The sequence below is a fragment of the Anaerococcus groningensis genome, from assembly GCF_046365465.1.
Classification (GTDB): Bacteria; Bacillota; Clostridia; order Tissierellales; family Peptoniphilaceae; genus Anaerococcus; species Anaerococcus groningensis.
In genome coordinates, this window is the sequence record NZ_JBGMEG010000006.1 from 1 (window position 1) to 57671 (window position 57671).

A 57671-nucleotide genomic window follows, 5' to 3' on the forward strand; every position below is an offset into this window, starting at 1 on the left:
CGTATTCCGGATTTTGGGGTGCAGCTCATTTAGGGCTTTTTTTATATTGTTTTACTTTCAAATATCACTAGGAGGTAACCATTTTTGACAGAGATTTTAAAGGACTTGTTTGTTGTTTCATTTGATACCCCTAGAGCATTATCATTACTTAAATCAAAATTATTTAATTCATAGTAAAGTCCCTTGATATCTACACCCTGAGCTTTTTCAGATAGGGCAAAGATTGATACATAAAAGTCATCTTCATCTTTAAAATCATACTCTAACTTATCGTTAACTATATAAAAACTTTTATATTTAGATTTTAAAGTAACTTCTATACCCTTCTTTTTAAACTCTAGGGCATTACTAATATTGGCAAAGGTGTGAGAATCACGGCCACCTAATCCGCCATAAACAACTATATTTTTATAACCCCAATCTTCTGCTACCATTAAGGCAGCTTTTGTATCTGTATAATCTTTTATAGGATTTAATTTTATAACTAAGTCTCCATCAGGCTGATTTGATGAGTCAAAGTCCCCGATTATCATAGTAGGAGTAACTCCAGCTTCTCTTGCATGGATATATCCTTTATCAGCTGCTATGACCATATCTTCTTCTTTTATCTCATCAAAAAAACCATCAAAGTCGCCACCAGCGATTATATAACATGTTTTCATATATTCTCCCCTTATTTTATCTTATACAATTATATCAAATCTCATAATAGAAGAAAAAAATTTTCTAGGGTAAAGTTATATTAAAGAAAGTTTAAAAAGAATATAGGATTATAATGAAATTAAAACACAGCAAAGTAGGGGAATTTGTTCCAGTAACTACAAAAAAGGGTCTCTATTATGGAGGCTATCAAAATGCTCTTGGAGAATTAGGAGTGGCAAAATTTTATAGGGATAGATCTTGTGTGGTGACTGCCTTTACCAATACTTATTTATATTTGTACCATAAAGGTGAAAGATTTACCTTGGAAGAATATAACCATTACCACTATGATTTTTATAAAAAAATTCGACCTCATATAAATGGAGTGCCCTCAGTAAAAGCCTTAAACCACAGGGTAAATCGTATCAGACGTGAGCGAAATTTAACTTTATATGCCCACATCATGCAAGAGTATTTTATAAGAAGACATACGACAGAAGAAAAACTTGCCTTTATCAACGAAGCACTTAGCAAAAATTGCCCAGTTATTTTTATAAATTGGATGAGCAAAAATGTAAAAGTCTTAGCCCACCATGGAGTAACTATAACAGAGTGCAATGATATGGGAGACTACCACGAGCTAGTAATATCTAGTTGGGGCAATGTTTATAAGATAAATTTTGAGATTTTTGATAAGCAAATCAAATCATATAGCGGGCTGATTTATTTTGAAAGGAATGATTATGAGATACATTAAAGTAGAAGTTTTTGTCCCAGAAGAAGATAAGTGGCAGGTAATAGATGGATTAAATGAAAAAGAAATACTAAAGGATGATGGCTATGATTCTGTTTTTGCAGAAAGTAAGGTAACAGGACACTTTACACCCCTAGAAGGATCAAAGCCTGATAAGGGAGATATAGGCAAGCATACTACTGTTGATGAAGTAAAACTAGAATTTAGGATAGATGCAGCAAAAAAGGATGAGGTTTTTAGTATTATAAAAGCCAACCACCCTTATGAAGTACCAGTTATAAACTTTATGGAATTATTATAGGAGATGTGATGCAAGAAAGACTTACTAGATCAAATGGGGTAGTCATGCCGATTTTTTCCCTACCTTCTAATTATGGGATAGGAACTTTTGGCAAGGCTGCTTATGATTTTGTTGACTTTTTATCAGAGGCCTCTATAAAATACTGGCAAATTTTACCCCTAGGGCAAACTTCTTATGGAGATAGTCCCTACCAGGCATTTTCATCCTTTGCAGGCAATCCATATTTTATCGACCTTGATATGCTTATAGCAGATGGATTGCTGGATGAAAGTGATCTAGAAAATATTAATTTTGGGGACAATGAAAGATATATTGATTATGCTATCCAATATAATATTAGGTATCGTATTTTAGAAAAAGCTTTTGAAAACTCAAAGGGCAAGCTTGATAATGAAATAGCTAAATTTAGAGAGAAAGAAGGCTTTTGGATAGAAGATTATGCCCTATTTATGGCTATCAAACACGATCAGTTAGATATTAGCTGGGTGGAGTGGGATGAGGACTTACGTGATAGAAATCCTTATGCCCTAGCTAATTTTAAAGAAAAACACGAGGAAGATATAGACTTTTATATCTTTATCCAATACGAATTTTTCACCCAATGGCAAAAATTAAAAGAATATACCAACAGGAGAAATATAGAAATTATTGGAGATTTACCAATTTATGTTGCTTATGACTCCTGTGATGCTTGGGTTAATGCAGATATTTTAAAAATAAATCAAGATACTAAACAGCCCCTTATAGTTGGAGGCGCTCCACCAGACGCTTATTCAGAAGATGGGCAGCTTTGGGGCAATCCTGTCTATGACTGGGAAAAAATGAAAGATAATGGCTATGACTTTTGGAAAAAAAGACTAAGCATGGCTTTAAAAAACCACGATCTCTTACGCCTAGACCACTTTAGGGGTTTTGAAAAATATTATGCCATTCCAGCTACAGATGAAAACGCCAAATTTGGAACTTGGGAACTTGCAGGTGGCTATGAATTTTTCGATGAGATCTTAAAGGACTATCCTAACAGACAATTTATAGCTGAAGATTTGGGGTATATCACTAAGGAAGTCGATGATTTAAAAAATCATTACGGTTTTCCAGGTATGAATGTTATCCAATTTGCCTTTGATGGCACTTTTGCTAGCAATTATTTACCACACAATTATGAAAAGAATGCAATAGTATATTCCTCCACCCACGATTCGTCCACCTTAAAGGGTTGGTTAGATTCCTTGGATGAAGAGGATATTTTACTAGTAGAAAAATATTTTGGCTTAGAAAATAATGAAAAAAGCGAGTATGTCTGGGAAATAATAAGGAGCCTTATGGCATCTGTTGCTGATGTAGCAATTTTTGAAATCCAAGATTTTTTTGAAATGGGAGATGAAGCTAAGATAAACACGCCTTCTACTTTAGGAAACAACTGGAAGTGGAGGGCCAAAAGTGAAGACTTTACAGATGATTTGGCAAAAAAAATAAAAGAAATGTCAAGATTATACGGGAGATATAATGGATAAGTTAGAAAAGAATAAGTTTACAGAAGACTATATAGAAAACCTACAGAGGATAACTCTTAAAAATTTCGATGAAACAAGTGAAAAAGATAAGTACGATGCCCTTTGTGATACTATATTGGAGCGTATCAACCAAGAATGGAGGGCAAGCAAAAGTAAATCTAGATACGAAAGGACTGCCTATTACTTTTCTGCAGAATTTTTAATAGGTAGATCTTTAGGAAATAACCTAATAAATCTAGGAATTTATGATGAAGTTAAAGAATTATTAGATGAGCTTGGTATAGATTTTGAAGCTATAGAAGATTATGAAGATGATGCTGCCCTAGGAAATGGTGGTTTGGGTCGTCTTGCAGCCTGCTTTATGGATTCTGCTGCCACCCAAGATATAAATATGTATGGATACGGAGTCCGCTACCGTGAAGGCTTATTTAAACAATATTTTGAAAATGGATTTCAAGTTGAAAAAGGTGATAGCTGGATAAAAGATGGGGATGGTTGGTCTATTAGAGTTGATTCTGATTCTAGAATTGTAAATTTTAAAGACCAACAAGTAAAAGCTGTTCCTTTTGACATGCCAGTAGTAGGTTATCAAAATGGAAAAGTAAATACCTTAAGACTATGGCAAGCAGAACCTTTTGAAGAATTTGAATTTGATAAATTTAATAATTTTGAATATGATGCGGCAGTTAGAGAAAAAAATAGAGCAGAAGATATTACCAGAGTCCTTTATCCAAATGATATACAAAGGGCAGGTAGGGTTTTAAGATTAAAACAACAATACTTCTTTGTATCAGCATCTATCCAAGACTTAGTTGCCAAATACAAAAGATATTTTTCAGATGATATGCGCTTTAAAAATTTCCACAAATACCATGTCATCCAGTTAAACGACACCCATCCAAATATTGCTATCCCAGAATTAATTAGGGTTTTAGTAGATGAAAATGGCTTAGAATTTGAAGAAGCCTTAGACATTGCTAAAAAAGTCTTTGCCTTTACCAACCACACAGTTTTACAAGAGGCCCTAGAAAAATGGCCAATTGACATAGTAGAAGAAGTAAGTCCAAGATGTTTAGAAATAATTTATCAAATTAATGATGTCTTGGTAAATCACTTTAAAGAAAAAGGCCTATCAGATACAGAAATAGACCCATATCGTATAGTAATTTATGATCAAGTTCATATGGCAAACCTAGCTATATATGTAGGATTTTCAGTAAATGGGGTTGCAGCCCTTCATACAGAAATCCTAAAAGATGATACCTTTAGCCACTGGTATGGGATATTCCCAGAGAAATTTAATAACAAAACCAATGGTATTACTCCTAGAAGATGGCTAGTTTATGCTAATAGACCTCTAGCAGACTTTATTAGTAAAAAACTTGGAACAGATGATTGGAAGTATAACCTGGATGAGCTAAAGGGCCTAGAAAAATTTGCAGATGATGAGGATGTTTTAAATGAACTTTGGGATATTAAACAAGCTAATAAAGAAAGGCTAGCTTCATATATATTAGAGCATGAGGGAATAAAAGTTGATCCAGAATCAATTTTTGATATCCAAGTAAAAAGAATTCACGAATACAAGCGCCAACATTTAAATATCTTACACATTATTTATTTATACCATGAGCTTAAGAAAAATCCTGACATGGACTTTTACCCAACAACCTTTATCTTTGGGGGAAAAGCAGCTCCAGGATACTTTAGGGCAAAAGCTATAATAAAACTTGCCAATGAAGTAGCTAGAGTGGTTAATAATGACCCAGATGTAAATAAAAAATTAAAGGTAGTATTTGTTGAAAACTTTAGAGTATCATATGGAGAAAAAATCTATCCAGCAGCGGATGTTTCAGAACAAATTTCAACAGCTGGTAAGGAAGCATCTGGTACAGGAAATATGAAATTTATGCTAAATGGTGCACCAACCCTAGGTACCCTTGATGGAGCAAATATAGAAATATTTGACCATGCAGGAGAAGAAAATAACTACCGTTTTGGCGCAACAGTTGAAGAATTAAACGAAATTTCAGGCACTTATAATCCAAGGGGAATCTATCAAACTGATAAAGACATTAAAGATGCGGTGGATGCCTTGGTAAATGGAGAATTAAACGATAACAATTCCTATATGTTCCTTGATATCTACAATGAATTAATAAATCCTCAAGATGGATCTCGTGGAGATAGGTACTTTGTATTAAAGGACTTTGAAGCTTATAAAAAAGCCCACGAAAAAATCAATAAGGACTATAGGAATAAGTTAGCATGGTCTAGAAAATGCCTGATAAACATTGCAAATGCTGGATATTTTTCATCAGATAGGACTATAATAGACTATGCAGATGATATTTGGAAAATAGATTCTCCAAACTATTAGGATAAAAAATGAATAAAGAAACGATAATTGGTTTACTCATCCCATTTTTAGGTACATCCCTTGGTTCTGCTATGGTATTTGTAATGAAAGATGAGCTAAACCCGAAAGTACAAAAAGGCTTATCAGGTTTTGCTGCTGGTGTCATGGTGGCAGCAAGTATCTGGTCGCTATTAATCCCTTCTATGGATATGGTAGCAGCTGATATGGGTAATATGAGCTGGGTACCAGCTGTAATTGGTTTTTTAATAGGGATTTTGTTTTTATTATTTTTAGATAATGCTATTCCCCACCAACATATCGACTCTATCACTCCAGAAGGACGCAATAGTGAAAATATGAGAAGAACAACCATGATGGTTTTAGCCGTAGTAATTCACAATATCCCTGAGGGTATGGCAGTAGGAGTTTCTTATGCAGGTGCCCTTTATGGAACAGAAAGTGTAAGTCTTGCAAGTGCCTTTGCCTTGTCAGTAGGAATTGCTATCCAAAACTTTCCAGAAGGAGCTATTATATCTATGCCTTTAAAATCTACTGGTGTAGATAAGGGTAAATCCTTTTGGATGGGGGTTGGATCTGGGGCAGTAGAACCTATTGCTGCAATAGTTACTATATTATTATCTCAGGTAATGATTCCCATTTTGCCTTACCTGCTTTCCTTTGCAGCTGGGGCTATGCTTTATGTAGTTGTAGAAGAGCTAATACCAGAAGCAACAGGTGAGGGAGAAGCCCATACAAACATTGGGACTCTTGGATTTGCAGCAGGATTTGCAATAATGATGATTCTAGATGTTATGCTAGGATAAAATAAACACCTATTTATAGGTGTTTTTTATTTTTTAAAAAACTACCCACTTATCCTAATAAATAGTAATATATTAGTAGGAAAGGAATGGGGGATAGATGAATTATTTTACAGATTTTATTAACTCTTTAGCCCTTATAAGAGTTACAGATATTATAGATATAGCAATTATATCCTTTGCTATCTATAAGTTATTTTCGCTATTAAGAAACACACGCGCTGAGCAAGTTTTATATGGACTTATTATAGTTTTAGTTTTTGCATCAGTTGCAGATATTTTAAGCCTAAATACAGTTAGTTGGGTCATGAACCAGTTCTTGACAGTAGCCCTAGTATTTATAATAGTAGTTTTCCAGCCAGAACTAAGATCAGCTTTGGAAAGAATTGGCCGAGGTAGGTCAATTTTTACCGGAGAGCGTGTCTTAAAAAGTGAAAACACTATTGATGAGCTAACCCGTGCTATGTCATCCCTTGCCCGCCAGAAAATTGGAGCTTTAGTTGTTTTAGAAAGAGAAGTTGGCCTAAATGACATAGTAGAAAGTGGAACAAGGCTTGATGCAGATGTGTCAAGCGAACTTTTGATAAATATTTTTATACCAAACACCCCCTTACACGATGGTGCAGTTATAATAAATAATGAAAAAATCATTGCAGCTGCTTGTTATTTGCCACTTTCAAATTCAAATTTAATTTCTAAAGAACTGGGCACCCGCCACAGGGCAGCAGTGGGGATTTCTGAAAAATCAGATGCCATAGTAATTGTAGTAAGTGAGGAAACAGGAAACATTTCTGTAGTAGAAAATGGCCGTATAGATAGATATTTTGATGAGGACTCATTAAAGCAAAGACTACAAAATGACCTAGTTTTAGTAAAAGAAGAAGCCTACAAAGAAGATAAGAAGGAAGAAGACGATGAATAATAAAAATGATACAAAATTAAAAATTCTTTCAGTTTTGGTAGCCATTTTTATGTGGACTTTTGTTGTAAATTCTACAGATCCAACAGTAAATAAAACCTTCCGCAATATACCAGTAGTTATAAAAAACCAAGATGTGCTAGAAAAATCTGGATACACCATAGTAGGTAAAGAAGCTGCCTATGGCACAAGTGTAAAATTAAAAGGATCTAGGGAAAAATTAGTCAACCTAAAGCCTGCAAATATTTATGCAAGTGTAGATATATCGGACCTAGAACCAGGCGTTCAGTCCCTAGATATAGAAGTAGATACTCCGTCTGGTATTAGTGTAGATGAAGTAGATCCAGGGCAAATAAACTTAAATATCCAAGAAGTTTTGGAAAAAACATTACCAGTTAACCGAGTGATTTCAGATGAAATAAAGGATGGTAAGATTGTAGAAGTAAATGAAATGTATCCTAAGGAAATTACCATTAAGGGACCGGCTAGCCTTATAAATAAAGTGGATAGGTTGGAGATAAAAATAGATGATGCTAGTGTTCTTGATGAAAAAATCCATAGCCTACCTGTTAAAGCCCTAGATAAAAATGGTAAGCAAATTTCAGATTTAAATATTTCTCATGAAGAGGTAAATGTTTCATTTTTTGTCTTTGCTACAAAAGAAGTAAATGTAGTTTTAGAAACTAGTGGGAATATTGACAAGGACTATGAAGAAGTTTCTAGGGAGATTTCCCCAGAATCCGTTATCATAAAAGGACCAGAAGCAGATATCAAAGATATAGATGCTATATATACCTTGCCAATAGATTTAAAAAATCAAAAATCTTCTACAAGTGGAGAGGTAAAACTCTCCCTACCAGATTCAGTAGAAGTTTATAATGGCGATAGCGTTGTAAATTATAAGATAGAAATCCAGAAAAAATCAAAAAAGTAAAAAAGTATGACGGATAATATAATTAATCAACTAGAAAGTGCCGGCTATGAGACTTATGCAGTGGGTGGATGTGTTAGAGATGAGCTATTAAATCGAGAAAACTTTGATATTGACATTACCACTACTGCAAGGCCAGATGAAATTAAAGAAGTTTTTAAAGATTATAAAACTATTGATATTGGGGCAAAGTTTGGTACTATAAAAATTTTGGATGGAGCTAGTGAATACGAGATTACAACCATGAGGCGTGAGTCGGGGTATTCTGATAAGCGTCACCCAGAAAAAATTGCCTTTACCGATGATATAAGAGAAGACTTAAAAAGGCGAGATTTTACCATCAATGCCATGGCCAAAAGAAAGAGTCAACTCTTAGATATTTTTAATGGTAAAAAAGATTTAGACCAAAAAATGATAAGGGCAGTAGGAAATCCAGATGAACGCATCAAAGAAGATGTGTTAAGGTCCCTTAGGGCGGTAAGGTTTGCTACAAGTCTAAACTTTGAAATTGCAGATGATCTAAAAAAAACTATTAGAAAAAATGCAGCATCTATTGATGACATATCAAAAGAGCGCATCCAAGTAGAGTTAAATAAAATTTTATTAGCTGATGATCCAAAAAGGGGAATAAAGCTATTGGATGAGGTGGGACTTTTAAAATACATATTCCCAGAGGTTTATGCTACAAAAGACTTTGATCAACACTCCACCTTTCATGCAGAGGATTTATACAATCATACCTTAAGTGTGATAGAAAAAACTCCACCAATACTTGAAGTGCGAATGGCAGCCCTTTACCACGATGTGGGAAAAATCAATACCTTTTTTCTAGATGAAAATGGTGAAGGAAGATTTTTTGGCCACCAAAGTGTTTCAGAAGAACTTTTAGTAGATCGACTTAAAAAATTAAAATATTCTAAAAAGTTTATAGAAAATACTAGGGTCTTAGTAAAACGCCACATGGATAATACCAATACTTATACTAAAAAATCTATAAGAAAGCTTTTAAGAAATATAGGTGAGGAAAATTTATTAAATCTTTTTAAACTGCAAAGGGCAGATGTGTTATCAACCAAGCATAATGACGATTCAAATATTGATCTTGGCTTAGAGCTTTTAGCAGAAGTAAAAAAGGATGATATACCTACTAATAAAAGTCAGATAAAGATAAATGGCAACGATCTAAAAAAGCTGGGTTTTAAAGAAGGTAAAGAGCTTGGTCAGACCTTGAAACTAATTGAAAATTTAATCTATGATGAGAAATTAAAAAACGATAAGAAAGATATTATAAACTACATTAAATCTAACCTTTTAAATGTTGATTGATAGTCTTACATGTAGTATATTAAACAAATGAGTAGCTATATAAGCAGGAGGAAGATATGACAGAATTAAAATCTCATGATAATAACATTGCAAAATTTGAATTTGACGTAAATTACGATGACTTTGCAAAGGCTGTAGATACAGTTTATAAAAGAAATAAAAAAAGATATAGAATTGATGGATTTAGGGCAGGACATGTTCCAAGAAAAGTTCTAGAAAAGATGTACGGTCCAGAAATCTTCTATGATGAAGCTATCCAAATTGTATTCCCAGAACCATACGAAGCTGCAGTAGAAGAACTAGATCTTGAACCAATCGACCAACCATCAGTTGATCTTGATGATATAGAAGCTGGTAAAGATATTACTTTCAAAGTAGAAGTAGAAACAAAACCACACCCAACTTTAGGTGATTACAGCGAACTAATCATCGAAGATATCCCATCAGAAGTAACAGATGAAGATATCGATGCAGAACTTGCTCGTCAACAAGAAGAAAATGCTAGATTAATCCCAGTTGAAGATGGCGAAGCAAAAATGGGAGATACAGTAAATATTGACTTTGACGGTTACCTAGATGGAGAAAGATTTGAAGGCGGAAAAGCTGAAGATTATGATTTAGAACTAGGATCACACACATTTATTGAAGGCTTTGAAGAACAAGTTGCAGGACACAAAGTTGGAGATAAATTTGATGTAAATGTAACCTTCCCTGAAGATTACCAAGCAAAAGAATTCCAAGGCAAAGATGCAAAATTCGAAGTAGAAATTAACTCAATTACTACAAAAGAATTACCAGAACTAGATGATGAATTTGCAATGGATATTTCTGAATTTGAAACTCTTGATGAACTAAAAGCAGATTTAAGAGAAAAATTAAAAGAAGATAAAGAAAACTTTGCAACAAACATGAAACAAAACCAAGCTATTGATGCACTAGTAAAAGCTAGTGAAGTTTCAGCACCAGAATCACTTGTAAAACAAGAAATTGATGTTGAAATGCAAAACTTAGACCAAAGATTACAACAAATGGGTATCGGTCTTGCTCAATACATCGAAATGACACAAATGGATATAAACCAAGTAAGAGAGCAATATAGACAACAAGCTGAAGATAGAGTTAAAGCAAACCTTGTAATTGATGAAGTATCTTTAAAAGAAGGTTTTGATGTAACAGCTGAAGAAATTGAAGAAGAAATCAACGAATCAGCAAAAATGTACGGTGTAGATGATATCGAAAAATTCAAAGAAATCTTTAGAAAAAATGTATCAGAAGATACAATTAAAGAAAATATCAGACGTCGTAAGGCTGTAGAACTTTTAGTTAATAATGCAAAAGCTTTACCACACGAAGAATACCATAAAGCAGTTGGTGATGATCACAACCATGACCATGACCACAGCGAAGATTCTAAAGAAGGCGAAGAAAATTAAGATATCATCCTTAAAAAATTAAGGAGATAATATGCAAACTAGAAATTACCTAGTACCAACTGTAGTAGAATCAACAAACAAGGGCGAAAGAGCCTATGACATATATTCTAGACTTTTAAAAGATAGAATTATTTTCCTATCTGGGGAAGTAAATGACCAAATGAGCGATATAATCATTGCTCAGCTACTTTTCTTAGAAAGTGAAGACCCAGATAAAGATATTCAATTTTATATCAACTCTCCAGGTGGAGTTGTAACAAGTGGTCTTGCTATTTTTGACACAATGAATTACATCAAACCAGATGTATCTACAATTTGTATCGGTCAAGCAGCAAGCATGGGAGCAGTTTTATTATCATCAGGTGCAAAGGGTAAGAGATTTTCTCTACCAAACTCAAATATCATGATTCACCAACCAAGCGGTGGTGCTCAAGGACAAGCATCTGATATTGTAATTCAAGCTGAACAAATCTTAAAAATAAAAGATAGATTAAACCATATCTTAGCTGAAAATACAGGCCAAGACCTAGAAAAAATTGAAAAAGATACCGATCGTGACTTTGCCATGACAGCGCAAGAAGCGCTAGAATATGGTCTAATCGATCAAGTTATTGAAAGTAAGTAGGAAAATAGATGGCAAACTTCGAAGAAGAAGATGTAAAATGCTCGTTTTGTGGCAAGGATAGTTCTCAAGTAGAGCGCATCATTGCAGGGCCAGATGCCTATATTTGCAATGAATGCGTAAATCTTTGCAGCGAGATTATAAATGCAGAAGTAAAATTTGACGAAAACTACTTTGATGAAAATGGAGATATAGTCTTATCTACTCCAGCTGAAATAAATGATTTTTTAAATGAGTATGTGATTGGCCAAGATGATGCCAAAAAGACCCTAGCAGTTGCTGTTTATAACCATTATAAAAGAATAAATGCCAACAAAGAAGAAATAGATGATGTTGAACTTAACAAATCTAATATCCTTATGCTAGGACCAACAGGTTCAGGAAAAACCCTTCTAGCCCAAACTCTTGCTCGTAAGTTAAATGTGCCATTTGCAATTGCAGATGCAACTAGTCTTACAGAGGCAGGTTATGTGGGTGAAGATGTAGAAAATATCATTTTAAAGCTAATCCAAGCAGCAGACTATGACATAGAAGCAGCCCAGCATGGGATTATTTATGTAGATGAGATAGATAAAATTACAAGAAAAAGTGAAAATCCTTCCATCACAAGGGATGTATCTGGTGAAGGTGTCCAACAGGCCCTTTTAAAATTAATTGAGGGAACTGAGGCAAATGTTCCACCACAAGGTGGTAGAAAGCACCCAAGCCAAGAGTATATCCAAGTTGATACAAGCAATATTTTATTTATCCTAGGTGGTGCCTTTGATGGTATCGAGGATATAATAAATCGCAGACAAGCTCAAAAAACTATTGGTTTTGGTGCAGAAATAGTAGCAGCAGATCATAAGGCAAACCTAGCTGATGTAAATACAGAAGATTTACTGAAATTTGGACTTATACCAGAATTTATCGGTAGGGTGCCAATAATAGTAACCCTAGATAGCCTAGATGAAGAAGCCCTAATTCGCATTTTAAAAGAACCTAAAAACTCACTAATCAAACAATACCAAAAATTATTTGAATTAGATAATGTTAAGCTTAGCTTTGAAGATAAGGCCTTACATGAGATAGCCAAAGAAGCTATAGCTCAAAAAACAGGAGCTCGTGGGCTTAGAACTATACTAGAGGATTTATTACTAGATGTGATGTATGAAATCCCATCAAAAACAGATATAAAAGAAGTAGTTGTAACAAAAGATTCTATTAAGGATCACTCAAAACTAAAATACAAGAAAAGATAAGGAGGGAGTGGCTAGCCATTCCCTTTTTTATACGGGAGTTAATAATGGCAGATGTTTATAAAATAAGCACAAATGAATATCCACTCGTACCCCTCAGGGGTCTATGGGCATATCCAAACACAATTTTAAACTTTGATTGTGCAAGACCCATATCTAAAAATGCTATTGATAATGCAAATGTAAGCAATAAAGACGTTTTTTTAGTAAATCAAAAAAATGTTTTTGATGAAAACCCTAGATCTGATGACCTTTATGACTATGGTATGGTTGTAAATATTAAAGAATCATTTAGTCTACCAAATGGGGATATAAGAGTTTATGTGCAAGCAAAATCAATTGCAAAAATAAAAGAAGTAAGTACAGGTGAGGGCTTCTATAAGGCAGTAGTAGAAGAATACGAATATATAGAAGAAAATGAATCTGAAACAAATAAAAAAGAAGCCCTTCGTAAAATGCTTATAGAAGATTTTAAAACTTATATTGAACTAGATGGCAATAACTTAGATGAGTCAGCTTTTTCTATAAATGAAGTATATAATCTCCATAGGCTAGCTGATATAATAATCTATCATTTAGATTTAAAAGCAGATGAGTACTATGCGCTTTTAAAAGAGCTTGATACTGAAAAAAGACTATCATTGCTGCATAGTATTTTATCAAAAGAAATAGAGCTTAAAAATTTAAGCATAGAAATAGAAGAAGATGTTCAAGAGAACATAAACCAGTCTCAAAAAGAATATTATCTAAGAGAAAAAATTGAGGCGATACGTCGTGAGCTAAGCGAAACAACTGGAGATTTTGAAAGCGAAGCTCAAGAGTTAATTGATAAAATAAATAAGTTAAGTATTGATGAGGATAGTAAAAAATCATTGCTCAAAGATGCTGAAAGACTAGAAGCTATTCCCGAAATGAGCCCTGACTATGGAGTTATAAGTGCTTATCTAGATTTTGTAGTAAACCTACCATGGGATGAGAAAACAAAAGACATTTTAGATATAAAAAATGCAGAAGAAATCCTAGATGAGGACCACTACGGCTTAGATGAAGTAAAAGAAAGAATCTTAGAATCCATAGCAGTTAGGATAAAAAATAACAACAACCAAGGTACAGTTATTTGTTTAGTAGGTCCTCCAGGAGTTGGTAAAACATCCATCGCCAAATCAATTGCAAGAGCTTTAAATCGAGAATTTGTATCAATGAGACTAGGTGGAGTAACAGATGAAAGCGAAATTCGTGGCCACAGAAGAACCTATGTAGGGGCTATGGCTGGTAGACTTTTATCAAATATCAACCGTGTTGGGGTTAATAATCCGGTCTTCCTTTTAGATGAGATTGACAAATTAGGATCTGATTTTAGGGGAGATCCTTCATCAGCCTTGCTTGAAGTCCTAGACCCAGAACAAAATGACAAATTTATAGATAGATATGTAGATGTAGCTTTTGATTTATCAGATGTATTTTTTATTACTACTGCAAATGATGCAAATGAAATCCCAGATGCCCTTTATGATAGGCTAGAAATGATAGAAATATCAGGCTATACCAATAGCGAAAAATTAAATATAGCTAAAAAATATCTAGTATCCAAGGAAATGGAAAAAAATGGTTTAATTGAAGATGAGCTTACAATTTCAGATAATGTTATAGAAGTAATCATAAAAAACTACACTAGAGAAGCAGGAGTTCGTGAACTTGAAAGACTTATAGCAAAAATTTGTAGAAGGGCTGTAAAAGAGATCCTAGCAGGCAAGGACCAAGTCCGTGTTACTATGTCAAATTATAGTAAATATCTGGGCAAAGAAAGATTTTTTGATGACCATATTTCTAAAGAAGATAAGGTTGGAGTAGCAAATGGCCTTGCATGGACTTCTGTAGGTGGTACTATGCTAACTATAGAAGCAAGTACTATGGAAGGCAAGGGTAATGTAGAATTTACTGGATCTTTAGGTGATGTTATGAAAGAATCGGGCCAAGCTGCTATGTCATACATTAGAGCTCATGCCAAAGATTTAGGAATTCGCGGTAAATTTTACGATAACAAAGATATCCACGTTCATATCCCAGAAGGAGCAACACCAAAAGATGGTCCTTCAGCAGGGATTACAATGACCACTGCAATGGTATCATCCCTAACTGGCAAAAAAGTTAGAAATGACATTGCAATGACAGGGGAAGTAACCATTATAGGTGATGTATTGCCAATCGGTGGCCTAAAAGAAAAAGCCCTTGCAGCCTATACCTACGGTATTCGCGATGTAATTATTCCAAAAGATAATAAAAGAGATATAGAAGATATTCCAAAAGAAATAAGAGATAAGATAAACTTTATCCCAGTAGAAAATGTTTCTGAAGTAATAGATAGGGCCTTAGTATGAAATTTAACAAAATCGAATTAGAACAAGTAGCAGGATTTAAATCCCAATGGCCAGCAGAAAATCTTGAAGAAATTGCCTTTGTTGGCCGCTCAAATGTGGGCAAATCCTCATTTATAAATGCTTTTTTAGGCAGGAAAAACCTAGCAAAAACTTCCTCTAAACCCGGTAAGACTCGTACCATAAATTTTTATAATATAGATAATAAATTTAGGCTAGTGGACCTACCAGGCTATGGCTATGCTAAAGTTTCTAAAGCTGAAAAAGCAAAATGGGATAAACTAATAAACGAATACCTCCATGATAGGGAAAACCTAAAGGAAGTATTTCTTTTAGTAGATATCCGCCACGAGCCAACTGCATTAGATGTTCAAATGTATGATTGGATATTAGAATCAGGGTTTACAGGCTTTGTAATAGCTACCAAATATGATAAAATTTCTAAAAATCAATTACACAAACATATTAAAGAAATAAAAAATAAATTAAATATAGACGATGAGGGGCTAATTTTTGCTTATTCATCAGAAAACAAACACAACTTATCTGTCATCCATGAGCAAGTTGATGTGATTGTAAATAGTTAAAAAGAACCGACATCAATGATGTCGGTTTTAGTTTACCTATATTTATTCTGCCTTATAGGTAAATTCTGCAATATTTTCGTATTCTCCACTTATTGAATTTGCAGATTCCCTATCTAGACTTGCTGCTTTAAAGATAAATTTAATCTCATCTGCATCCCTTATTTGATCTTGGGACATATCAGAAATGTCTTTGTTATATAAGAAGGTAAGCTCATTATCATCACCAGATCTAGGCTCTAGAGTAAAGCTATTACCATCCTTATCCATTCCTATTAATTCATAGATATAATCTGGATCAAGATTTTTAATAATAGCAGTCATAGTGATTGAGTTTAGTTTTAACAGCTCGATTTCTGCACCATTATCAAGTTTTAATTCCTTGGCATATACCACATTATCTTCATTGACTGTATTTATATTGGCTTTGATAGAAATTATCTCGTTAGTGTTGTTATAGTCAGTGAAATATAAATCAACATCTGTAGATTCATAACTTGGGAATTCTTTATCAAAATTTATCACACTAACATCTGATATAGTCTTTCCATCTTCTAGAAAACCTCTACTTCCAGAGCCACCTTGAGCTACATAAGACTGACCATCTATAACTATTTTATAAATATCTGATGAATCATCCATCATTCCTTCGACAGAACCATCACTATCTCTAAGAGTATTTATAAATACCTTATCATCTTCAAAGGCGATATTACCAATTACAAAACTGTCATTTCCAACTGTCACAGGCTTGTTTAGTTCTGTCACATACTTATAAGAATCAGGACTTGCCCCAAAGGCATTCATCATAGATACTTTAATATCTGTTGTAAATTTAGCTACCTCAGCCCTAACAGATGGGGTCATAAGACCTGCAAAAAGAAGAACTGTTGCAGCACTTACTAATAATTTCTTTTTATAATCTTTTTTTGCATAAGATTTGGCAGTTTTTTTCATTTTTGCCCTTTCAATATCATTTAATTCTACTTTATCTACTTCAAAATCAATATCGTTTATCTTATCGTAAATATTAGTCATGTCTTCCTCCTAGCTCTACTTTTAGTTTTTTCTTAGACCTTGAAACTCTGTTATATAACCTATCCTTGGGTATTTCTTTTATCTTTGCTATATCATCATAAGAATAACCCTCTATATATAATTTTCTAAAAATTTCCTTATCATCATCATTTAAAAGTCCTAAAATTTCTTCGCTATCATCAAAGGAGTAATCTTTATAAGTTCCAATAGCTTCTTCTATATCTTCTAAATTTATACTTTTATGGCGATTTTCTTTTCTAATAGCATCAATTGCCTTATATTTAGCAACCCCAGCACACCAATTTTTAAATGAAGATCTATTTTCATCGAAAGAATCTATATTGTCCCATATAGCAAGAAGAGAGTCGTTTAGTATCTCGTTTACAAGTTCTTTTCTATTTCCTATAGTTTTTATTATGCTAGCTTTAAGGACTGGGCCATATATATCTATAAATTCTATAAGGTAAGATTCCTTTTTCTTTTTAATCCCAGATATTAATTTTCTATCATCCATATAACCTCCTTTACTTATATATTCGTATGCTATGAGCTAAATCTATCACTAAATAGATAAATATAAAATTACCTAATATTTTTTGCTAAAAACTATCTATCTTTAATAATTATATGCTTTAATACATTGCATAAAACGTTTTTCTTTGATAATATATTTTCATAAGTAAAATTTTAAAAGATGGAGGAGTTATGAAGAAAAATAGAATTTTACCTTACATATTGTCAATGTCTCTAATCTTTTCTGCTTGTGGCGCAGATAATACCGCCCAAGACAGCGAAGATACATCTACTGAAACAGCAGTAACAGAGCAAGCTGATGAAAATGAAAAAGTAGAAGATACAAAAGAAGAGGAAACAAAAGAAGTAGAAGTTGATCCAGATGCTACAGAGGGTACAGCAAAAGGTTACAAGGGAGAAGTAGTTGCCCATGTAAGTTTTGATGGAGACAAAATCTCAAACATCCATGTAGATCACCAAGAAACAGAAGGTCTAGGAGCAGCAGCTATAGACAAAATGGTACCACAAATTATTGAAAACCAATCTGTAAATATTGATTCAGTATCAGGTGCTACATCTTCATCTAAAGCTCTTATTGAAGCAGTATCAGCAGCAATAACAGCAGCAGGTCACAATATTGAAGACTACCAAGAAGACTTCACAAGCACCGATAAAGAAAGAACTGACGCTACAAAAGATGTAGATGTTGTAGTAGTTGGTGGTGGTGGAGCTGGTTTTGCAGCAGCAGTTACCGCAAAAGAAAATGGAGCTAATGTAGTATTACTAGAAAAAATGCCACAAGTTGGTGGAAATACATTAATTTCTGGTGGAGAAATGGCAGCTCCAGCTAATGAACTTCAAGAAAAAGAAGGTATAGAAGATAGCAAAGAATTATTTGCAAAAGATGTAAAAGAAGCTGGTGGTAACCCTGAACTAATCGATGTTCTAGCAGACCATGCTACAGAAGATGCTTACTGGTTAAGAGATGACATCGGAGTAAAATGGCTAGATAGCTTAATGTTCTTTGGTGGTCACTCAGTAAAAAGATCACTTATCCCAGAAGCTCACTCAGGTAATGAATTAATTAAAAATTACCTTAAAAAATGTGAAGAACTAGGAATCGAAGTAATCACAGAAGCAGATGTAAAAGAAATCTTAACTGAAGATGGCAAAGTAACAGGTGTCAAAGCTGAAACTCCAGATGAAAACCTAACAGTAAATGCTAAATCAGTTGTACTTGCAACAGGTGGTTTCGGTGCAAATGACGAAATGACTTACGAAAATGACCATGAAATAGATGAACATATTAAATCAACAAACTCACCAGGAGCTACAGGTGATGGTATCATCATGGCAGAAGCACTAGGTGCAGATACAGTTGATATGGACAAAATCCAACTTTACCCAGTATGTGACCCAGAAACAGGTAGACTACTTTATGTAGGTGATACAAGACTTGTTGGTGGTGCATTACTTGTAAATAAAGAAGGGGACAGATTCGTTGAAGAACTTGCAACAAGACGTGAAATTTCCCTTGCTATAAAAGATCAAACAGACCACGTAGGATACCTACTATGGGATGAAAAATCAAATGAAACTACAGGAACAATGGCATCTAATCCACAAGAAGCTGAAGAACAATTTGAAAAAGGAAATTTAGTAAAAGCTGATACTATAGAAGAATTAGCAGAACATTTTGATATAGACAAAGATGAGCTACTAAAAACAGTAGAAAGATTTAACGAAAATTCCAAAAAAGAAGAAGATCCAGACTTCAACCTAAGAATGTTAGGATGGACAGTAGAAGAAGGACCATTCTACATGCTAAAAGCAGCTCCAGCAGTTCACCACACAATGGGAGGACTAAAAATTAATAAAGAAGCTGAAGTATTAACAAAAGATGATCAAGTAATCGATGGTTTATACGCAGCAGGAGAAGTTACAGGTGGTATCCACGGATCAAACAGACTTGGATCAGCAGCTATAGCAGATATTACAGTATTTGGTAGAATAGCTGGTAAAAATGCAGCAGACCATGCAAAATAAATAAAAAAAATAAGTAGCCTATATGGCTACTTTTTTTGTACAAAAAAACCAGGATAAACCTGGTAGTTAAATTATTCAGCAAATTCTATTTTGCCATCTTCAAGTTTTGCAATTCTAGCTAGAGAATATATTTCTACGCCCATTTCTTCAATAATATTGCGTCCATTTGAGAAAGATTTTTCTATAACTATTCCACATCCTACTGGATTTGCTCCTGCTTGACGGATGATTGCTATCATTCCTTTTGCAGCTTGGCCGTTGGCAAGGAAGTCATCAATCATTAGGACATTTTCCCCTTCATTGATAAATTCTTTATTTACTATAAGTTCATTCATAACTTGTTTAGTAAACGAAAATACGCTTGAATGATATACATCTTCGCTAGTTGTTAAAGATTGTTTTTTACGACCAAAAACACATTTTACTCCAAGCTCGCTTGCAGTAGCTAGGGCTGGAGCGATACCAGATGATTCTACTGTAAATACTTTGTCTATTTTTTTATCCTTGAAATGCTCAGCAAATTCTTTGCCCATTTTCTTGATTAGTTCAACATCAATTTGTTGGTTTAAAAAAGAATCTACTTTTAAAATGTCATCTCCTAGAACTACACCCTCTTCTAAGATTTTATTTTCTAATTCTTTCATCTTAACTCCTTATATTTTTATATGTATAACTTATTATTACTATTATAAGGATAATAGCTAAATTAGTCAAAAGTCTCTCTTTAATCACTTTATAGATACCCAAAACGAAGATGGGTAAAATAATATTATGAATAGTTTAGAGTTTAGTAAAGATTTAATAAAATTTATAGATAATAGTCCCTTAAATTATTTTGCAGTAGCAAATGCAAAAAATATTTTGTTAAAAAATGGCTTTAAGGAGCTTTCAGAAAATACTAGATGGGAGATAGAAAAAAATGACAAATACTTTGTCACTCGTAATGATACTGCTCTAATTGCCTTTACGGTGGGAGAAGACCTTACAAAAGGTTTTGACATTATAGGTTCGCATACAGATAGCCCTACCTTTAAGGTAAAATCAAATGCAGAAGTAAATGATAGTGGCTATTTAAAAATAAATATCGAACCATATGGAGGGATGATTTATTCAACATGGACAGATAGGACCCTATCGCTAGCTGGTAAAGTTTCCTATAAAAAAGATGGAGTTATAAAAAGTGAACTTGTAAATATAGATAAAGACTTATTAACCATTCCAAATCCAGCTATCCATATGAATAGGGAAGTAAATAAGGGTTTTGCTCTAAATCCCCAGGACCACCTATATCCAATTATTCAAACCATAGAGGAAAATTCCGAAAATGGATATTTGGAAAATTTATTGGCTGATGAAGTTAAGATAGATGCAAATGAGATACTTGATTTCGACTTAGGCCTATATGATAGGCAAAAAGGCGCTATTATAAATAATATGTATCAAATAGGTCGTATTGATAACCTAGGTTCAGTCCATGCATCTTTAATGGCCTTTGTAGATGCAAAGGCAAATAAAAATAATGTCCTAGTTTTAAATGACAATGAAGAAATAGGGTCTAGAACTCCAACTGGTGCTTTTTCTCCATTTTTAAGAGATACCTTAAAAAGATTAGCAGATAATATTGGCTATGATGATGAAGATTTTTATATTGCTCTAGCAAATACTTATTTAATCTCAGCTGACCAAGCCCATGCTATCCACCCAAATTTTAAGGATTACCACGACCCAACCAATCCTATTAGGATGAATGGAGGACTGGTTATAAAAACTGCAGCAAATGGAGCGTATTCATCAAATATAGCATCAAATGCTAGATTAATTGACCTTGCCAATAGTATTGACTGCAAGATACAAAAGTTTCATAATAGAAATGACAAGGCTGGTGGCTCTACAATTGGTCCAATAGCCTCAACTGGACTTGGAATAAATTCTATAGATGTAGGCGAACCAATCCTTGCTATGCACTCTATAAGAGAACTAGGCGGGATAGAAGATCACTTTGATGCTTATAAGATTTATAAGGCATTTTACGAAACAAATTTTTAAGGAGATAATTATGGCAATAATGGAAATATGTTTAATACCAATTGGTACAAAAGAAACTTCAGTTAGTAAATATGTAGCAAGTGCTAGTAAAGTTTTAGAAGCTGAAGGGGTAAAGCACAAACTAAACCCAATGGGCACAGTTATAGAAGCTGATGCTGATAAGTGTTTTGAGATTGCAAGAAAAATGCAAGAAGAAGTATTTAAAGAAGGATCAGACCGAGTTTATACAGTAATAAAAATGGATGATAGACGTGATAGTGACCATGATATGGACTATAAAGTAAAATCTGTAGAAGATAAATTATAAAAAAAGATTGCCAAATGAAAATGGCAATCTTTTTTATTATATAAATACTGGAACTATATATCTTAGTAAAAATACTAGTGCAAGTCCATAAACTAGTGGACTTACTTCTTTGCCCCTACCTGTTAGAAGTTTTATACCAGCATAAGAAATCATACCAAATGAAATACCTTCAGCTATTGAATATGTTGCAGGCATCATTAAGATAGTCATAAATGCTGGGAAAGCTTCTGTAATGTCTGAAAAATTAATTTCTACCACTGTTGAAAGCATAAATAATCCTACTACTACAAGAGCAGCAGCGGTTGCTTGGGCTGGAATAATAGAAAATAGTGGGAAGAAAAATGCAGCAATCGCAAAACAAATTGCAGTTGAAAGTGCAGTTAATCCTGTCCTACCACCTTCTGCAACACCAGCAGAACTTTCTACAAATGTTGTTATAGTTGATGTCCCAAGCATAGCTCCTAGAGTAGTACCAACAGCATCTGCTAAAAGTGCTTTTGATCCATCAGGTAAGTTTCCATTTTCATCAAGCATATTAGCCTTTGTAGCAACTCCTGTTAGAGTACCTAGGGTATCAAAGATATCTACAAATAAAAATGAGAACAATACTGAAAACATTTCAAAAGAAAAAATATTTGAAAAATCTAGCTTAAAAGCAACCGGAGCAATTGATGGTGGGCGAGATACTATAGCATTTCCCTCAGGTAGTGATGATACTCCTAAGAAAAGAGAAACAACTGTAGATGCAAGTATACCCCAAAGCAAAGCACCTTTTACATTTTTAGCTGTAAGAACAACCATAATAACAAGAGCGAAAAAGAATACAAAACCTTCTTTTGAAGCAATATTGCCAAGCTCTAGTGAAATATCACCCACACCAACAATGCCAGCATTAAGTAAACCGATAAGGGCAATAAATAAACCTATAGCTACTGAAACAGCCTTTTTAAGATTAATAGGGATTGCATTAAATAAGGCTTCGCGGACCCCAGTAAAAGATAAAAGAATAAAAATAAGTCCTTCTATAAATACGGCCGTTAGGGCAAATTGCCAGCTCATACCCATTTGAATAACAATAGTGTAAGCTAAAAATGCATTAAGCCCCATACCAGCAGATAAACCAAAAGGCATATTTGCATAAAAGGCCATAATTAGCATAGCAATTACTGAAGCTATAATTGTTGCAGAAAAAACAGCACCAGCATCCATACCAGCATCAGAGAGTATAGTAGGGTTTACAGCAAGTATATAGCTCATTGTCATAAAGGTAGTAATACCAGCTGTAATTTCTGTTTTTTGGTCAGTACCATGTTCGCGTAACTTAAAAGCACGCTCGTTAAACGACTCAAACGCCATTAAATCCTCCTTAAATTAAAAATGATACAGAAGCTATTATACGCAAATTATTTATTTTTGCTAAAATCTTTATTTTTTTATTTTTCTCTACTATAATAAATGTATATCTCTAGGAGGATTTATGTCGACGAAAAATCTTATACAACTTATTGTAATTATAATAGGCATTATATTATCAGCGTTTTTTTCATCATCGGAAACAGCGCTTACAAGTGTAAATGTTTTTAAAATAAGGCAAATGGAAAAAAACGGAGTTGAAAAAGCTCCCTTGGTCAAAAAATTAGTAGATAATATAGGATCAGTCTTAACTACAATTTTAATTGGAAATAATATTGTAAATATAGTAACAACAACTGTGGCAACTATATTTTTTACAGAAGTGATGGGACCAAAGGGTGCGGTGATATCACCTATTATCCTAACTATAGTAGTCCTTATTTTTGGTGAAGTTACTCCAAAAAATATTGCAACTGCTAATAGCGAAAAATTAGCCCTAGCTGTAGCAAGACCAATTAGGTTTTTAGATATTATCTTAAAACCTATAAACTTTGTTTTAGGAAAGATAACAGGAGCTATAACCAAGGCCTTTGTTGGAGAAGAAGAAAGTTCAAACCTTGTTACAGAAGAAGATTTAAAAACTATAGTAGACGTCTCTGAAGAGCAGGGGGTTATTAATAACGAAGAAAGTGAAATGATTAATAACGTATTTGAATTTGGTAACTCTTATGTAGCAGATATTATGACAGCTAGAACAAATATGGAGGCTATATCTGTCGAATCAACCCCAGAAGAACTAAACGATATGCTAAAAGAAACTAACCACTCAAGAATACCAGTTTATGGCAAAAATATTGATAATATTGTAGGCATCCTACATATGAAAGACATAGTTTCAAATATTGCTGATGGAAAAGATTTAGTTTTAGAAGAATTAATAAGGCCTGCTTATTATGTATATGATAATATGCATATATTTGATTTATTTACCAATATGAGAGGGGAAAATGTATCTCTTGCTATAGTAATAGATGAATATGGTGGCACAAGTGGCTTAGTTACTATAGAAGATATAGTAGAGGAATTAGTCGGAGAAATAGATGATGAGTATGATAAAGATAATCAAGATATCTTTAAACTATCAGAAAATTCTTTTTTAGTTAACCCATCCATGCACCTAAATGACTTTAATGATTACTTTAACTTAGAACTAGAAGAAATTAAAAATGATTCGGTAGGTGGCTATGTAATAGATCACTTATCACGTATCCCAAGTGAGGGAGATAGTGTAAGTATAGACAATTTAATAATTACCGTTGACCAAGTAGATAGATATAAAATAGAAATGTTAAAAGTAGAATTTATATAAGGAGAAAAAATGAAAGATACTGTATATATAAGTGGGCACAAAAACCCAGATACCGACTCAATTATTTCTGCCATATGCTATGCAGATTTAAAAAATAGGCAAGGTGATGTAGAGGCTATTCCAATTAGACTAGGTAACCTAAGTCCAGAAACCAAATTTGTCCTAGATTACTTTAACGCAGATGCTCCTGTTTTAAAAGAATCAATGATTTTACAAGTTAAAGATTTAAATATAGATAGGGCTTATGCAATAGATCCAAGCATACCTGTAAGGGTGGCTTGGGATATTTTCCAAGAAGGTCTTACAAATTCTCTAGCAGTTGTAGATAATGACGGCAAGATAACAGGAATTGCTTCCTTATCAAATATTACAAAGTCATATATGGATGTTTGGGATGATAAAATTATAGGCAGGGCCAATACTCCTATAGAAAATATAGTAGATGTCCTAGCTGCAAAAACTTTAATCTCACCTAAAAATCCAAGAGCCTTTGATGGAAAAATGACTGTCATGGCCATGAATGATGAAAACCAAGACTTTGATAACTATTTTAGTGAAGGCGATATAGTAATAGTTGGTAATCGTATAGAGTATTTAGAATATCTAATTACCCGCAAGGTAGCCTTAGTAGTGTTAACCAATGGATCAACTGTAAGTGAAGACCTATTAGAATATGCAGAAGAAAATGGTGTAACAATTATATCAACAGAATATAATACCTTTATGACATCACGTCTATTGCCTATGACTATTCCAGTTAGCCATGTAATGACAGAAGATGATTTAGTATATTTTTCTACCAATGATACCCTAGATGTAGTAAAAGAAACCATGGCCAAATCAAGATTTAGGTCATATCCAGTAGTTGATGAAAACAAAAAAGTTATAGGATCTATTTCAAGATACCACCTAATTTCATCAAATATGAAAAAATTAATTTTAGTGGACCACAACGAAAAAAACCAATCCATTGATGACATCGATCAAGCAGAAATTATAGAAATCATTGACCACCACAGGGTAGCAAATATTTCTACAACTGCTCCACTATTTTATAGGGCAGAGCCAGTAGGATCAACAGCTACAATCATTTCTGAAATGTATTTAGAAAGTGGACTAAGACCATCAAAACAAATTGCAGGATTGCTTTGTGCAGCAATTATTTCAGATACACTTTTATTTAGATCACCAACAACTACAGATATTGATAGAAGAATTTTAGACCGTATGAGCAAAATTGCAGACCTAGATCCAGAGGATTTTGCTAACAAGATGTTTAAGGCAGGTACTAGCCTAAAAGAAAAATCTCCAGCTGATATAGTAGAAGGAGATGTAAAAACATTTACCATCGGTGGAGAAGATGTAAGAGTTGGCCAAGTAATGACCATGAACCCAGAAGAACTAGAACCACTTCGTGATGAAATAACAAAATTAATGCAAGCAAAAATTGAACAAAAAGGTGAGACAACCTTCGTTTTAGTGCTTACAGATATATTTAATGAAACAAGCGAGCTATTAGTAGTGGGAGATCATGTGGAAGATATCGAAGAAGAATTTGGCCACAAGGTAGAAAATGGGACTATTTCTGCTCCAGGAGTTTTAAGTCGTAAGAAACAAGTCATCCCAAGACTAACCAATGCCTTTATAAAAGCTGAATAAAATTTTCCTAGCTTAGGCTAGGATTTTTTTATTTATATAATATATGGGGTAAAAACTTATTAATAGGAGTGTGAGTATATGGATGAAATAATGGATTTATATGATGAAAATAGGCAAAAAACTACAAAAACATATATAAGAGGATCAGTTCAACCCAAGGGTTTTTATAGGATGGTTGTTCATGTATGTATCTTTAATAGTAAGGGAGAACTTTTGATACAACAACGTACTTTTAATAAAAAAATGCCCGGCTTATGGGATGTCACATGTGGGGGAGCAGTTTCTACAACAGAATCATCGTCAGTAGGTGCGCAAAGAGAATTGTTTGAAGAACTTGGAATAAAAATAGATTTTACACATATAAGACCAAGCCTAACTGCAAACTTTGCCCAAGGATTTGATGATTTTTATATCTTACACAGGGATATAGATCTAGATGATTTAATCTTGCAAAAAGAAGAAGTAGCAGATGCAAGGTGGGAAAATTTAGAAGGAGTCCTTGACTTAAGAAGGGCCAATAAATTTGTTGGCTATAAGGAATCATTTATCAGATTTTTATTTGATTTAAGCCGTGATAATAGGTACGTGGAGATATAATTAGAAGAAAAAGCAGGTGATTTTATGAAAAAAACTGATTTTAACAAGGCTTACCTATTACTTAGGATAGCATTTAGTTTATTAATAATCATTGGAATGATAAATCTTAAAAATTTACCTGACCTTATACCAATCCATTGGGATGGCAGTGGATCCGTCAATAATAGTATAGAAAAAGGGCACTTTCTACTTAGTATTTGGTTAATTTATTCAGCTACAATTTTAATAGATAATATAGTCTCCAAGAGAGACGATTATAGGAATAATAAAACTAGCAATATTATTATAATAGTTGTTTTAACTATGTTTCTTTTAATTTTTGATTACTTATTACTAAGAAATATATAAATAAAAAACTCGAAGCTTTTAGCTTCGAGTTTTATTTATTTAATTCCTCAAGTAGGTATTCTGGATCCATACCATGTACCATACATGCTTCATCTAATGTTTCATATAGTGAAGATGGACATGATATACAGCCCATACCTGCCATAAGGAGAGTGTTTATTGATTCTGGTTTTGCTTGGATGATTTCACCGATTAGCATATCACGTGTAATCTCAACTTTACCAGTAGTTTGTTTAGTATCTTCCATTATAGTACCCCCTTTTATATATATTTATCGTACTTCAAAAACCATTATTAGCAAGTGATTTACTAGGGATTAAACTTTTATCAACAATAAGTATAATAATAGAAAATTAAAGAAAGGTCAATATCTTATGGAAAATAAAAAACTTTTAACAGATGAAATTTTAACTTTAAGAGAAGAACTTAAAGAAAAAAATGAGATGATAAATAACTTAGGGACAAACGTCTCCTTTGTGCAAATATTTCTAATACCCCTCATAGTAGCAGCTATCACTACATTTATAGTTAGCAAATTGTCTCTAAGCACTAACCAAAGTGTAGGTTTTTTTATAGTTGTATTTATCATTAGTATAAGTGTTGCAACTATTAAGAATAAAAAGGAAATAGAAAAGAGAAAAGAAGAACTAATTAAGGAAAGACTGGCCCTACAAAAGGCGTTAGTTCAAAAAGGAAAAGAGCTAAGTGAGCTAGAAAAATAATTGAAAAATAGGTCCTACTAAGTATAATATTAGCAGTTAGACTACTAGAGTGCTAAGGAGGATACATGAAACAAGAATTTAAAGCTGAAGCCAAAAAAGTAATGGATTTGATGATTAATTCTATCTATACAAATAAGGAAATATTTTTAAGAGAATTAATTTCAAATGCATCAGATGCCTTGGATAAGCTATACTATAAAGATTTAAAATCAGAAACTGAAACAAACAAAGATGATTATTATATAGAAATTATAGCAGATAAAGAAAATCGCACTTTAACTATAAAAGATACTGGAATTGGTATGGATGAAACTGATTTAATAGAAAATCTAGGAACTATCGCCAAATCTGGTACAGCATCTTTTAAAAACTCTGTAGAAAATTCTGATATCAAAGATTTAATCGGACAGTTTGGTGTAGGATTTTATTCTGCCTTTATGGTTGCTGATAAGGTAGCTGTAAAAACTAAAAAATATGGGCAAGATGCTGGATATCTTTGGGAGAGTGAAAATGCAGATGGTTTTGAAATAACCAAAACTGACAAAGAAGATAATGGTACAGAAATTACCCTTTTCCTAAAAGAAAATACAGAAGATGAGAACTACGATGACTACCTAGATCAATTTAGAATTAGAAATCTAGTAAATAAGTATTCAAACTACATCCGTTATCCAATAAAAATGGAAGTAACCAAAACAAGACTTGCAGCAGATAGCACAGAAGAAGATCCAAAATACGAAGATTATAAAGAAATAGAAATTTTAAATTCTGAAACACCTATCTGGAAAAAAGATAAAAATGATTTAACCGATGAAGACTACATCAATTTCTACCAAGACCAACACTTTGGATTTGATGAACCTATATCTTGGTTACATTTTAAAATAGAAGGAGCAGTACAGTTTAAGGCCCTAATCTACATTCCTAAAAAAGCTCCTTTTGATTACTACTCAAAAGATTACCAAAAAGGGCTACAACTATATACTCATGGTGTAAAAATTATGGACCGTAGCGAAGATTTAGTAGAAGATGCTTTTTCTTTTGTAAAAGGTGTGGTAGAAAGTGATGATTTAACCCTAAATATCTCCCGTGAAACCCTCCAACAAGATAGGCAATTAAGAGTAATTTCCAAGCAAATAAACAAAAAAATTAACAGACACTTACTAGACTTACAAAAAAATGAGCCAGAAAAATACGCAGATTTCTTTAAAGAATTTGGCAATAGTATAAAAATGGCTATATACGAATCTTTTGGAGCTAATAAAGAAGAATTACAAGACCTTTTATTGTTCTATTCTAAAAATGAGGATAAATTAGTATCCCTTAGAGAATATAAAGAAAATGCCAAAGCAACTGATGAAAATATTTTATATGCTACAGGAGATTCTCTAGATAAAATTAAAAACTCACCAGCCTTGGCTATGGTTGAAGATGAGCAAGATGTGCTTTTATTAGATGAGCCAATAGATGAATTTTTAATCAAAATGCTAGAAGAATATGATGGACTTAAATTTAAATCCCTTGCAGAAGAAGATGAAGATCAAACAAGTGATGAGGGTAAAAAAGATTTAATCGAAAAACTTTTAGAAAATCTACCAAATGATGTTGTAGATATCAAATTTAGTGAAAAAATGGGAGACATCCCGGCCATGATTAAACAAAGGGGAGATATTTCTATAGAAATGGAAAAGGCCCTTAAAAACAATCCCCAAGGTCCAGCTGTAAAAGCAGAAAAAGTTCTAGAAATAAATAAAAATTCTAAGGCCTATGAGCTATTAGAAAATGCTAAGGATGATACAAATAAAAGTGAAATTGTAAATTTACTTCTAGACCAAGCAAAATTAATAGAAGGCCTAGAAATAGACGACCCAGTAGCTTATACTAAAAATATTTGGAAACTTATATAAAGAAATTTATGAGGTATAAAAGAAATTCTTTGACTAAATACTAACTAAGGCTAAAATACGAACCAGAAAAAATTTGACACACCCTAGGACATTTAGTATAATATTACGCTCCCTTGACTTAAGTGCTTTATGGTCGTATAATCTATATTAGCATTTAATGAGAGGATGATTTAATGGAGCAAAGATCAGTTAATGACATCAGACAGGAAGTTAAAAATAATATCGGCAAGGAAGTAATTTTAAAAGCTGATATGGGACGTAAACGTATCAAAACTAAAACAGGTGTCATTGTAGATGCATTTCCTAGTGTCTTCACTGTAAAAGTTAATAATGATTTTGATGTTGAACGTACAGTATCATATTCATATTCAGATATATTAACATCAACTGTAGAGTTGATCTCTGCAGAGTAAATAAAAAACTGATTGGAATTACCAATCAGTTTTTTAATTATTATTTTCTTTATTTTCTTCCTCAGTACTTTCATCTTCAGTATCTGCCTGTGTATCAGTGTCTTTATCTGCGTTACTTTCATCATCTTTATCAACTTCTATAATAGTTGTAGTAGTTTCTGTAGGATTGATTTCTTCTTCCTTTTTTTCACATCCAGACAAAATTACAACCATTAAAAAAGTTGAAGCTATTATTTTATAAAATCTTTTCATTGTTCCCCTCTAAATTTTTAAGTCTACCCATTTACCTTTTTTAAACCTGTGTCTAAGTCCTATAAACCTACTTGCTTGGTCTGTTAAAATTGCTATCCAAATTCCATCTAGGCCTAGTTTTAGCATATTTACCATAACAAGGGTTGCTATAGACCTTACTATAGTTACAGAGATAATTGCAACAAATAGGGTATATCTTACATCGCCGGCTGATCTTAATGAACCGCCATTGATTACTTGTAAGATTTGAAATATTACTATAAAACCTATATATCTAATTACAATTTTACTTTTTTCTATTATACTCGCATCGTTAAAGAATAAGCTAAAGATAGCCTTGCCAAATATCATAAATATAAGAGAAATTATAATACCCATAACTAAACCAATTTGCTGGCAGGCCTTACCATATTTTATAGCCAAGTCCTTGCGTCCTGCCCCGAGATTATTTCCGGTTAAGGTAATAACTGCTACACTCATTCCATCTCCAAGGGAGAAAGAAAGTGAAAGTAAGTTCATTCCTACATTATGAACAGCAAAATAATCTGTACCTAGTCTTGCTGCAGTAAGGGCAGTTATAAAAAAACCTATTCTCATAGACATAATTTCTATAAAAATATTGACCCCTAGGTTAGATATTTCCTTAGCTATAGTTTTACTTATTTTTACTCCGCCATAGGCCATTTCTTTTAAGTTTAGGTAGGATCTTTTCTTAGTTAGCGAGTAAAAACACATAAGAGTTGATACTACTGTACCAATTACTGTTGCTATGGCAGCTCCCTTAGTACCAAGGGCTGGAAAACCTAAATTACCCCTAATTAAAAGGTAGTTAAAAAATATATTTATAATTGAAGATACTAGGTTAGTTACAAAAGCTATCCTAGTATTGCCAGCACCTCTATGAGCAGCGTTTATTATCATAGAAATGGCATTAAAGATAAGGCCAAGCATGATAACATTAAAATACTCTTTGGCCATGCTATGAGTACTATCATCACTACCTGCAAAAACTAAAATAGGATCTGCAAATCTTACCATAACAATACTTGTAATTATTACAAAAATTAAAGATATAAGTAGGGCAGTAGTGAGAGTTTGGTTGGCTTTTCTACGATTGTCCTCTCCTTGGCGCCTGGCAACAAGGGCAGAAACTGCACTTGATATTGCAAAAAAAGATGTAATAGCCAAAAATTTTGGCTGGGTGGTTAGCCCAATTGCAGCAATAGCCTCTGCTCCTAGAGAAGAAATCATAAACGTATCTATGATTCCAGCAAGAGCTATAAAAAACGACTCAAAAACTGCCGGCCAAGCTATTTCTAAGGCTCTTTTATAAAATTTCTTATCCTGCAAAACTTCCTCCATCATCTAAAAGATATAAATATTTTTCTATGTGGATGTCAGCATCATCTGGATAGTCATTTTTATTTTTTGCTAAGATTTCATATATCTTATCCATAGCAAGGAAAAAGGCCTTTTTAAAGTCATCAGTTTTTAGGTAATAGTTTATAAAAAGCGCATCTAAAAGATCCCCCGTACCTGCAAAATCATGATTTATCCTTTGGTAATATTTTTTATTTAAGTCATAATCTATGGCTAGGTTATAAAAACCATTCTCATCTTTTAGGCTGGTAAATATAAATTTTTTATCATCTTTACTTAAATTTTTATAATCATCAAGTCCTAGAAAACTTGCTTCAGTAACATTTGCTAGAACTAAGTCTGCTATAGATAAAAATTGCTTATAGATATCTATTTTTTCTTTACCAACTCCCTTATATAATTTGCCATTATCCCCCATAATTGGATCTAAAATTACTAGGGGTTTATTAGAAAGAATAGCTATATAAGAAAAAATGATTTCTTTTTGTCTTGTATCATTAATAAAACCTACAAAAATCATATCAAAGCTAAGCTTCAGCTTATCCCAAACCTTTAAACTATTTATCATATGATCTGTTGTATCAAAAATTGCTACATTGCCTAGAGAAAAATTATTAGAAATCAAGGCAGAAGGTAAGAAAAAAACATCATGGCCGCTATAAGATAAAACCGGCTCCATAATATTGCCAGCAATCTTGCCTTTAGACACAAAATCGCCTATCAAAAGTATTCTACTCATTATTTACTCCTTATTAATATGATATTAATATTAGGTCTTTTGTCAATTAACTAAATGTCCAAAATTTGTTATAATAAAGCTATGAGCGAAGATCGTATTAATATAATAGAAAAAGTTAATGAAAATAAATACGTCAAAAAAACTAAAAAGTCTTTGATATCTTTACTTTTCTCTAGGGCTGGAGTATTTCTAATCCTAATTTTGGCACAGATTTCGGCCATGGTTTACCTTTACAAGCATCTAAAAGTAAATCCATCACTTTTAATAGGAGGAGATACTGCTATAAGTATAATAGTTATGCTTGTGATTTTAAATATGGATTCAATAAAGGCTTCTTACAAGTTATCATGGTTTATGCTTATTGCTATCTTGCCATCCTTTGCTACCGTAGTCTTTCTCCTAGCTTATTTTAGTATAGGTTATAAAAAGGAGCAGAAAAAGATTTTAGAAATTGAAAGGATTTCTAGAAAATACCGCGACAGAGATATAGATATGGTAGATAAGCTAAAGGAAGAAGAGCTTGGCTTATATAATATGCAAAATTTTTTCTATGACCTGGGTGGTTTTACCCTCCATGAAAATACAGCTACCAAATATTATCCGGTAGGAGAAGATGTCTTTGCAGATATCTTAGCAGCTATTAAAGGTGCTAAGGAATTTATATTTATAGAAATATTTATAATCGATTACGGATATATGTGGGGGACTGTCTTAGAAGAACTGGTAAAAAAAGTAGAAGAAGGAGTTGAAGTAAGGTTACTAATCGATGGGACCAATTTGCTTACTAGAGTAAACTTAAATTTTCCCAAAGAAATGGAATCTATAGGAATCAAATGCAAGGTCTTCTCACCTTTATATCCAGTAGTTTCTACATATTATAATAATCGTGACCATAGGAAGATATTTGTAATAGACAATGAATACGCCTTTACAGGCGGAATAAACCTAGCCGATGAATATATAAATGTTTATGAAAGATTTGGCCACTGGAAAGATTGTGGAATCCGCCTTAAGGGAGAAGCGACCCAGTCTTTTACAATAATGTTTTTGCAAATGTGGAATACCATTGGTAATGAGATAGAAGATTTCTCCCCATATTTGACAAAAAAAATGGCTATGGATGGTCAAGGACTTGTCATGCCTTTTTCCGATAGCCCAATGGATAATGAAGATTATGGTAAAAATTCGATCCTATCATTTTTAAATAACGCCAAAGATTACGTTTATATAATGACTCCATACTTTATAGTAGAAGAAGATATAGTAGATGCCTTTATCAATGCTTCAAAAAGAGGAGTAGATGTGAGAATTTGCCTGCCTCATATCCCAGATAAAAAAATAGCCTTTGCACTAGCAAAAACCCACTATAAAAAATTAGTAGAGAACGGGGTGAAAATTTATGAATACACACCAGGATTTTCCCATTCTAAAGTATGGCTATCAGATGATGCGTATGGATTTGTAGGAACTATAAATCTAGATTATAGAGCCTTATATTTAAATTTTGAATGTGGGGTATGGATGAAAGAAACCCAGGCTATAGGAGAGATAAAAAATGATTTTGATGTATTTTTTAATATAGCAACCAGAGTAACTATGGAAGATGTAGAAAAAATGCCACTTATAACCAAGGCCATAGGAAAACTAGCAAAACCTTTTGCAACCTTATTTTAAAAGAGTACAATTCGTACTCTTTTTTTATTTGCAAAAAATACTAATAATGCTATAATAATATTACTGTATGGTGGGGTGTATAACACTTACTAGGAGGTATATTTTGTTTGAATTAAATCCAAACTCTGAAACACCTCTTTATATGCAAATTGTCGAACAAACGAAACTAGCTATAGCTAAGGGTTATTTTAGAAATGGAGATAAGTTTCCATCTGTTAGGGAGCTTTCTCGTGAACTTTTAATAAACCAAGCTACAGTTTCTAAGGCATTTAGAGAGTTGGATAAGCAGGGAATTATAGAAACCAAGGCTGGTATTGGTACATTTATTTCCTTTGATGATGAAAAAATAAGTCAAAGGTTTGAAGATATTACTAAAAGACTACAAGATGACTTAATAGAAGCCAGATACCTAGGGGTAACCCTAGATGAAGTCATTGCTATGTATAAAAAGGCGGGTGATTATAATGATCGTTGAGGCTATAAATATAAATAAGAGCTTTGATAATAAAAAAGTTTTGAATAATGTAAGTTTATGCTTAGAAAAAGGGATGATTACAGGCTTAGTTGGTAGAAATGGATCTGGAAAAACTACATTACTTAAAATTTTAGCTGGAATTTATAATGAAGACTCTGGAAAAATAAAAATAGCCGGAAATTCTTTAAAGGTTAACCCAAAAACGATAAAGCACTTAGCATATTTACCAGATAGGTTTGACTACTTTAATTATTATAAGATAAACCAGTTACCAGAATATTATAAAATTCTTTATCCAGATTTTGATAGTAAATTTTTTGAAAGCGAAATAAAAAAGTTTTCATTTAATCCTTCATCTAATATTAGAAATCTATCAAAGGGTGAGAAAAATATATTGGGATTGATTGTAATGCTAGCATCAAATGCAGATGTTATCTTAGTAGATGAAGTTTTAGATGGAATGGATGTATTAAATAGACGACGCATTAGTGAATATTTATTAGATGCAAAAGAAAAAGGATGCGCAGTATTTATATCAAGTCATGAGCTAGCTGAATTATCTAATATATGTGATTTTATATATTATCTAACAAAAGATGGAAATCTAAAAGAGACTAGAGAGGATAATGATAGTTCATTGCATAAATTACAAGTAGTTGTAAAAGACCACTTGCCAGATAGTATTGCTAATAAATCTGTCATTATATCTAATCTAGGAAGAGTATATACTATTTTAATAGATGCTAAGGATGAGCAATTAAGTGTGCTTTTATCAGATGAGCAAATCGTTCAATATGATATATTGGAAGTAAAAATCGAAGACTATTTCTATTTAGAAGAAGGAGCTAGATAATGACAGACTTTAAAAATTTATTTAAAATTATTTTTAAAAGATTTGGCATATGGATTTTGCTTTTGTCTCTACTAATAGCAGCTGTAAATGGAGTTCAGACCAAATACCGCTTAGCAAATGATTCTATTCAGCTTAAAAAAGCAGTAAATGAAATGTCAAAAGATACTGGAATAAAAATAGATAATAATCAAAAGATATCTAAGGACTATATAAAAGAGGCTGATAAAATAGCTGAAGAATACGCTAGTAAATATCATATAAAATCTGATGATGAATTAAATCGAATGCCAGAAAATGAATTTATGGCTTACAATGAAAAGCAAGAAGAAGCTTATAATTCAAGGTATTGGGAATTAGAATCATATTATAGAACTTACGAAAGTATTAAATCAACAAATCAAGATGATTCTTTAGGAGTTAATGATTATATAATAGGTATGGCATCTGGTATAGCAGTTCTAGTTGGTATTATATCAATGATTATTACAAGTCTTGAACAATCCTTGCCCTACTATGAATTTAGTTTGATGCTTCCATGGAAAAAAAGAGATGAAGTTTGGATGAAGGCCATAATTGTATTTATTATTGGTCTGGGTATATTTTTGATAAACCTTTTAATGAATATGTTTATGATTTCTGCTTCAGACCTTTCACCACTATTAAATATTGGAAGCTTTGGTAATACCATACTAAAATCACTATTATTGATACTTGGTACAAGTATAATTAGTGTAGCAACAGGTATGATTGCTGGAAATTTCGTAGGCCATGTAGGTCTTATGATTATAGCGGTTGGTTCAATTGAGTTAATCAAAATTATTTTGGATACATTTTTCGGTATTTTTAATCCAGACCTTGTAATGAAGCTTGACCAAAAATTTATAGATTTTACAGAAAAAGTTCCTGAACTATTAAAACCATTTTTTGGCCTAATCCATGTTGATATGAACTATGAAAGCTTAGCAGGCTTTATAATAATAGCAGTTCTTTGGTCTATATTGGCTTATCTAGTAAATTGTAAAAACTCCAGTGAAAACGCAGGATACTTAGTAATATCAAAACCAATATCAAATATTGCAAAAGTATTAGGAATACTTACTCTAGCAAGTGTATTGTCTGTAATAGGAGCAACAACTGTTATGGGTGAGTCCAGTATTATTATCCAACTTTTAATTTATATATTAGCTCTGTTGATTAGTATAAAACTATTTGATATCCTATTTAAGATAAGACTTAAGTTTTAGTTATTAAGGAGAGATATATGGCAAAAGATCGATTAACTTGGGATGAATATTTTATGAATCTAGCTACTACAGTTTCACAAAGAGGAACTTGTGATAGAGCCTATGTGGGGTGTGTGATAGTAAATAATGATCATAGGATAGTCACAACTGGGTATAATGGTTCTATAAAAGGCAATCCACATTGCGATGAAATAGGTCATACCATGCGTGATGGCCATTGTATAGCAACCATCCATGCAGAGATGAATGCGCTTTTATATTGTGCTAAAGAGGGCATATCTGTAAAAGATTGCATATGTTATGTAACCCATTTTCCATGCTTAAACTGTACTAAAAGCTTAATCCAAGCAGGTATTAGCAAAATTTATTATGGAGAAGCATATAGGATGGATGAATATGCAGTAGAACTTTTAAATCGCAATAATATAGAATTTATAAAAATTGAATTGCCATAAATCAAATAGGAGCAATTATGAACTATAGTGAAGATAATAAGCAGTACCATATCGGTGTTGATGAAAATGATATAGGAAAATACGTAATACTTCCGGGCGATCCAAAAAGATGTAAAAAAATTGCAGCTCACTTTGAAGATGCAAAACTTGTAGGAGACCACCGAGAATATATAACCTACACAGGATATCTAAATGGAGAAAAAGTTTCTGTGACATCCACAGGTATAGGTGGTCCATCAGCAGCTATTGCTATGGAAGAACTTGTAAAATTAGGTGCCCATACCTTTATCCGTGTAGGAACTTGTGGTGGTATGCAAGAAAATATAAAAAGTGGGGATGTTGTAATAGCAAATGCTGCTATAAGAGCAGAAGGCACTAGTAAGGAATATGCACCTATAGAGTTTCCTGCAGTAAGTAATTTTGAAGTTACAACTGCCCTTAAAAATGCTAGTGATAAGCTAAAGCAAGCAAGCCATATTGGAGTTGTCCAATGTAAGGATAGCTTTTATGGCCAACATGAGCCAGACAAGATGCCAATTTCTTATGAACTAGAAAATAAATGGAATGCTTGGCTAAAAATGGGCACTCTAGCAAGCGAGATGGAATCAGCAGCTCTTTTTACAGTTGCAAATTATCTGAAAGTTAGAGCTGGATCTTGCTTTTTAGTAGTAGCCAACCAAGAAAGAGAAAAAGCTGGACTAAAAAACCCAGTAGTCCACGATACAGAAATGGCTATAAAAGTAGGTGTAGAAGCCTTAAAAGAATTAATTGACCTAGATAAGAATAGATAAGATTTTAAAAGCTGGTTAAGGAATAAATAATAATTCTAACCAGCTTTTTTTGAAAGGAAAAATCATGGAAATACTTGGAAAAATATTATATTTTGTTGTGATTATGCTCGCTATAAAATACTTTAAAGTGATTATGAGTAAAGCAGAATACAAAAATATTGATCCAAGAAAGAGGTCTATCCTAAGAGTAATAGTAATAATCGTATTTCTAATAACCATAGTTTCACTTTTTGCTTACAGTATTCTTGCAGCTGAAAAGGGAGTGGCCAGAAGGGTCATATCTGGTATCCTTGCCCTAGTATCGCTAATTTATTTGATACATTTAATAAAAAGATATAGGGAAATAAAATAATTAAAATAAGAAAACGAGAAGTCTATTTAAACTTCTCGTTTTTAATTTAGTCTATATTATTTTAAAGAAATGCCTTCTTTAAGGTCACCAGCTATGTTACTATCTATTTTTACATCTAAAATCTCATCACCGTCTTCTATTAGATAATATTCTTTGTAATAACAGACTCCCTTATCTGAATCATAATCGCTATATATGCTTACAGGATTAATTTGGTTTTCGTTTTTTGATTCTATATATGTAACAAAAGAATCATCTATATTTGATAACTGGCCCTTAGATATTAGATTTTTATTATCTCTACCATCAATAAGGCTATACTCTAGCATATATATTTTATTGGCAGAATCATTTTTTAAATAGTGGTCTAGATTTGACTTTTCATTTTCATCCATACTTTCACTTTGTAAGAATTGATGGTTGTGGACTAACAAATTAACTTCTGGAGCTAAAGTTATTTTATTTATAACTTCATTACTTTTTTCATCTTCTTTGTCTTCATTATCATCTTTTAGATTAGGCTTAGCTTTTAAGAAAAATTCTTCGCTAGTTCTTTGATCACCAATGCTAAATTCTACATTTATACTATCTATTACAGTTCCTTGGTCTAAGGAATAATAAAATTTACCAGTTTCATTAGGAGAATAGTTTACTTTATATTCCTTGCATCCAATCTTGGTACCATTTTCATCATTTAAAGTTATATTTACTATATTTTTTACAGGATCGTTCTTATAAACTATATCATAGGAAACTAAATAAATTTCCTTGCCACTTTTTATATCCTCATCTACCCATGGCATTTGTTCTAAATCATTTGGATCGATTTCTTCTCTATCAATCTTTCCGTACTGAGTAAGCCTTAGTTTGCCATCATTAAGAGACAAAACTTCAGCAGGGCTTAAATCTTCTTCATAGTTTATAGGGGTACTTTCATCTCTATTTTGACAACCAACTATCAAAAAAGGCAAAAGTACAAGGGCTATTAATTTTTTATTTTTCATCACAACTACTCCGTATTAGCTTATTTTATAAAATTATAGCACTATATAAGACTAAATAAAATAGTTGAAATAAAAAAAACGATGGATATTATCCACCGTTTATAATTATTCAAGCTCCTCTACTTCCACATAATCCAGCATATTTACTATTTCATCATGGGTTGGTAGGTCTATTACTCTTGCGGTTGCTGAAGCAGCTGCAACTGCCATCTTATAGGCGTTTACTGGGTCGCCATCTTTTGCCATATTAGCTAAGAAACCTGCAATCATTGCATCGCGGCAAGCATTTGTATTTATTACTTCTTGACCATCATCTATTTCATTTGACTCATATATCTTATCACCTGTAAATAACATAGAACCATTTGCTCCGTAAGAAATGATAACATTTTTAGCGCCCATTTCTAATAATTTTTTACCGCAAGGGATATAGTCAAATTTTGTTTCAATATCTACATTAAAGATTTTTGCTATATCATCATCATTTGGTTTTATTAGTAGAGGTTTTTCTTTTACCATGTTTAATAGATATTGGCTTGGTACATCTGCTACAAATTCAGCTCCGTTTGATTTTGCAACTGAAAGTAGTCTATCGTAGATATCATCATCCATATTTTCCTCCATAGGTGGAACGGATCCTCCAAATATAATGGTATCACCTTCACGTACTCTGGATAGATAATATAAAAGTTCATCTACTTCTTCAGAAGATATATTTGGTCCTGGAAAGCTAATATAAGTTTCTCTTTTATTTTCATAAACTTTGATATTGGTACGGTTTATTTCTTTCATTTCTACAAAATCTGTCATGATATCTTCATTTTGCAGCCAGTCTTTTATAAATTGACCTTGAAAACCACCTACAAATCCTGTTGCAATGGTTGGGATTCTAAGGGCAGATAAAACTCTTGATACGTTTAATGCCTTACCACCTGGTAAGATTCTCTCGCTTTTCACATCATTTCTTTCACCTAATTTAAGTTGGTCTAGGCCAACGAATAAATCTATAGATGGGTTTAAGGTTACTGTGTAAATCATTATTACTCCTTAAATTTTAAGTGTTCTAACACATTCTATAATCTCTTCCATGTGCATGCCATGGCTACCTTTTACTAAAACCAAGGATGATTTTGTAATAAGTTGTTTAAGCTTATCACAAACATCGGCCTTCGATTCAAAATAAAAGGCTCGATTTTTTGGGAAATTTTCTAGTGCACCCTTATACATTTCATAGGATAATGGTCCAAAAAAGAGGGCATAGTGGATTTCATTTGGATCTATTTTTCTTCCTACATCAAAGTGAAGTTCTTTTTCGTTATCTCCTAGCTCTAGCATGTCTCCTAAAACTACAATTTTATTTTTATAGCCCTTTAGGGTATAGGTTGTGTTTAGGCCAGTTAATAGAGCCTGCGGATTTGACTTGTAGGAATCATCTAGGATATCAAAACCATTTAGTTCTAATATCGCAGATCTATTGCTGCTACCTTTAACTTTTTTTAGACCATCTTGAATTTGTTTTTTATCTAAACCCAAGATTTGAGCAATCATTGCTGTAATGCCACCATTATATATTTGGTGATCACCTAAAAGAGGCACCTTATAGATTGTATCTTCATTTTTAAATTCAACACCAGAGTTGTTATTTTCTAATGGAGATATTTTAAAATCGGCCTTATCACTTGTTCCAAATGTTAGGACTTTTTGGCTTACATCATAAGTAGGGATTTCTTTTGCTAAAATCGGGTCATCTATATTATATATAAAAATACCATCTGCTGATAAACCCTCAGTAATTTCCATTTTTGCTTTTGCTATTCCTTCTCTTGTTTTTAAATTATGAAGGTGGCTATCACCAATATTTAAAATAGTAGCTATATCTGGCTGGGCTATACGAGTTGTAAGGGCGATGTCGCCAAAATTGTCTGTACCAAGTTCTATGATTCCTATTTCAGTTTCTTCATCTAAGGAGAGGATAGTTTTTGGTACACCAATCTCATTATTTAAGTTACCCATTGTTTTTTGAACTTTGTATTTTTCTTTTAAAGTAGATTCTAATAAATCTTTGGTAGTTGTCTTTCCATTTGAACCAGTAATACCTATTATTTTGATATCTAGTTCGCTTCTATAAGATCTTGCAAGATCTCTAAGGGCTTTTCCTGTATCTTCTACTAATATATAAGGAATGGAAATATTTTTATTTATCTCAAAGTCCCTATCTATCAAAAAAGCTGCTGCTCCCTTATTTTCACATTCTTTTATAAAAATCCTACCATCAAATACTTCACCTATTAGGGGGATGTAGAGGTTATTTTTGCTAATAGTTCTAGAATCTGTTGACACACCTTCTATAAGTATATCTTTTTTGCTAGGGTCAGAAATTTCTCCGCCTAGCATTTTTGTAATATGACCTAGTGTTCTTTTAATCATTTAAATCTCCTAAAACCATCATCTATTAATTTATCAAGGACGAAATCAAAATCTTGTCCATACATATCCATAGCAAGTCTTGCAAAAAACGAAGTAGGGGTAAAGCCTGGGAAGGTATTTATTTCATTTATAAAAAATTTATTTTCCTTGGTATAGAAAATATCTACACGGGCAAAACCTTCACAACCTGCTGCCTTATAACATTCTTTGGCAAAGTTTATAGCTTCTATTTTATATATTTCTTCCATTTCATAAGGAACTTGGGCTATGGTTTCTTTATCAAAATATTTTGCATCATAATCTAAAAATTTATGATTGGTAATATAAGCCGCAGGAGCTGAAACATCTAGATTGCCACCTTCTCCAATAATAGCAATTTCTATTTCTTGCCCATCTATTAGCTCCTCAACGAGGGCCTTTTGGTCGTATTTTAAAGCTTCTTTAATAGCATCTTTTAAATCTTCTTTATTTTCAACCTTACTAACTCCAACAGAAGATCCATTGGCTGATGGTTTTACTATTAAAGGTAGACCTATCTCATTTATACACTTATTTATAAAGTCATCATCAAAACCTTCTTTATATGTATAAAGATATTTAGCTTGGGAAAGTCCATTTTTTTCAAAAATATCATTAGTAGTTACCTTATCCATACATAGGGCAGAGGATAATAAGCCGTTACCTATATAAGGAAATCTTATACAATCTAAAAATCCTTGGATAGTTCCATCTTCACCATAAGTTCCGTGGATGGCTGGGATAATTATAGTATTTGCTGGGTCATAGTCCTTTAAAATTTCTAAAAATTCTGCAATAGATCCAGCTACATTTTTATTAGTTTCTTTTACTAAATCAAATTCATCCTTAGTTTCTATAACATTATAGGGTTTAGAAAAAGCCCCTTTTTTATCTATATAAACTAGTTTAGTATCATATTTACTTTTATTTAAACTTTGACTAATATTTAGAGCACTTCTTAGTGAAATCTCATGTTCACTAGAAGGGCCTCCACAAAGTAGAAAAACGTTGATCATTTAGTTCTCACTTTCTTCTATAATTAATAAAATTTTACTACATTAGAAAAAACTGGGCAAATTTAAGGGTTATTTAATGTTAATATATAATACTTGTAACAAAATGGTTACTTATCATTTATATATAAAATTACAGAAATTTACAAAATCTTTTAAAAACAAAGTAAAATTTAGGTAAATATTTAAAGCTGCAAATAAAAAATAATAAGGTAAAGCGTTGCAATTGCTTGATTACATACTGTTCAAGATAAAAATTTAAAATATTTGTATCTACATAATTACTACACAATTAGCTTGTATAATAACACTTGTCAAAACAAGATGTTAACAATTTGTAACCTTTGTTACAAAGAATATTAAATTTAAAATGAAAATTGAGCCATAAAGGCTATTGAAAGGATATATTAAATGATTAACTTTAAAAAATACGCTCTTGCAGCAGCGCTAGTAATTCCATCTGTAATTGGATTTGGAGCAAAAGATTCAGAAGCTGCAAAACTTGCAATAGATAAAAATCTAGCTCAAGGTGTAAATGTTAGAACAGAAGCTAAAGTAGGCGATAATGTAATCGGTCTTATCGATGATAGAGAAAAATCATACGAAGTTATTTCTGAAGAAGGAGACTGGACAAAAATCGACTTTAATGGAAAAGAAGCTTACGTTGTTTCAAAATGGTTCCACGTACTTGAAGATACAAAATTAGTTGCAGATGCAAACTTTAGAGATGCTGCTAATCTTGATTCAAAAGTAATTGATGTTTTAAAAGCAAATACAGAAGTAGAAGTACTAGGTCTTGCTGAAAATGGTTATGTAAAAGTAAAAGTAAATGATAAAGAAGGATATGTATACCACGATCTATTAGAATCATTTAGACAAGCAAGAATTGAAAATGAAAAAGCTCAACAAGCACAAGCTCAAAACCAAGCTACAAATAACAATAATAACCAAGTGGCTCAAAGACAAACTACAACACAAACACAAACTCAACAAACACAAACTTACCAACAACCAGCTCAACAACAACAATCTTACCAAGGTTCTTCAAGCTGGGCTAAAGAATGGATTGCTCAAAGAGAAAGTGGTGGTTCATACTCAGCTTACAACCCAAATGGCGGATACTATGGTAGATATCAATTAAATCCATCACTAGTACCTTATGGTGCAAGCCCTGCTCAACAAGAAGCAGCAGCTGATAACTATGTTGCACAAAGATACGGATCATGGGAACGTGCTCAACAATTCTGGGCAGCTAATGGTTGGTACTAAAATTAAATAAAAATTATAAACTAAAGCTTTAAGGGTTACCTTAAAGCTTTTTTTGTAATAAAATATATCTAGACTAACATGTTTTAAGTAGAAATCTTGACAAAGGAGATACATGAAAGAAAAGATGGTAAAGATTTTTATTGCATTATTAATTTACATACTAATATTTTCTAGCTTACCTTTTATAAAACAAAAAAGTGTAGATGAAAATTATAAAAAAAACTTTGATATAGGTAAATTTTACCAAGATGATGGATCTATAGCCTATGCTCAAGTTATAAGGGATAATGAAAACTCTAGTATAGAAAAAATTAGAGCCATAGATAATGCTAAAAATAAGATTATGATTGGCAATTATAGGTTCCTTATGGACCAAGAAGGTAAAAAATATATGGCAAGCCTGGTGGCTGCTGCTCAAAGAGGAGTAGAAATATACATAATCTTAGATGGTAATACTCTTTTTATGAATGCTTTTAAAAATGACTATTACCTAGCCTTAGAAAGTTTTCCAAATGTGCATATTAAAATATATAATCCTATGAATCCACTAAAACCATGGTCACTTATGGGTAGGATGCATGATAAGTATATGATTGTGGATGATAAGATAGGTTTTGTAGGTGGTAGAAATATAGAAAAAAGATTTTTACAAAATAAAGGTAAGATAAGCTATGATTGGGATATCTTAGTTTACTTTGAAAAGAGAAGTCAAAAAGATGGTCTAGGAGAATTAATAGCTTACTTTAAAAATATTTATCAAAATGGACAGAGAAATAAAGATGTAAAAGATGCGGCTATTTTTACAAGTTCTAGAAAAAGTAGAGAGCTTATAAGTGAACTAGAGAAAATTTATAAGAACGATAAAAGTTTTAATCCTGATAATTATAAACAAGTTGATTACAAAAAAACTTTTACAAAGGTAGGTAAGGTGAGCTTAATCACAAATCCTATTGATGTATATAGTAAACAGCCGTTAGCCTTTTATCAAATAAGTGAGTTGATGAAAAATTCAAAAAGCAAGGTAAGTATTCATACTCCATATTTTATAGGAAATGAAATTATGTTTGAGAGTCTAAAGACGATTGCTAGTAACAATCCCACTACCTTATTTACTAACTCACCTGCTACAGGGGTAAATCTAGTTGGAGTAGGGGAATATTTAATCCATTACCATAAACTTATAGATACAAAGGCAAATATATTAGAAAATGAAAAGCCACATTCTTACCACGGCAAGGCCTTTACCATAGATGATAACCTAGCAGCTATTGGTAGTTTTAATTGGGATATGAGATCTGTCTATATTGACACAGAGCTGATGCTCGTAGTAGAGGGTGAGGACTTTTATAAGGAAGTTGAAAAGGAATTAAATTATTATCAAAAGGATGCAAGTAAAGTTTTAGAAGATGGGCGTAAAGAAAATTTATCTGGTAAAGAAGTTTCCAAAATAAATTTTCTAAAAAAACTAGGCTCTATTATTTTTATAATACTATTCTATCCATTTAGATTTTTATTCTAAGGCTATTTTAGATGATTTAACATAAACTTTACAAATTAATGATATAATCATTATAAACCAATTGGTTTTTGAAAATGCTAGGGGGACGAATGAATAAAGCTAATAGTATAAAGAAGAAGCTAAACAGACTTAGTAATGAAAATAAAATACAAACACTTTTCTTTGATGAAGAAAGTGATGTTCTTATTATATTAGATTTAGAAACTATTGAATATAAGGGTGTATACCTAAAATATGAGTATGAGGGTAGTGTTATAGAGCTAAATACTGCTACCAATAGCCTAAAAGTAAATGATGATGGAGATGTATCTAGGACAAAGATAGATCCTCTTATAAGAAAATCATTGGATAAAGTTGCTGTAAGCAAATTTAATGTAAAAAAAGTAGATGAAGATTATTTTACTGACTTAGAAGATATTTTTAATGATGATATAGAAACTATCCAAGATGAAGAAACTAACGAAATTTATAAGACAGTAAAAGATACTATTAAAGAAATCCATGATAAATCTTATGACAAAGACTTTATAACTAATCAAGTTAAAAAGTTTGATATCATAGAAAAAAAAGATCACTTTAATCTAGAAAGATATGTAGGTGCCTCAAAAATAAAATATAACTCTGCTAAAAATAAGATAACAGTTAGAAATAACTACAATTTCAAAGAGAAATTTACCTTCACGGATGTAGTAGCTGATTTTAATACTGCAGTATTTTTAGAAGTAATTAGAGAATACTACCGTAAAAAAGAGTTTGATAAAAGAAGATTAAGTCTAGATGATGCTTTTATAGATGGCTATCCAGTATTTACCCATACAGCTGCCCTTGGTGATAAAGATAAAAATTACGATGATGACAAATCTAACTAATGTTTTCTTTAGAGTGATTTTGGATATAAATTATATATCAGGAATTTAAGGAAAGAGGTAAATATGACTAATCCAATAGTTACATTTGAAATGGAAAATGGAGATATAATCAAAGCAGAATTATATCCTGAAATAGCACCAAATACAGTTAATAACTTTATTTCATTAATAAATAATGGATTTTATGATGGACTTATTTTTCATAGAGTTATAAAAGGCTTTATGATTCAAGGGGGAGACCCAGAAGGAACAGGTATGGGTGGCCCTGGTTATGGAATCAAAGGCGAATTTGCTTCAAACGGTTTTAAAAACGACTTAGCGCACGAAGCAGGAGTTTTATCTATGGCAAGATCTATGATGCCAAACTCAGCCGGCAGTCAATTTTTTATTATGCACAAAGATAGCCCACACTTAGATGGTGACTATGCTGCTTTTGGTAAAGTAACTGACGGCATGGATGTGGTAGATAAAATTGCTGAAAGCAAAACTGACAGATCTGATAGACCAGTAGATGAAGTAAAAATTAAAAAAGTAACAGTAGATACATTTGGTGAAGACTATCCAGAACCAGAAAAAATGTAAGTAAACAAAAAAGATGCGAGTAGAAAAAATCTACCGCATCTTTTTTTATGTCCATTTATAAGTCTTTTATCAATAATTAATTTAAAATTTAGAAATATCTTTACCACAGTATGGACAGTATTTGGCTGGTTTTAATAAATAATCATTAATTAGACTATTGCAATATGGACATTTATTAGCAGCAAAATACAAGATAAAACCAACCACAGAAATTATAACCGCAAGAAATATATTCCAAGTGATACTCGTAGCAAAAGGATTATTAAAGGCTAAAATTAAAATCAAAGCTACAATCCACAAGGCAATAGATATTAGGTTGTAGTGTTTTCTTTTCATATATTTCTCCTATAAATTATCGTACTTTTCTAAGAGTTCTTCTAAAACTTCTATTCTTTGTCTGATATCTTTACCTTCATCTGTATCTTTTATAAGCATCCTAGGATGGAGAACTTCTATTTCTTTTATGTTTGGCCTATAAGAGCTAACTTCATCTGTGATTGATTCGTAATTGTTATGCTCAGCTAGGGAAACTGCATGGGAGTTAAATACTAGGGTGTAACCAGAAATACCTGTTTTAGCGTGGTATGGTTTGGCTATACCACCATCGATTACATATAATTTGCCCTTGGCCTTTACTGGTAACTCTCCCTTTTTAGTTTTTACTGGAACATGGCCATTTACAATTCGCCTACGAGTTGCTGTTACTCCAAATTCATCCAGGATCATGTCTACTATTTCTTCTTGGTTGGATAATTTGTAGTAAGGGTTGTAGATTTCTTTTCTTAGTTCTTCCTCTTCTATAAAGATATTTTCAAAGTAGGAAAACTGTGATTTACCAAAAAGTGGGGATTGCTTGCCGTAAAATAAATACCAAACTATATCTAAAGAAGCTTGGTCGTTATTATAATAAGCAGACCTAGCAATTTCATCAAATTTATCAAATAGGGCCTTGCCTGAATAATTCTTGCCCCATATTTCCACATCCATAAAGGTTCCGTCTTCGTTTAGAGGGATGCAACCATGAAATAATAGGGAACCATTTTCGATTTTATAAATTGCCCCATGTTCGTATAAAAATTCTATGTGGCGGTTTAATTTTACTCCGCGTTTAAAGTCTAGGGCTAGGGCATCAATTACTGCTTCTTCTGCTTTAGTTAATTTTAATGGATCTTTTGGATCTACTGTAGGGAAGTGGCCATCTTTTAAAGAAGCTCCCTTGTAGGTTTTATTTTCAAAATCTATGATTTTTAGGAAGTTTCTATCTTCCATATTAAAATCAGGATTACGTTCTAAAAGTTTGCCATCAAGCTTATATCGGATGATTGATATGGCCTTAAACATCTTGGCAGCTATCTCTGAGCTGATGTTATCGTAAAGATTTTTATCAAATATCCTTGGCATAAATAATTCGCATGGATCATCCTTATAAGTTATGATTGCAAATTCGTAAAGCGGTCTTAGATTTATTCCATAACCATCTTCTAGCATATCAAAGTTATTATAAGAAATAGCATTTGCTATACATGCTGCAACTAGGGCCTTGTTGCCAGCTACAGCTCCCATCCATTCTATATCGTGGTTGCCCCATTGGATATCAACGTTTGGAAAAGTTAAAAGTTCATCCATAATTATTTGTGGGGAAGGACCACGGTCGTAAATATCTCCTACAACATGAAGTTTGTCTACACTTATTCTTTGGATGAGGGTTGTAATAGTTACTATAAAATCTTGGGCGTTATCGTATTTGACAATGTTTTCTACTAACTTATCGTAATATTCTTTTTTATTAAACTCAGAATCGTTGGTATATAAGAGTTCATCTACAATATCTGTAAATAGGTAGCCAAACTTTTTCTTTACATAGCTTTTGGCATACTTAGTAGAAACGAATCTAAATAAACTTATTAGCCTATGAATGGTTATTGTTAGATAATCTTCTGTCAGTTCCCCATTCATTTGCATATCGTGAAGGACTTCCTTGGGATTATAAATTAATTCGCAAAGTTTGTCTTGCTCTTCTTTTAAAAGAGTTTCTCCAAAATGAATGGAAGTTTTTTCTCTAATATTTCCAGAAGCAGACTTTAAAAGTTGCAAGAAAGCTGGTGCTTCTCCGTGGACATCGGAAAAAAAGTATTCAGTGCCCTTTGGTAAATATAACTTGGCATTTAAAGTTATAAGCTCGTCTTTGATAGCAGCCTTACTGGGATAATGTTCTTTTAGAAGTTTGAAATAATTTTCATCCATAATCTACCTCGATTTTTTAAATTTTTATTTTTTATCTTTGTTAATATCGTCTATCTTTATTCTAGTAAATTGGGATTTGTCAAAAACTTTATCTTCTTTTTCTTTTTTTATCTTAACAGCTTCATCTTCTCCATAAATTTCTCCGTCTTTTTCCTTATTTTCATAAGAAGTTTTATTGGTAGTTATTTTTGGAGTTTTTTCTTCACTTTTACTAGTAGCTTTATCATTACTTTCAAAGACCATTTTTTGATCTTTTTCTACTAGCTTGCGATTAGATGATTCATTACTTTTTACTATTTTCTTTTGGTCAATAGCTTTGGTTTCTTGGTTTACTTTTGGATTTTTATCGGTTGATTTTTTATTATCCTTAACTACCTTTATCTCATCTGTATTTTCTACAACTGTATCAACGTCTATATTTTTATTTGTTTGATTTTCTTTTTCGACTGCAACATCATCAAATTCTATAAAGTCATTTAATCTATTAGATTCAGTTTGATAGTTATTTTCTTTTAGATATAGACCACGAGTCTTAGCTATCAAACCTAAAAGTGAATTTAAAACTAAAAGTCCATTCAGGACAAATATAACAAATATTATATTTGTAGTTAGATTTCTAAATGTTATGTAGAAAAATATTGTAAGTGCTAAAAATAATAAGCCAAATACAAAGTTTGATAGGTGATATTCGCCAGTATCACCAGCCTTATATATGTGTCTAGTGATTATAAAGTTTACTATAAATAGTAGGGCAAAAATCAATATAAATATTGGCTTTACAATACTAGCTGATATTCCTTGAAAACCTAGTAAATCTAAAAATGATATTAGTAAACTTGTATCAACTAAGATAGTAAATCCTATCCCTAATAAAAATAAAATAGTAACAAGGGATCTATATATTCCGGTTATTATACTAAATAATTTAACTGTATCTTTCATATCTCCTCCATTGGTCTCATTATAACATAAAAGGCCCATATTTAGGATTTATTTATCAATAAAACTAATAAAATCAGGTCGCAATAATAGCTTAAATTCGTATAGTAATAGTAAAGTGAGGTAATTTATGGATTTTTATGAAGTATTAGAAAAACGAGTTTCTACAAGAAAGTATACTGATGAAAAAGTATCTGAAAAGGATATTGAAAAATTAATAGATGCAGCCTACAAAGCACCTATTGGATTAGGAGCATATGATAACTCTCGCCTAACAGTTATTAAGGATAAGTCTTTAATAGAAGATATTAGCAAAGAGTATATGCAAAAATTAGATAAAAAGGCTGACCCTTTATTTGATGCTCCGTTGTTGATTATATTTTCATCTGATAATAAAGAAAATGACCTAAGATTTCAAGATGCTGGATGTGTATTAGAAAATATTTCTCTTGCTGCAACAAGCCTTGGCCTAGGATCTTGCTATATTAGAGGAGTTTTTCATAATTTGGGTGATGATGCCAAGTACATTGAAAAATTAAATCTTGATGAGGGATTTTACCCCGTAAGCGGCATTGTAATAGGTCATAGCAAAGATGAGCTATTAGGTAAAGAACATACTATAAAAACTAATATTATATAAATTGAAAAGTTACTTGACAAATCCTAGTTAAACATAGTATAATTAAGCATTGCTAGAAATCTACACACAAAAGATTTTTATTCGTTATTAAGGCTAAGATATTTGCGTATTTTTAGCCTTTTGTGTTTTTAAAAGATAAGGAGTTTTTAATTAATGGCCCAATATCACAACGAGATGTTTGGAAGAACTGAGAGAGTGAGCTTTTCCAAATTCCCTCAAGTCTTAGATCTACCTAATTTACTAAAAGTTCAAAAAGATTCATATGAATGGTTTTTAAATGAAGGTCTTGGCGAAATTTTAGAAGATATTTCCCCAATTGAAGATTATAATGGAAACTTAATTTTAGAGTTTGTTGGATATGAATTTGATGAAGAAACAAAATACACTATCCAAGAAACAAAATATAAAGATACAACATATTCCCGTGACCTAAAAGTTAAGGCAAGACTTATTAATAAAGAAACTGAAGAAGTAAAAGAACAAGAAGTTTTCATGGGAGATTTCCCAATGATGACCGATTCTGCAACTTTCGTAATAAACGGTGCAGAAAGGGTAATTGTAAGCCAACTTGTTCGTTCTCCAGGAGTTTATTATGCAGAAGAGACAGATAAATCTGGAGATAAATTATATTCTTCAACTGTAATTCCAAATAGAGGAGCTTGGATAGAGTTTGATACAGATGCAAGTCACACTGTAAATGTACGTCTTGATAGAACTCGTAAACTACCAGCAACAACTCTAGTACGTGCACTTTTATTTGAAACTGATGATGAAATTATAAATGCACTTGGAGATACAAAACACCTTAGAACTACCTTAGAAAAAGAAAATTCTGAGACTAGTGAAGAGGCTTTAATTGAAATTTATAGAAAATTAAAACCAGGAGACCCAGCAAGTTTAGAATCTTCACAAAATCTTATCAACAACCTATTATTTGATGATAGAAGATATGATTTAGCAAAAGTAGGAAGATACAAATATAACTTAAAACTTGCTCTATGGCCAAGAATTGAAGGCAGAGTTGCAGCAAATGATGTTATTGATGGACAAACAGGAGAGCTTTTCGTAAAAGAAGGCGATAAAATCGATCGTCAAACAGCCATTGCAATTGAAAATGCAGGTATAAACTCTGTTGACATTATAAAAGTAAACAATGATGGGGAAGACCAAGTCTTAAGAATAGTTGGTAACCACTTTGTAGATATCACTTCTTTTGAAGAATTAGAAGGTGTTGACTACGATGTTGATGAATTCTCAGAAAAAGTTTACTATCCAGTTATGAGAGAAATTCTAGATCAACACGATTCTGCAGATGAGATTATAGTAGCCATGAATGCTCGTAAAAAAGAATTATCTCCAAAAAATGTTACAAAAGCAGACTTACTTGCAATTGTAAACTATCAATTTAACCTATTTGAAGGTATTGGTGAAGTTGATGATATCGACCACTTAGGTAACCGTAGAGTTCGTGGTGTTGGAGAATTACTACAAAACCAATTTAGAGTTGGTTTAGCTCGTATGGAAAGAGTTGTTCGTGAAAGAATGACAACTCAAGACCCAGATTTAGCTACACCACAAGGACTTATCAATATAAAACCTGTAACGGCTGTTATAAAAGAATTCTTTGGTAGCTCCCAACTTTCACAATTCATGGATCAAACAAATCCTATGAGTGAGCTAACCCATAAAAGAAGATTATCAGCGCTAGGACCAGGTGGTTTATCAAGAGATAGAGCAGGAGTTGAAGTACGTGACGTCCACGATTCTCACTACGGTAGAATTTGTCCAATAGAAACTCCAGAAGGACCAAATATCGGTCTTATAACATCTCTTACAACCTATGCAAGAATTAATAAATATGGATTTATCGAAACTCCATATAGGGTTGTAAAAGAAGGTGGAGTTGTTACAGATGAAATTGATTATCTAACCGCAGATACAGAAGATAACTACATCATTGCCCAAGCCAACGAACCTCTTGATGATGAAAATAGATTTATAAACGAAAGAGTATCAGGTCGTGGTCTTAACGGTGAAAATGATATTTATCCAAGAGAAAAAATCCAATACATGGACGTTTCTCCTCAACAGATCGTATCAGTTGGAGCATCACTAATCCCATTCTTAGAAAACGACGATAGTACTCGTGCGCTAATGGGTGCCAACATGCAACGTCAAGCAGTTCCACTACTAAAAGCAGAAGCTCCAATCATTGCAACAGGAATTGAGCATAGAGCTGCAAAAGACTCTGGTGTTTGTGTAGTTTCTAAAAATGCTGGAGAAGTAGTATATGTTGGTGATAATCAAATCAAAGTAAAAAGAGACTCTGATGGAGAAATTGACTCTTATGAATTATTAAAATTTGAAAGAGCCAACCAAGGTACAACAATTAACCAAAGACCACTTGTAAGAAATGGTGATAAAGTAGATGCCAATGAAATATTAGCAGATGGTCCTTCTACTAAAGATGGAGAACTAGCTTTAGGTAAAAATATCCTAATTGCCTTTACAACATGGGAAGGTTACAACTTCGAGGATGCTATGCTTCTTAACGAAGAATTAGTAATCGATGATGTACTAACATCAGTTCATATAGAAGAACATGAATGTGAAGCACGTGAAACAAAACTAGGTGCAGAAGAAATTACCAAAGATATACCAAATGTCGGCGAAGATATGAAAAAAGACCTTGATGAAAATGGGGTTATAAGAATCGGAGCTGAAGTAAAATCGGGTGATATCCTAGTAGGAAAAGTATCTCCAAAAGGAGAAACTGAACTATCACCAGAAGAAAGATTACTAAGAGCAATCTTTGGTGAAAAAGCTCGTGAAGTACGCGATACATCACTAAAAGTACCACACGGTGAAGAAGGTATTGTAGTAGATGTAAAAGAATATAACAAAAAAGATGGAGATGAACTATCTCCAGGTGTAAATAAAGTAATTAGAGTTTATGTAGCAACCAAAAGAAAAATCATGGTTGGGGATAAAATGTGTGGTCGTCACGGTAACAAGGGGGTTGTTTCTCGTATATTACCACGTGAAGATATGCCATTTTTACCAGATGGTACACCAGTACAAATCTGCTTAAACCCACTAGGTATCCCAAGCCGTATGAACCTTGGACAAGTACTAGAAGTACACATGGGTCTTGCTGCAAGAACTATGGGATGGAAAGTTGCAACACCAGTATTTGACGGGGCAACAGATTTAGAAATCGAAGATGCCCTAGAAGAAGCAGCACAAACTGCTCCATACATTAACAAAACAGGAAAAATCGAGCTACGTGATGGTAGAACGGGTGAAAGTTTTGAAAACCCAGTAACAGTTGGGGTAATGTATATGCTAAAACTTCACCACATGGTAGAAGAAAAAATCCACGCTAGATCAATAGGTCCATACTCACTAGTAACCCAACAACCACTAGGTGGTAAGGCACAATTTGGTGGACAAAGATTTGGAGAAATGGAAGTTTGGGCGCTAGAAGCATACGGAGCAAGCCACACCCTACAAGAAATCCTAACTGTAAAATCAGATGATGTTACTGGACGTGTAAAAACATACGAAGCTATTGTAAAAGGTGAAAATATCCCAGAACCAGGTACACCAGAATCATTTAAAGTACTAGTTAAAGAACTACAATCACTTGCTCTTGATGTAGAGTTACTTGACCAAGAAGGAAGTGTTATTGAGCTAAAAGAAAATGTTGATGAACAAGATAGATTTAGCCAAGTAGATAAAATAGATGCATCAAAAATTAAATCCCAAACCAGATCTTTAACTCAAAACTCAACTGAGGAAGTTTCAAATATAGAGGCTAATCAAACTGCTGTAAAAGATGAAGAAAATGTTGAAAGCAGTGATGATATCTTAGCAGACGATGAGTTTGAAACTAGATATGAAGAAACTGATAGCGAAGGATTTAGTATCGAAGAATTAGAATAGGGAGATTTATGAGCGAATTAACACAATTTGACGGGATGAGGATGAAAATCGCATCCCCTGAAAAAATCAGATCCTGGTCTCATGGTGAAGTTAAAAAACCTGAGACAATAAATTATAGAACCCTTAAACCAGAAAAAGATGGTCTATTTTGTGAAAAAATCTTTGGACCAACAAAAGATTATGAATGCTCTTGTGGTAAATACAAGAGAATTAGATATAAAGGCGTAGTTTGTGAAAAATGTGGTGTTGAAGTTACCAAAGCAAAAGTACGTCGTGAGAGAATGGGCCATATAGAGCTTGCAGCTCCAGTATCACACATTTGGTACTTTAAAGGTATACCATCAAAAATGGGACTACTTTTAGATATGAGCCCAAGAATCCTTGAAAAAATTCTTTACTTTGCATCTTATGTGGTAATCAATCCTGGTGAATCAGGCTTTGCTTTTAAGGAAGAAATCTCAGAAACTCAATACCAAGAAGCCCTAGAACTACATCCAGATGACTTAGAATTTAACGCTGCAATGGGGGCAGAAGCTGTTAAAGAACTGCTTGCAACTATTGATTTAGAAAAAGAATACGAAATATTACTAAAAGAATTAGAAGAATCTACAGGTCAAAAGAAAGTTAGAATTTCAAGACGACTTGAAGTTGTAGATGCTTTTATGACATCAGGAAACCGTCCAGAATGGATGATTTTAGATGTACTACCAGTTATGCCGCCAGAACTTAGACCAATGGTACAACTTGAAGGTGGTAGATTTGCTACATCTGACCTAAATGATCTTTATAGACGTGTTATAAATAGAAATAACAGATTAAAAAGACTTTTAGATATTGGTGCTCCAGAAATCATCGTTCGTAACGAAAAAAGAATGCTTCAAGAAGCAGTTGATGCCCTAATCGACAACGGACGTCGTGGACGTGCAGTAACTGGTGCATCAAATAGAAATATGAAATCACTTTCTGATTTACTAAAGGGTAAGTCAGGTAGATTTAGACAAAACTTACTTGGTAAACGTGTAGACTACTCAGGTCGTTCAGTTATTGTAGTAGGACCAGACCTTAAATTTAACCAATGTGGTCTACCACAAGAAATGGCCCTTGAATTATTCAAACCCTTTATTATGAATAAAGTAGTAGACCGTGGTATGGCTCATAACTTAAAATCTGCTAAAAAAATGGTAGAGAAAAAAGATCCAAGAGTTTATGACGTCCTAGAAGAAGTTATAAAAGATCACCCAGTTTTACTAAACCGTGCTCCGACTCTACACAGACTAGGTATTCAATCCTTTGAGCCAGTTTTGGTAGAAGGAAAGGCAATGAAGCTTCATCCACTTGCTTGTAATGCCTTTAACGCCGACTTTGATGGAGACCAAATGGCTATCCACTTACCTTTATCAAATGAAGCACAAATAGAAGCAAGACTTTTAATGATGTCTACAAATAACATTCTTGGACTAAAAGATGGTAAACCAATTACCTCTCCTTCTCAAGATATGGTGCTAGGGGCTTATTACCTAACAACTATAAAAGAAGGTGCCAAAGGTGAAGGCATGGTATTTGAATCTACAAATGAGATGAAAAAAGCTCTTCTTGCAGGAGATGTAGAATACCAATCTAGGGTAAGTGTTAGAGTAAAACATTCACCAGATGATCCAGGTCAAATCGTCGAATCTTCCGTAGGTAGATTTATCTATAATGAAGGTATCCCACAAGATTTAGGATATGTAAATAGAAAAGAAGATCCATATTCTCTAGAAATTAACCAAGTGGCAGATTCTGGAGTGTTAAAAGATATCGTAGATAGATGCTTTAGAAGACATGGTAATATAAAAACTGCAGAAGTACTTGACTACATCAAACAAACAGGTTATAAATACTCAACATTGTCAGGGCTTACTGTTTCTATGGCAGATGTTACTATTCCAAAAGAAAAATGGGATATCATAGCAGATGCAGATGCAGAAGTGGATAATTACGAAAAATTATACAGACGTGGTTTAATTACAGATGAAGAAAGATATGAAAAAGTTATCGATATTTGGAGAGAAACCACAGACAAAGTAACAGAGGCTCTACTAACAGACTTACGTAGTGATAATAATATCAAAATCTTTGCTGATTCTGGTGCCCGTGGTTCTACAAACCAAATCAGACAGCTAGGCGGTATGCGTGGGCTGATGAGTCAGGCCGATGGTAAAACTATCGAAATTCCTGTAAAAGCAAACTTCCGTGAAGGGTTATCTGTACAAGAATACTTTATTTCTTCCCACGGTTCACGTAAGGGTCTTACAGATACAGCCCTAAGAACTGCCGACTCAGGATACTTAACACGTCGTATGGTAGATATTTCTCAAGATGTTATTGTTACAGAGGATGATTGTCATACAAATGGTTATGTAGAAGCTTACGAATTTAAAGATGGTAACGAATTAATCGAAAATCTTTACACTCGTATAGTAGGTCGTACATCATTTGAAGATATTAAAGATGAAAATGGTGAAACCTTAGCTGCCAAAGACCAATTAATCGATGAAGATACAGCAGAAAAAATTGTTGCAGCTGGGGTAAAAAGAGTAAAATTACGTTCAGTATTAGAATGTAGAGCAAAACAAGGTGTTTGTGCTGCATGCTATGGACGTAACCTTGCTACAGGAAAACCTGTAAATATCGGGGAAGCAGTAGGTATTATTGCTGCCCAATCAATCGGTGAACCGGGTACACAGCTTACAATGAGAACCTTCCACTCTGGTGGTATCGCAGGTGTAGGAATTACATCAGGTCTTCCAAGGGTAGAAGAGTTATTTGAAGCACGTAAGCCAAAAGGACTTGCTTATATTGCAGAAAATA

General features: G+C 32.8%; 53 protein-coding genes (1 of these 53 running past the window's edge). 37 read left to right on the forward strand and 16 right to left on the reverse strand.

Annotated features, from left to right (window positions below):
* Positions 1 to 41 precede the first annotated feature (41 nt).
* Positions 42 to 662, reverse strand: a complete 621-nt coding sequence (locus tag AB9Q04_RS04390) for a thiamine diphosphokinase (protein ID WP_410024161.1) — start codon at positions 660 to 662, stop codon at positions 42 to 44.
* Between the two features lie 113 nt (positions 663 to 775).
* Here AB9Q04_RS04390 and AB9Q04_RS04395 point away from each other — a divergent pair, with 113 nt between their 5' ends.
* The 13 genes from AB9Q04_RS04395 (at position 776) to yihA (ending at position 15822) form a co-directional block, all read left to right on the forward strand.
* A complete protein-coding gene (locus tag AB9Q04_RS04395) occupies positions 776 to 1399 on the forward strand; it encodes a hypothetical protein (RefSeq protein WP_410024162.1) in 624 nt (207 codons plus the stop codon).
* Positions 1386 to 1697 (forward strand): YqfO family protein, encoded by a 312-nt coding sequence (locus tag AB9Q04_RS04400; RefSeq protein WP_410024163.1) that lies wholly within the window; start codon positions 1386 to 1388, stop codon positions 1695 to 1697. The genes AB9Q04_RS04395 and AB9Q04_RS04400 overlap by 14 nt, the downstream gene beginning before the upstream one ends.
* A gap of 8 nt (positions 1698 to 1705) precedes the next feature.
* Positions 1706 to 3211, forward strand: a complete 1506-nt coding sequence (gene malQ / locus AB9Q04_RS04405; RefSeq protein WP_410024164.1) for a 4-alpha-glucanotransferase — start codon at positions 1706 to 1708, stop codon at positions 3209 to 3211.
* Positions 3204 to 5591 carry a glycogen/starch/alpha-glucan phosphorylase gene (locus AB9Q04_RS04410; protein ID WP_410024165.1) on the forward strand — a complete coding sequence of 796 codons (2388 nt, stop codon included), beginning with the start codon at positions 3204 to 3206 and terminating at the stop codon, positions 5589 to 5591. The genes malQ and AB9Q04_RS04410 overlap by 8 nt, the downstream gene beginning before the upstream one ends.
* An 8-nt stretch (positions 5592 to 5599) precedes the next feature.
* Complete coding sequence (locus AB9Q04_RS04415) at positions 5600 to 6394, forward strand: ZIP family metal transporter (RefSeq protein ID WP_410024166.1); 795 nt, start codon at positions 5600 to 5602, stop codon at positions 6392 to 6394.
* A 97-nt stretch (positions 6395 to 6491) separates the two neighbouring features.
* Complete coding sequence (gene cdaA, locus AB9Q04_RS04420) at positions 6492 to 7313, forward strand: diadenylate cyclase CdaA (protein ID WP_410024167.1); 822 nt, start codon at positions 6492 to 6494, stop codon at positions 7311 to 7313.
* Positions 7306 to 8244 (forward strand): CdaR family protein, encoded by a 939-nt coding sequence (locus AB9Q04_RS04425; RefSeq protein WP_410024168.1) that lies wholly within the window; start codon positions 7306 to 7308, stop codon positions 8242 to 8244. The genes cdaA and AB9Q04_RS04425 overlap by 8 nt, the downstream gene beginning before the upstream one ends.
* 6 nt (positions 8245 to 8250) lie before the next feature.
* Positions 8251 to 9567 carry a CCA tRNA nucleotidyltransferase gene (locus AB9Q04_RS04430; RefSeq protein ID WP_410024169.1) on the forward strand — a complete coding sequence of 439 codons (1317 nt, stop codon included), beginning with the start codon at positions 8251 to 8253 and terminating at the stop codon, positions 9565 to 9567.
* A 56-nt stretch (positions 9568 to 9623) separates the two neighbouring features.
* Complete coding sequence (tig, locus tag AB9Q04_RS04435) at positions 9624 to 11000, forward strand: trigger factor (RefSeq protein ID WP_410024170.1); 1377 nt, start codon at positions 9624 to 9626, stop codon at positions 10998 to 11000.
* A gap of 31 nt (positions 11001 to 11031) precedes the next feature.
* Positions 11032 to 11625: an ATP-dependent Clp endopeptidase proteolytic subunit ClpP gene (gene clpP, locus AB9Q04_RS04440; protein ID WP_262122918.1), complete on the forward strand. Its 594-nt coding sequence runs from the start codon at positions 11032 to 11034 to the stop codon at positions 11623 to 11625.
* Positions 11626 to 11633: 8 nt separating this feature from the next.
* Complete coding sequence (clpX, locus tag AB9Q04_RS04445; RefSeq protein ID WP_410024171.1) at positions 11634 to 12863, forward strand: ATP-dependent Clp protease ATP-binding subunit ClpX; 1230 nt, start codon at positions 11634 to 11636, stop codon at positions 12861 to 12863.
* A 44-nt stretch (positions 12864 to 12907) separates the two neighbouring features.
* On the forward strand, positions 12908 to 15238 hold the full coding sequence (gene lon, locus AB9Q04_RS04450; RefSeq protein WP_410024172.1) for an endopeptidase La: 2331 nt from the start codon (positions 12908 to 12910) through the stop codon (positions 15236 to 15238).
* Positions 15235 to 15822, forward strand: a complete 588-nt coding sequence (gene yihA, locus AB9Q04_RS04455; RefSeq protein ID WP_410024173.1) for a ribosome biogenesis GTP-binding protein YihA/YsxC — start codon at positions 15235 to 15237, stop codon at positions 15820 to 15822. Before lon ends, yihA begins: the two co-directional genes overlap by 4 nt.
* A 42-nt stretch (positions 15823 to 15864) precedes the next feature.
* Here the strand turns inward: yihA and AB9Q04_RS04460 are convergent, their stop codons facing one another.
* Positions 15865 to 16857, reverse strand: coding sequence for a hypothetical protein (locus AB9Q04_RS04460; RefSeq protein ID WP_410024174.1), 993 nt, complete (start codon positions 16855 to 16857; stop codon positions 15865 to 15867).
* A complete protein-coding gene (locus tag AB9Q04_RS04465; protein ID WP_410024175.1) occupies positions 16850 to 17371 on the reverse strand; it encodes a sigma-70 family RNA polymerase sigma factor in 522 nt (173 codons plus the stop codon). Before AB9Q04_RS04465 ends, AB9Q04_RS04460 begins: the two co-directional genes overlap by 8 nt.
* 191 nt (positions 17372 to 17562) lie before the next feature.
* Here AB9Q04_RS04465 and AB9Q04_RS04470 point away from each other — a divergent pair, with 191 nt between their 5' ends.
* Positions 17563 to 19416 (forward strand): flavocytochrome c, encoded by a 1854-nt coding sequence (locus tag AB9Q04_RS04470; RefSeq protein WP_410024176.1) that lies wholly within the window; start codon positions 17563 to 17565, stop codon positions 19414 to 19416.
* Between the two features lie 71 nt (positions 19417 to 19487).
* Here AB9Q04_RS04470 and AB9Q04_RS04475 read toward each other — a convergent pair whose 3' ends face one another.
* Positions 19488 to 20060 carry a xanthine phosphoribosyltransferase gene (locus tag AB9Q04_RS04475; RefSeq protein ID WP_394011172.1) on the reverse strand — a complete coding sequence of 191 codons (573 nt, stop codon included), beginning with the start codon at positions 20058 to 20060 and terminating at the stop codon, positions 19488 to 19490.
* A 127-nt stretch (positions 20061 to 20187) separates the two neighbouring features.
* Here AB9Q04_RS04475 and AB9Q04_RS04480 point away from each other — a divergent pair, with 127 nt between their 5' ends.
* Together AB9Q04_RS04480 and AB9Q04_RS04485 are read left to right on the forward strand one after the other, a co-directional pair.
* On the forward strand, positions 20188 to 21462 hold the full coding sequence (locus AB9Q04_RS04480) for a M18 family aminopeptidase (protein ID WP_410024177.1): 1275 nt from the start codon (positions 20188 to 20190) through the stop codon (positions 21460 to 21462).
* 10 nt (positions 21463 to 21472) lie between these two features.
* A complete protein-coding gene (locus tag AB9Q04_RS04485) occupies positions 21473 to 21769 on the forward strand; it encodes an MTH1187 family thiamine-binding protein (protein WP_410024179.1) in 297 nt (98 codons plus the stop codon).
* A gap of 36 nt (positions 21770 to 21805) precedes the next feature.
* On the opposite strand, the gene AB9Q04_RS04490 is transcribed toward AB9Q04_RS04485, so the two are convergent.
* Complete coding sequence (locus AB9Q04_RS04490; RefSeq protein ID WP_410024180.1) at positions 21806 to 23125, reverse strand: NCS2 family permease; 1320 nt, start codon at positions 23123 to 23125, stop codon at positions 21806 to 21808.
* Positions 23126 to 23246: 121 nt separating this feature from the next.
* Between AB9Q04_RS04490 and AB9Q04_RS04495 the strand changes: the two genes are divergently transcribed.
* The 4 genes from AB9Q04_RS04495 (at position 23247) to AB9Q04_RS04510 (ending at position 27095) form a co-directional block, all read left to right on the forward strand.
* Positions 23247 to 24491: a hemolysin family protein gene (locus tag AB9Q04_RS04495; RefSeq protein WP_410024181.1), complete on the forward strand. Its 1245-nt coding sequence runs from the start codon at positions 23247 to 23249 to the stop codon at positions 24489 to 24491.
* A gap of 9 nt (positions 24492 to 24500) precedes the next feature.
* Positions 24501 to 26150 carry a putative manganese-dependent inorganic diphosphatase gene (locus tag AB9Q04_RS04500; protein WP_410024182.1) on the forward strand — a complete coding sequence of 550 codons (1650 nt, stop codon included), beginning with the start codon at positions 24501 to 24503 and terminating at the stop codon, positions 26148 to 26150.
* A 78-nt stretch (positions 26151 to 26228) separates the two neighbouring features.
* Positions 26229 to 26747 carry an NUDIX hydrolase gene (locus tag AB9Q04_RS04505; RefSeq protein ID WP_394018811.1) on the forward strand — a complete coding sequence of 173 codons (519 nt, stop codon included), beginning with the start codon at positions 26229 to 26231 and terminating at the stop codon, positions 26745 to 26747.
* A gap of 24 nt (positions 26748 to 26771) precedes the next feature.
* Complete coding sequence (locus AB9Q04_RS04510) at positions 26772 to 27095, forward strand: DUF1648 domain-containing protein (RefSeq protein WP_410024183.1); 324 nt, start codon at positions 26772 to 26774, stop codon at positions 27093 to 27095.
* Positions 27096 to 27126: 31 nt separating this feature from the next.
* Here the strand turns inward: AB9Q04_RS04510 and AB9Q04_RS04515 are convergent, their stop codons facing one another.
* The gene (locus AB9Q04_RS04515; protein ID WP_394011180.1) at positions 27127 to 27342 is read right to left on the reverse strand and encodes a DUF1858 domain-containing protein; all 216 of its coding nucleotides are present in this window, start codon (positions 27340 to 27342) and stop codon (positions 27127 to 27129) included.
* Between the two features lie 127 nt (positions 27343 to 27469).
* Between AB9Q04_RS04515 and AB9Q04_RS04520 the strand changes: the two genes are divergently transcribed.
* From AB9Q04_RS04520 to AB9Q04_RS04530, 3 genes are all read left to right on the forward strand, one after another.
* Positions 27470 to 27817 carry a hypothetical protein gene (locus AB9Q04_RS04520; protein WP_410024184.1) on the forward strand — a complete coding sequence of 116 codons (348 nt, stop codon included), beginning with the start codon at positions 27470 to 27472 and terminating at the stop codon, positions 27815 to 27817.
* 65 nt (positions 27818 to 27882) lie between these two features.
* The gene (gene htpG, locus AB9Q04_RS04525; protein ID WP_410024185.1) at positions 27883 to 29724 is read left to right on the forward strand and encodes a molecular chaperone HtpG; all 1842 of its coding nucleotides are present in this window, start codon (positions 27883 to 27885) and stop codon (positions 29722 to 29724) included.
* 173 nt (positions 29725 to 29897) lie between these two features.
* Positions 29898 to 30137 (forward strand): Veg family protein, encoded by a 240-nt coding sequence (locus AB9Q04_RS04530; protein WP_410024186.1) that lies wholly within the window; start codon positions 29898 to 29900, stop codon positions 30135 to 30137.
* Positions 30138 to 30170: 33 nt separating this feature from the next.
* Here the strand turns inward: AB9Q04_RS04530 and AB9Q04_RS04535 are convergent, their stop codons facing one another.
* From AB9Q04_RS04535 to AB9Q04_RS04545, 3 genes are read right to left on the reverse strand one after another with little or no spacing between them, the layout of a single operon-like run.
* Positions 30171 to 30389 carry a hypothetical protein gene (locus AB9Q04_RS04535; protein WP_410024187.1) on the reverse strand — a complete coding sequence of 73 codons (219 nt, stop codon included), beginning with the start codon at positions 30387 to 30389 and terminating at the stop codon, positions 30171 to 30173.
* Between the two features lie 9 nt (positions 30390 to 30398).
* Positions 30399 to 31739: an MATE family efflux transporter gene (locus AB9Q04_RS04540; protein ID WP_410024188.1), complete on the reverse strand. Its 1341-nt coding sequence runs from the start codon at positions 31737 to 31739 to the stop codon at positions 30399 to 30401.
* Positions 31729 to 32508 carry a carbohydrate kinase family protein gene (locus AB9Q04_RS04545; RefSeq protein ID WP_410024189.1) on the reverse strand — a complete coding sequence of 260 codons (780 nt, stop codon included), beginning with the start codon at positions 32506 to 32508 and terminating at the stop codon, positions 31729 to 31731. The genes AB9Q04_RS04540 and AB9Q04_RS04545 overlap by 11 nt, the downstream gene beginning before the upstream one ends.
* Positions 32509 to 32589: 81 nt before the next feature.
* Between AB9Q04_RS04545 and AB9Q04_RS04550 the strand changes: the two genes are divergently transcribed.
* From AB9Q04_RS04550 to AB9Q04_RS04580, 7 genes are all read left to right on the forward strand, one after another.
* A complete protein-coding gene (locus AB9Q04_RS04550; RefSeq protein ID WP_410024190.1) occupies positions 32590 to 34182 on the forward strand; it encodes a phospholipase D-like domain-containing protein in 1593 nt (530 codons plus the stop codon).
* 103 nt (positions 34183 to 34285) lie between these two features.
* The gene (locus AB9Q04_RS04555; RefSeq protein ID WP_394011188.1) at positions 34286 to 34657 is read left to right on the forward strand and encodes a GntR family transcriptional regulator; all 372 of its coding nucleotides are present in this window, start codon (positions 34286 to 34288) and stop codon (positions 34655 to 34657) included.
* Positions 34647 to 35510, forward strand: coding sequence for an ATP-binding cassette domain-containing protein (locus AB9Q04_RS04560; RefSeq protein ID WP_410024191.1), 864 nt, complete (start codon positions 34647 to 34649; stop codon positions 35508 to 35510). Before AB9Q04_RS04555 ends, AB9Q04_RS04560 begins: the two co-directional genes overlap by 11 nt.
* Positions 35510 to 36754: a hypothetical protein gene (locus AB9Q04_RS04565; protein ID WP_410024192.1), complete on the forward strand. Its 1245-nt coding sequence runs from the start codon at positions 35510 to 35512 to the stop codon at positions 36752 to 36754. Before AB9Q04_RS04560 ends, AB9Q04_RS04565 begins: the two co-directional genes overlap by 1 nt.
* Positions 36755 to 36771: 17 nt before the next feature.
* Positions 36772 to 37209, forward strand: coding sequence for a deoxycytidylate deaminase (locus AB9Q04_RS04570; protein ID WP_410024193.1), 438 nt, complete (start codon positions 36772 to 36774; stop codon positions 37207 to 37209).
* A gap of 17 nt (positions 37210 to 37226) precedes the next feature.
* On the forward strand, positions 37227 to 38000 hold the full coding sequence (gene udp / locus AB9Q04_RS04575; protein ID WP_410024194.1) for a uridine phosphorylase: 774 nt from the start codon (positions 37227 to 37229) through the stop codon (positions 37998 to 38000).
* A gap of 64 nt (positions 38001 to 38064) precedes the next feature.
* A complete protein-coding gene (locus tag AB9Q04_RS04580; protein ID WP_410024195.1) occupies positions 38065 to 38352 on the forward strand; it encodes a hypothetical protein in 288 nt (95 codons plus the stop codon).
* Positions 38353 to 38408: 56 nt separating this feature from the next.
* On the opposite strand, the gene AB9Q04_RS04585 is transcribed toward AB9Q04_RS04580, so the two are convergent.
* The 4 genes from AB9Q04_RS04585 to AB9Q04_RS04600 all read right to left on the reverse strand — a co-directional run bounded on the left by AB9Q04_RS04585 (position 38409) and on the right by AB9Q04_RS04600 (position 42817).
* Complete coding sequence (locus AB9Q04_RS04585; RefSeq protein ID WP_410024196.1) at positions 38409 to 39356, reverse strand: hypothetical protein; 948 nt, start codon at positions 39354 to 39356, stop codon at positions 38409 to 38411.
* A gap of 105 nt (positions 39357 to 39461) precedes the next feature.
* Positions 39462 to 40394, reverse strand: a complete 933-nt coding sequence (locus tag AB9Q04_RS04590) for a 1-phosphofructokinase family hexose kinase (protein ID WP_410024197.1) — start codon at positions 40392 to 40394, stop codon at positions 39462 to 39464.
* Between the two features lie 9 nt (positions 40395 to 40403).
* Positions 40404 to 41783 carry a UDP-N-acetylmuramoyl-tripeptide--D-alanyl-D-alanine ligase gene (locus tag AB9Q04_RS04595; RefSeq protein ID WP_410024198.1) on the reverse strand — a complete coding sequence of 460 codons (1380 nt, stop codon included), beginning with the start codon at positions 41781 to 41783 and terminating at the stop codon, positions 40404 to 40406.
* Positions 41780 to 42817 (reverse strand): D-alanine--D-alanine ligase family protein, encoded by a 1038-nt coding sequence (locus AB9Q04_RS04600; protein WP_410024199.1) that lies wholly within the window; start codon positions 42815 to 42817, stop codon positions 41780 to 41782. Before AB9Q04_RS04600 ends, AB9Q04_RS04595 begins: the two co-directional genes overlap by 4 nt.
* 408 nt (positions 42818 to 43225) lie before the next feature.
* Here AB9Q04_RS04600 and AB9Q04_RS04605 point away from each other — a divergent pair, with 408 nt between their 5' ends.
* The 4 genes from AB9Q04_RS04605 (at position 43226) to AB9Q04_RS04620 (ending at position 47053) form a co-directional block, all read left to right on the forward strand.
* Entirely contained in the window at positions 43226 to 44083 is an 858-nt protein-coding gene (locus AB9Q04_RS04605; protein WP_394011198.1) for an aggregation-promoting factor C-terminal-like domain-containing protein, read from the forward strand.
* A 112-nt stretch (positions 44084 to 44195) separates the two neighbouring features.
* Positions 44196 to 45602 (forward strand): phospholipase D-like domain-containing protein, encoded by a 1407-nt coding sequence (locus AB9Q04_RS04610; protein WP_410024200.1) that lies wholly within the window; start codon positions 44196 to 44198, stop codon positions 45600 to 45602.
* Positions 45603 to 45691: 89 nt separating this feature from the next.
* A complete protein-coding gene (locus tag AB9Q04_RS04615; protein ID WP_410024201.1) occupies positions 45692 to 46471 on the forward strand; it encodes a hypothetical protein in 780 nt (259 codons plus the stop codon).
* A 63-nt stretch (positions 46472 to 46534) separates the two neighbouring features.
* Positions 46535 to 47053 carry a peptidylprolyl isomerase gene (locus AB9Q04_RS04620; RefSeq protein WP_394018773.1) on the forward strand — a complete coding sequence of 173 codons (519 nt, stop codon included), beginning with the start codon at positions 46535 to 46537 and terminating at the stop codon, positions 47051 to 47053.
* 81 nt (positions 47054 to 47134) lie between these two features.
* Here AB9Q04_RS04620 and AB9Q04_RS04625 read toward each other — a convergent pair whose 3' ends face one another.
* From AB9Q04_RS04625 to AB9Q04_RS04635, 3 genes are read right to left on the reverse strand one after another with little or no spacing between them, the layout of a single operon-like run.
* Entirely contained in the window at positions 47135 to 47389 is a 255-nt protein-coding gene (locus AB9Q04_RS04625) for a hypothetical protein (protein ID WP_410024202.1), read from the reverse strand.
* A 9-nt stretch (positions 47390 to 47398) separates the two neighbouring features.
* The gene (locus AB9Q04_RS04630; protein WP_410024203.1) at positions 47399 to 49297 is read right to left on the reverse strand and encodes a fructose-bisphosphatase class III; all 1899 of its coding nucleotides are present in this window, start codon (positions 49295 to 49297) and stop codon (positions 47399 to 47401) included.
* A gap of 24 nt (positions 49298 to 49321) precedes the next feature.
* Positions 49322 to 50239: an energy-coupling factor transporter transmembrane component T family protein gene (locus AB9Q04_RS04635; RefSeq protein ID WP_394011204.1), complete on the reverse strand. Its 918-nt coding sequence runs from the start codon at positions 50237 to 50239 to the stop codon at positions 49322 to 49324.
* 127 nt (positions 50240 to 50366) lie between these two features.
* Between AB9Q04_RS04635 and AB9Q04_RS04640 the strand changes: the two genes are divergently transcribed.
* From AB9Q04_RS04640 to rpoC, 3 genes are all read left to right on the forward strand, one after another.
* Positions 50367 to 50876 carry a nitroreductase family protein gene (locus AB9Q04_RS04640; protein ID WP_410024204.1) on the forward strand — a complete coding sequence of 170 codons (510 nt, stop codon included), beginning with the start codon at positions 50367 to 50369 and terminating at the stop codon, positions 50874 to 50876.
* Positions 50877 to 51029: 153 nt separating this feature from the next.
* Positions 51030 to 54821 carry a DNA-directed RNA polymerase subunit beta gene (gene rpoB / locus AB9Q04_RS04645; RefSeq protein WP_410024205.1) on the forward strand — a complete coding sequence of 1264 codons (3792 nt, stop codon included), beginning with the start codon at positions 51030 to 51032 and terminating at the stop codon, positions 54819 to 54821.
* Between the two features lie 8 nt (positions 54822 to 54829).
* A protein-coding gene (gene rpoC / locus AB9Q04_RS04650; protein ID WP_410024206.1) for a DNA-directed RNA polymerase subunit beta' crosses the window boundary here: on the forward strand, positions 54830 to 57671 show its 5' portion. 722 nt of this gene lie beyond the right edge of the window; 2842 of the gene's 3564 nt are visible here — the first part of the coding sequence; its start codon is at positions 54830 to 54832; its stop codon lies off the right edge, out of view.

What these genes read in the sequence shown, in the direction of transcription:
- AB9Q04_RS04500 (WP_410024182.1), top strand. Translation starts at nt 24,501, where the DNA reads ATGAAAGATACTGTATATATAAGTGGGCACAAAAACCCAGATACCGAC.
- AB9Q04_RS04520 (WP_410024184.1), top strand. Translation starts at nt 27,470, where the DNA reads ATGGAAAATAAAAAACTTTTAACAGATGAAATTTTAACTTTAAGAGAA.
- yihA (WP_410024173.1), top strand. Translation starts at nt 15,235, where the DNA reads ATGAAATTTAACAAAATCGAATTAGAACAAGTAGCAGGATTTAAATCC.
- AB9Q04_RS04615 (WP_410024201.1), top strand. Translation starts at nt 45,692, where the DNA reads ATGAATAAAGCTAATAGTATAAAGAAGAAGCTAAACAGACTTAGTAAT.
- AB9Q04_RS04390 (WP_410024161.1), bottom strand. Translation starts at nt 662, where the DNA reads ATGAAAACATGTTATATAATCGCTGGTGGCGACTTTGATGGTTTTTTT.
- htpG (WP_410024185.1), top strand. Translation starts at nt 27,883, where the DNA reads ATGAAACAAGAATTTAAAGCTGAAGCCAAAAAAGTAATGGATTTGATG.
- AB9Q04_RS04625 (WP_410024202.1), bottom strand. Translation starts at nt 47,389, where the DNA reads ATGAAAAGAAAACACTACAACCTAATATCTATTGCCTTGTGGATTGTA.
- clpP (WP_262122918.1), top strand. Translation starts at nt 11,032, where the DNA reads ATGCAAACTAGAAATTACCTAGTACCAACTGTAGTAGAATCAACAAAC.
- malQ (WP_410024164.1), top strand. Translation starts at nt 1,706, where the DNA reads ATGCAAGAAAGACTTACTAGATCAAATGGGGTAGTCATGCCGATTTTT.
- AB9Q04_RS04550 (WP_410024190.1), top strand. Translation starts at nt 32,590, where the DNA reads ATGAGCGAAGATCGTATTAATATAATAGAAAAAGTTAATGAAAATAAA.
- AB9Q04_RS04595 (WP_410024198.1), bottom strand. Translation starts at nt 41,783, where the DNA reads ATGATTAAAAGAACACTAGGTCATATTACAAAAATGCTAGGCGGAGAA.
- AB9Q04_RS04585 (WP_410024196.1), bottom strand. Translation starts at nt 39,356, where the DNA reads ATGAAAAATAAAAAATTAATAGCCCTTGTACTTTTGCCTTTTTTGATA.
- AB9Q04_RS04410 (WP_410024165.1), top strand. Translation starts at nt 3,204, where the DNA reads ATGGATAAGTTAGAAAAGAATAAGTTTACAGAAGACTATATAGAAAAC.
- AB9Q04_RS04570 (WP_410024193.1), top strand. Translation starts at nt 36,772, where the DNA reads ATGGCAAAAGATCGATTAACTTGGGATGAATATTTTATGAATCTAGCT.
- AB9Q04_RS04425 (WP_410024168.1), top strand. Translation starts at nt 7,306, where the DNA reads ATGAATAATAAAAATGATACAAAATTAAAAATTCTTTCAGTTTTGGTA.
- AB9Q04_RS04560 (WP_410024191.1), top strand. Translation starts at nt 34,647, where the DNA reads ATGATCGTTGAGGCTATAAATATAAATAAGAGCTTTGATAATAAAAAA.
- AB9Q04_RS04640 (WP_410024204.1), top strand. Translation starts at nt 50,367, where the DNA reads ATGGATTTTTATGAAGTATTAGAAAAACGAGTTTCTACAAGAAAGTAT.
- AB9Q04_RS04600 (WP_410024199.1), bottom strand. Translation starts at nt 42,817, where the DNA reads ATGATCAACGTTTTTCTACTTTGTGGAGGCCCTTCTAGTGAACATGAG.
- AB9Q04_RS04480 (WP_410024177.1), top strand. Translation starts at nt 20,188, where the DNA reads ATGAATAGTTTAGAGTTTAGTAAAGATTTAATAAAATTTATAGATAAT.
- AB9Q04_RS04605 (WP_394011198.1), top strand. Translation starts at nt 43,226, where the DNA reads ATGATTAACTTTAAAAAATACGCTCTTGCAGCAGCGCTAGTAATTCCA.
- AB9Q04_RS04430 (WP_410024169.1), top strand. Translation starts at nt 8,251, where the DNA reads ATGACGGATAATATAATTAATCAACTAGAAAGTGCCGGCTATGAGACT.
- AB9Q04_RS04530 (WP_410024186.1), top strand. Translation starts at nt 29,898, where the DNA reads ATGGAGCAAAGATCAGTTAATGACATCAGACAGGAAGTTAAAAATAAT.
- AB9Q04_RS04535 (WP_410024187.1), bottom strand. Translation starts at nt 30,389, where the DNA reads ATGAAAAGATTTTATAAAATAATAGCTTCAACTTTTTTAATGGTTGTA.
- AB9Q04_RS04395 (WP_410024162.1), top strand. Translation starts at nt 776, where the DNA reads ATGAAATTAAAACACAGCAAAGTAGGGGAATTTGTTCCAGTAACTACA.
- AB9Q04_RS04505 (WP_394018811.1), top strand. Translation starts at nt 26,229, where the DNA reads ATGGATGAAATAATGGATTTATATGATGAAAATAGGCAAAAAACTACA.
- AB9Q04_RS04465 (WP_410024175.1), bottom strand. Translation starts at nt 17,371, where the DNA reads ATGGATGATAGAAAATTAATATCTGGGATTAAAAAGAAAAAGGAATCT.
- AB9Q04_RS04545 (WP_410024189.1), bottom strand. Translation starts at nt 32,508, where the DNA reads ATGAGTAGAATACTTTTGATAGGCGATTTTGTGTCTAAAGGCAAGATT.
- AB9Q04_RS04415 (WP_410024166.1), top strand. Translation starts at nt 5,600, where the DNA reads ATGAATAAAGAAACGATAATTGGTTTACTCATCCCATTTTTAGGTACA.
- AB9Q04_RS04400 (WP_410024163.1), top strand. Translation starts at nt 1,386, where the DNA reads ATGAGATACATTAAAGTAGAAGTTTTTGTCCCAGAAGAAGATAAGTGG.
- AB9Q04_RS04610 (WP_410024200.1), top strand. Translation starts at nt 44,196, where the DNA reads ATGAAAGAAAAGATGGTAAAGATTTTTATTGCATTATTAATTTACATA.
- AB9Q04_RS04620 (WP_394018773.1), top strand. Translation starts at nt 46,535, where the DNA reads ATGACTAATCCAATAGTTACATTTGAAATGGAAAATGGAGATATAATC.
- AB9Q04_RS04495 (WP_410024181.1), top strand. Translation starts at nt 23,247, where the DNA reads ATGTCGACGAAAAATCTTATACAACTTATTGTAATTATAATAGGCATT.
- AB9Q04_RS04580 (WP_410024195.1), top strand. Translation starts at nt 38,065, where the DNA reads ATGGAAATACTTGGAAAAATATTATATTTTGTTGTGATTATGCTCGCT.
- AB9Q04_RS04565 (WP_410024192.1), top strand. Translation starts at nt 35,510, where the DNA reads ATGACAGACTTTAAAAATTTATTTAAAATTATTTTTAAAAGATTTGGC.
- rpoB (WP_410024205.1), top strand. Translation starts at nt 51,030, where the DNA reads ATGGCCCAATATCACAACGAGATGTTTGGAAGAACTGAGAGAGTGAGC.
- AB9Q04_RS04515 (WP_394011180.1), bottom strand. Translation starts at nt 27,342, where the DNA reads ATGGAAGATACTAAACAAACTACTGGTAAAGTTGAGATTACACGTGAT.
- AB9Q04_RS04485 (WP_410024179.1), top strand. Translation starts at nt 21,473, where the DNA reads ATGGCAATAATGGAAATATGTTTAATACCAATTGGTACAAAAGAAACT.
- AB9Q04_RS04635 (WP_394011204.1), bottom strand. Translation starts at nt 50,239, where the DNA reads ATGAAAGATACAGTTAAATTATTTAGTATAATAACCGGAATATATAGA.
- lon (WP_410024172.1), top strand. Translation starts at nt 12,908, where the DNA reads ATGGCAGATGTTTATAAAATAAGCACAAATGAATATCCACTCGTACCC.
- clpX (WP_410024171.1), top strand. Translation starts at nt 11,634, where the DNA reads ATGGCAAACTTCGAAGAAGAAGATGTAAAATGCTCGTTTTGTGGCAAG.
- AB9Q04_RS04475 (WP_394011172.1), bottom strand. Translation starts at nt 20,060, where the DNA reads ATGAAAGAATTAGAAAATAAAATCTTAGAAGAGGGTGTAGTTCTAGGA.
- AB9Q04_RS04470 (WP_410024176.1), top strand. Translation starts at nt 17,563, where the DNA reads ATGAAGAAAAATAGAATTTTACCTTACATATTGTCAATGTCTCTAATC.
- AB9Q04_RS04510 (WP_410024183.1), top strand. Translation starts at nt 26,772, where the DNA reads ATGAAAAAAACTGATTTTAACAAGGCTTACCTATTACTTAGGATAGCA.
- udp (WP_410024194.1), top strand. Translation starts at nt 37,227, where the DNA reads ATGAACTATAGTGAAGATAATAAGCAGTACCATATCGGTGTTGATGAA.
- AB9Q04_RS04490 (WP_410024180.1), bottom strand. Translation starts at nt 23,125, where the DNA reads ATGGCGTTTGAGTCGTTTAACGAGCGTGCTTTTAAGTTACGCGAACAT.
- cdaA (WP_410024167.1), top strand. Translation starts at nt 6,492, where the DNA reads ATGAATTATTTTACAGATTTTATTAACTCTTTAGCCCTTATAAGAGTT.
- AB9Q04_RS04630 (WP_410024203.1), bottom strand. Translation starts at nt 49,297, where the DNA reads ATGGATGAAAATTATTTCAAACTTCTAAAAGAACATTATCCCAGTAAG.
- AB9Q04_RS04590 (WP_410024197.1), bottom strand. Translation starts at nt 40,394, where the DNA reads ATGATTTACACAGTAACCTTAAACCCATCTATAGATTTATTCGTTGGC.
- AB9Q04_RS04460 (WP_410024174.1), bottom strand. Translation starts at nt 16,857, where the DNA reads ATGACTAATATTTACGATAAGATAAACGATATTGATTTTGAAGTAGAT.
- tig (WP_410024170.1), top strand. Translation starts at nt 9,624, where the DNA reads ATGACAGAATTAAAATCTCATGATAATAACATTGCAAAATTTGAATTT.